Source organism: Streptomyces sp. NPDC058576 (assembly GCF_042718715.1).
Lineage (GTDB): Bacteria > Actinomycetota > Actinomycetes > Streptomycetales > Streptomycetaceae > Streptomyces.
In genome coordinates this window covers 1-56,549 of the sequence record NZ_JBHXPF010000042.1, presented here as the reverse complement: position 1 = coordinate 56,549, position 56,549 = coordinate 1, and the positions used below count along the sequence as shown (strand labels likewise).

Annotated in this window: 49 protein-coding genes and 1 pseudogene (1 of these 50 running past the window's edge); 15 read left to right on the top strand and 35 right to left on the bottom strand. The window is 72.4% G+C overall.

The genetic code is table 11. The features are described 5' to 3' along the window. On the top strand, positions 1-557 hold the 3' end of the coding sequence (locus tag ACFWRV_RS25815) for a protein kinase (protein ID WP_384338122.1). It extends 829 nt beyond the left edge of the window; the window shows 557 of its 1,386 coding nt (coding positions 830-1,386); its start codon lies beyond the left edge, outside the window; it ends in the stop codon at positions 555-557. Positions 558-602: 45 nt separating this feature from the next. Here ACFWRV_RS25815 and ACFWRV_RS25810 read toward each other — a convergent pair whose 3' ends face one another. From ACFWRV_RS25810 to ACFWRV_RS25775, 8 genes are all read right to left on the bottom strand, one after another. Further along, entirely contained in the window at positions 603-1,421 is an 819-nt protein-coding gene (locus ACFWRV_RS25810) for a TrmH family RNA methyltransferase (RefSeq protein WP_384338121.1), read from the bottom strand. Positions 1,422-1,512: 91 nt separating this feature from the next. Further along, positions 1,513-2,796 (bottom strand): uroporphyrinogen-III C-methyltransferase, encoded by a 1,284-nt coding sequence (cobA, locus tag ACFWRV_RS25805; protein WP_384338120.1) that lies wholly within the window; start codon positions 2,794-2,796, stop codon positions 1,513-1,515. A gap of 240 nt (positions 2,797-3,036) precedes the next feature. Next, a complete protein-coding gene (gene cobT / locus ACFWRV_RS25800; protein WP_384338119.1) occupies positions 3,037-6,639 on the bottom strand; it encodes a nicotinate-nucleotide--dimethylbenzimidazole phosphoribosyltransferase in 3,603 nt (1,200 codons plus the stop codon). Positions 6,640-6,972: 333 nt separating this feature from the next. Further along, a complete protein-coding gene (gene cbiE / locus ACFWRV_RS25795) occupies positions 6,973-8,211 on the bottom strand; it encodes a precorrin-6y C5,15-methyltransferase (decarboxylating) subunit CbiE (protein ID WP_384338118.1) in 1,239 nt (412 codons plus the stop codon). A gap of 108 nt (positions 8,212-8,319) precedes the next feature. Then, entirely contained in the window at positions 8,320-9,006 is a 687-nt protein-coding gene (locus ACFWRV_RS25790) for a GNAT family N-acetyltransferase (RefSeq protein ID WP_384338117.1), read from the bottom strand. A 101-nt stretch (positions 9,007-9,107) separates the two neighbouring features. After that, complete coding sequence (locus ACFWRV_RS25785) at positions 9,108-9,974, bottom strand: MetQ/NlpA family ABC transporter substrate-binding protein (RefSeq protein ID WP_384338116.1); 867 nt, start codon at positions 9,972-9,974, stop codon at positions 9,108-9,110. A 122-nt stretch (positions 9,975-10,096) separates the two neighbouring features. After that, positions 10,097-10,768 (bottom strand): methionine ABC transporter permease, encoded by a 672-nt coding sequence (locus tag ACFWRV_RS25780; protein WP_384338115.1) that lies wholly within the window; start codon positions 10,766-10,768, stop codon positions 10,097-10,099. Beyond that, a complete protein-coding gene (locus ACFWRV_RS25775) occupies positions 10,765-11,844 on the bottom strand; it encodes a methionine ABC transporter ATP-binding protein (protein WP_384338114.1) in 1,080 nt (359 codons plus the stop codon). Before ACFWRV_RS25775 ends, ACFWRV_RS25780 begins: the two co-directional genes overlap by 4 nt. 602 nt (positions 11,845-12,446) lie before the next feature. Here ACFWRV_RS25775 and ACFWRV_RS25770 point away from each other — a divergent pair. Both ACFWRV_RS25770 and ACFWRV_RS25765 read left to right on the top strand, forming a co-directional pair. After that, a complete protein-coding gene (locus ACFWRV_RS25770; protein ID WP_382773667.1) occupies positions 12,447-12,806 on the top strand; it encodes a hypothetical protein in 360 nt (119 codons plus the stop codon). A gap of 1 nt (position 12,807) precedes the next feature. After that, positions 12,808-13,248, top strand: a complete 441-nt coding sequence (locus ACFWRV_RS25765) for a hypothetical protein (protein WP_384338113.1) — start codon at positions 12,808-12,810, stop codon at positions 13,246-13,248. A gap of 73 nt (positions 13,249-13,321) precedes the next feature. Here the strand turns inward: ACFWRV_RS25765 and ACFWRV_RS25760 are convergent, their stop codons facing one another. The 3 genes from ACFWRV_RS25760 to ACFWRV_RS25750 all read right to left on the bottom strand — a co-directional run bounded on the left by ACFWRV_RS25760 (position 13,322) and on the right by ACFWRV_RS25750 (position 15,728). Then, positions 13,322-13,825: a GNAT family N-acetyltransferase gene (locus tag ACFWRV_RS25760; RefSeq protein ID WP_384338112.1), complete on the bottom strand. Its 504-nt coding sequence runs from the start codon at positions 13,823-13,825 to the stop codon at positions 13,322-13,324. A gap of 46 nt (positions 13,826-13,871) precedes the next feature. Next, entirely contained in the window at positions 13,872-14,417 is a 546-nt protein-coding gene (locus ACFWRV_RS25755; protein ID WP_384338135.1) for a sigma-70 family RNA polymerase sigma factor, read from the bottom strand. A 153-nt stretch (positions 14,418-14,570) separates the two neighbouring features. Further along, the gene (locus ACFWRV_RS25750; protein WP_384338111.1) at positions 14,571-15,728 is read right to left on the bottom strand and encodes a glycerophosphodiester phosphodiesterase; all 1,158 of its coding nucleotides are present in this window, start codon (positions 15,726-15,728) and stop codon (positions 14,571-14,573) included. A 264-nt stretch (positions 15,729-15,992) separates the two neighbouring features. Between ACFWRV_RS25750 and ACFWRV_RS25745 the strand changes: the two genes are divergently transcribed. Further along, positions 15,993-16,664, top strand: a complete 672-nt coding sequence (locus ACFWRV_RS25745) for a 1-acyl-sn-glycerol-3-phosphate acyltransferase (protein WP_229320536.1) — start codon at positions 15,993-15,995, stop codon at positions 16,662-16,664. 82 nt (positions 16,665-16,746) lie between these two features. On the opposite strand, the gene ACFWRV_RS25740 is transcribed toward ACFWRV_RS25745, so the two are convergent. After that, a complete protein-coding gene (locus tag ACFWRV_RS25740) occupies positions 16,747-18,291 on the bottom strand; it encodes an MFS transporter (protein ID WP_384338110.1) in 1,545 nt (514 codons plus the stop codon). After that, positions 18,288-18,839, bottom strand: a complete 552-nt coding sequence (locus ACFWRV_RS25735) for a TetR/AcrR family transcriptional regulator (RefSeq protein WP_384338109.1) — start codon at positions 18,837-18,839, stop codon at positions 18,288-18,290. Before ACFWRV_RS25735 ends, ACFWRV_RS25740 begins: the two co-directional genes overlap by 4 nt. A gap of 284 nt (positions 18,840-19,123) precedes the next feature. On the opposite strand from ACFWRV_RS25735, the gene helR reads away from it, so the two are divergent. Next, positions 19,124-21,289: an RNA polymerase recycling motor ATPase HelR gene (gene helR, locus ACFWRV_RS25730; RefSeq protein WP_384338108.1), complete on the top strand. Its 2,166-nt coding sequence runs from the start codon at positions 19,124-19,126 to the stop codon at positions 21,287-21,289. A gap of 29 nt (positions 21,290-21,318) precedes the next feature. Here the strand turns inward: helR and ACFWRV_RS25725 are convergent, their stop codons facing one another. From ACFWRV_RS25725 to ACFWRV_RS25715, 3 genes are all read right to left on the bottom strand, one after another. Next, positions 21,319-22,290, bottom strand: a complete 972-nt coding sequence (locus ACFWRV_RS25725) for an aldo/keto reductase (RefSeq protein ID WP_384338107.1) — start codon at positions 22,288-22,290, stop codon at positions 21,319-21,321. Between the two features lie 88 nt (positions 22,291-22,378). Further along, a complete protein-coding gene (gene argH / locus ACFWRV_RS25720) occupies positions 22,379-23,806 on the bottom strand; it encodes an argininosuccinate lyase (RefSeq protein WP_384338106.1) in 1,428 nt (475 codons plus the stop codon). Positions 23,807-23,922: 116 nt separating this feature from the next. Further along, complete coding sequence (locus ACFWRV_RS25715; RefSeq protein WP_384338105.1) at positions 23,923-25,116, bottom strand: argininosuccinate synthase; 1,194 nt, start codon at positions 25,114-25,116, stop codon at positions 23,923-23,925. Between the two features lie 193 nt (positions 25,117-25,309). On the opposite strand from ACFWRV_RS25715, the gene ACFWRV_RS25710 reads away from it, so the two are divergent. Next, positions 25,310-26,575 carry a hypothetical protein gene (locus ACFWRV_RS25710; RefSeq protein ID WP_384338104.1) on the top strand — a complete coding sequence of 422 codons (1,266 nt, stop codon included), beginning with the start codon at positions 25,310-25,312 and terminating at the stop codon, positions 26,573-26,575. Between the two features lie 81 nt (positions 26,576-26,656). Next, complete coding sequence (locus ACFWRV_RS25705) at positions 26,657-27,373, top strand: L,D-transpeptidase (protein ID WP_384338103.1); 717 nt, start codon at positions 26,657-26,659, stop codon at positions 27,371-27,373. Positions 27,374-27,382: 9 nt separating this feature from the next. Here the strand turns inward: ACFWRV_RS25705 and ACFWRV_RS25700 are convergent, their stop codons facing one another. The 6 genes from ACFWRV_RS25700 to ACFWRV_RS25675 all read right to left on the bottom strand — a co-directional run bounded on the left by ACFWRV_RS25700 (position 27,383) and on the right by ACFWRV_RS25675 (position 34,051). Then, complete coding sequence (locus ACFWRV_RS25700; protein ID WP_019764598.1) at positions 27,383-27,919, bottom strand: arginine repressor; 537 nt, start codon at positions 27,917-27,919, stop codon at positions 27,383-27,385. 25 nt (positions 27,920-27,944) lie between these two features. Continuing rightward, positions 27,945-29,150 (bottom strand): acetylornithine transaminase, encoded by a 1,206-nt coding sequence (locus ACFWRV_RS25695; RefSeq protein ID WP_384338102.1) that lies wholly within the window; start codon positions 29,148-29,150, stop codon positions 27,945-27,947. Beyond that, positions 29,147-30,076 (bottom strand): acetylglutamate kinase, encoded by a 930-nt coding sequence (argB, locus tag ACFWRV_RS25690; RefSeq protein WP_384338101.1) that lies wholly within the window; start codon positions 30,074-30,076, stop codon positions 29,147-29,149. The genes ACFWRV_RS25695 and argB overlap by 4 nt, the downstream gene beginning before the upstream one ends. Then, positions 30,073-31,227: a bifunctional glutamate N-acetyltransferase/amino-acid acetyltransferase ArgJ gene (gene argJ / locus ACFWRV_RS25685; RefSeq protein ID WP_384338100.1), complete on the bottom strand. Its 1,155-nt coding sequence runs from the start codon at positions 31,225-31,227 to the stop codon at positions 30,073-30,075. The genes argB and argJ overlap by 4 nt, the downstream gene beginning before the upstream one ends. Then, positions 31,224-32,252, bottom strand: coding sequence for an N-acetyl-gamma-glutamyl-phosphate reductase (gene argC / locus ACFWRV_RS25680; RefSeq protein WP_384338099.1), 1,029 nt, complete (start codon positions 32,250-32,252; stop codon positions 31,224-31,226). Before argC ends, argJ begins: the two co-directional genes overlap by 4 nt. Before the next feature lie 362 nt (positions 32,253-32,614). After that, positions 32,615-34,051, bottom strand: coding sequence for a HEAT repeat domain-containing protein (locus ACFWRV_RS25675; protein ID WP_384338098.1), 1,437 nt, complete (start codon positions 34,049-34,051; stop codon positions 32,615-32,617). A gap of 242 nt (positions 34,052-34,293) precedes the next feature. Here ACFWRV_RS25675 and ACFWRV_RS25670 point away from each other — a divergent pair, with 242 nt between their 5' ends. Continuing rightward, a complete protein-coding gene (locus ACFWRV_RS25670; RefSeq protein ID WP_384338097.1) occupies positions 34,294-34,899 on the top strand; it encodes a GPP34 family phosphoprotein in 606 nt (201 codons plus the stop codon). A 25-nt stretch (positions 34,900-34,924) separates the two neighbouring features. Here the strand turns inward: ACFWRV_RS25670 and ACFWRV_RS25665 are convergent, their stop codons facing one another. After that, complete coding sequence (locus ACFWRV_RS25665) at positions 34,925-36,247, bottom strand: hypothetical protein (RefSeq protein ID WP_384338096.1); 1,323 nt, start codon at positions 36,245-36,247, stop codon at positions 34,925-34,927. A gap of 113 nt (positions 36,248-36,360) precedes the next feature. Next, positions 36,361-37,149, bottom strand: coding sequence for a LysR family substrate-binding domain-containing protein (locus ACFWRV_RS25660; RefSeq protein WP_384338095.1), 789 nt, complete (start codon positions 37,147-37,149; stop codon positions 36,361-36,363). A 58-nt stretch (positions 37,150-37,207) separates the two neighbouring features. Between ACFWRV_RS25660 and ACFWRV_RS25655 the strand changes: the two genes are divergently transcribed. Continuing rightward, a complete protein-coding gene (locus ACFWRV_RS25655; protein WP_384338094.1) occupies positions 37,208-37,615 on the top strand; it encodes a DUF5997 family protein in 408 nt (135 codons plus the stop codon). Between the two features lie 116 nt (positions 37,616-37,731). Here the strand turns inward: ACFWRV_RS25655 and ACFWRV_RS25650 are convergent, their stop codons facing one another. The 4 genes from ACFWRV_RS25650 to ACFWRV_RS25635 form a co-directional block, all read right to left on the bottom strand. Continuing rightward, positions 37,732-38,229, bottom strand: coding sequence for a peptidylprolyl isomerase (locus tag ACFWRV_RS25650; RefSeq protein ID WP_384338093.1), 498 nt, complete (start codon positions 38,227-38,229; stop codon positions 37,732-37,734). Positions 38,230-38,303: 74 nt separating this feature from the next. Continuing rightward, positions 38,304-39,473: a serine hydrolase domain-containing protein gene (locus tag ACFWRV_RS25645; protein ID WP_384338092.1), complete on the bottom strand. Its 1,170-nt coding sequence runs from the start codon at positions 39,471-39,473 to the stop codon at positions 38,304-38,306. A gap of 127 nt (positions 39,474-39,600) precedes the next feature. Next, a complete protein-coding gene (locus tag ACFWRV_RS25640) occupies positions 39,601-40,176 on the bottom strand; it encodes a histidine phosphatase family protein (RefSeq protein WP_384338091.1) in 576 nt (191 codons plus the stop codon). A 62-nt stretch (positions 40,177-40,238) separates the two neighbouring features. After that, a complete protein-coding gene (locus ACFWRV_RS25635; protein ID WP_384338090.1) occupies positions 40,239-41,693 on the bottom strand; it encodes a PLP-dependent aminotransferase family protein in 1,455 nt (484 codons plus the stop codon). On the opposite strand from ACFWRV_RS25635, the gene ACFWRV_RS25630 reads away from it, so the two are divergent. Then, positions 41,692-42,717, top strand: a complete 1,026-nt coding sequence (locus ACFWRV_RS25630) for a DMT family transporter (RefSeq protein WP_384338089.1) — start codon at positions 41,692-41,694, stop codon at positions 42,715-42,717. The two genes, ACFWRV_RS25635 and ACFWRV_RS25630, sit on opposite strands and share 2 nt — an antisense overlap. Positions 42,718-42,764: 47 nt before the next feature. Beyond that, the gene (locus tag ACFWRV_RS25625; RefSeq protein WP_384338088.1) at positions 42,765-42,974 is read left to right on the top strand and encodes a DUF1918 domain-containing protein; all 210 of its coding nucleotides are present in this window, start codon (positions 42,765-42,767) and stop codon (positions 42,972-42,974) included. A gap of 104 nt (positions 42,975-43,078) precedes the next feature. Here the strand turns inward: ACFWRV_RS25625 and ACFWRV_RS25620 are convergent, their stop codons facing one another. Next, a complete protein-coding gene (locus tag ACFWRV_RS25620; RefSeq protein ID WP_384338087.1) occupies positions 43,079-44,353 on the bottom strand; it encodes a glycoside hydrolase family 10 protein in 1,275 nt (424 codons plus the stop codon). 235 nt (positions 44,354-44,588) lie between these two features. Between ACFWRV_RS25620 and ACFWRV_RS25615 the strand changes: the two genes are divergently transcribed. Next, positions 44,589-45,446, top strand: a complete 858-nt coding sequence (locus ACFWRV_RS25615) for a 3-hydroxybutyryl-CoA dehydrogenase (RefSeq protein WP_069755867.1) — start codon at positions 44,589-44,591, stop codon at positions 45,444-45,446. 358 nt (positions 45,447-45,804) lie between these two features. Here ACFWRV_RS25615 and ACFWRV_RS25610 read toward each other — a convergent pair whose 3' ends face one another. Genes ACFWRV_RS25610 through ACFWRV_RS25595 form a run of 4 tightly spaced genes read right to left on the bottom strand, consistent with a single transcriptional unit; the run spans position 45,805 to position 52,067 of the window. After that, positions 45,805-46,287 carry a hypothetical protein gene (locus ACFWRV_RS25610; RefSeq protein WP_384338086.1) on the bottom strand — a complete coding sequence of 161 codons (483 nt, stop codon included), beginning with the start codon at positions 46,285-46,287 and terminating at the stop codon, positions 45,805-45,807. Beyond that, on the bottom strand, positions 46,275-51,071 hold the full coding sequence (locus ACFWRV_RS25605) for a putative T7SS-secreted protein (RefSeq protein ID WP_384338085.1): 4,797 nt from the start codon (positions 51,069-51,071) through the stop codon (positions 46,275-46,277). The genes ACFWRV_RS25610 and ACFWRV_RS25605 overlap by 13 nt, the downstream gene beginning before the upstream one ends. 2 nt (positions 51,072-51,073) lie before the next feature. Beyond that, positions 51,074-51,739: a hypothetical protein gene (locus ACFWRV_RS25600; protein ID WP_384338084.1), complete on the bottom strand. Its 666-nt coding sequence runs from the start codon at positions 51,737-51,739 to the stop codon at positions 51,074-51,076. After that, entirely contained in the window at positions 51,729-52,067 is a 339-nt protein-coding gene (locus ACFWRV_RS25595; RefSeq protein ID WP_384338134.1) for an SseB family protein, read from the bottom strand. The genes ACFWRV_RS25600 and ACFWRV_RS25595 overlap by 11 nt, the downstream gene beginning before the upstream one ends. Before the next feature lie 296 nt (positions 52,068-52,363). Here ACFWRV_RS25595 and ACFWRV_RS25590 point away from each other — a divergent pair, with 296 nt between their 5' ends. The 3 genes and pseudogenes from ACFWRV_RS25590 to ACFWRV_RS25580 all read left to right on the top strand — a co-directional run bounded on the left by ACFWRV_RS25590 (position 52,364) and on the right by ACFWRV_RS25580 (position 54,042). Beyond that, on the top strand, positions 52,364-52,507 hold the full coding sequence (locus ACFWRV_RS25590) for a hypothetical protein (protein ID WP_384338083.1): 144 nt from the start codon (positions 52,364-52,366) through the stop codon (positions 52,505-52,507). 128 nt (positions 52,508-52,635) lie between these two features. Further along, positions 52,636-52,729 (top strand): annotated as a pseudogene (locus ACFWRV_RS25585) (3-hydroxybutyryl-CoA dehydrogenase); the annotation flags it as partial. A 134-nt stretch (positions 52,730-52,863) separates the two neighbouring features. After that, complete coding sequence (locus ACFWRV_RS25580; RefSeq protein ID WP_384338133.1) at positions 52,864-54,042, top strand: cytochrome P450; 1,179 nt, start codon at positions 52,864-52,866, stop codon at positions 54,040-54,042. A 130-nt stretch (positions 54,043-54,172) separates the two neighbouring features. Here ACFWRV_RS25580 and ACFWRV_RS25575 read toward each other — a convergent pair whose 3' ends face one another. Together ACFWRV_RS25575 and ACFWRV_RS25570 are read right to left on the bottom strand one after the other, a co-directional pair. Further along, positions 54,173-54,703 carry an NUDIX hydrolase gene (locus ACFWRV_RS25575; RefSeq protein WP_384338082.1) on the bottom strand — a complete coding sequence of 177 codons (531 nt, stop codon included), beginning with the start codon at positions 54,701-54,703 and terminating at the stop codon, positions 54,173-54,175. An 86-nt stretch (positions 54,704-54,789) separates the two neighbouring features. Beyond that, the gene (locus ACFWRV_RS25570; RefSeq protein ID WP_384338081.1) at positions 54,790-56,139 is read right to left on the bottom strand and encodes a transcriptional regulator; all 1,350 of its coding nucleotides are present in this window, start codon (positions 56,137-56,139) and stop codon (positions 54,790-54,792) included. Between the last annotated feature and the right edge of the window lie 410 nt (positions 56,140-56,549).

Sequence of the window (56,549 nt, the reverse complement as noted above, 5' to 3'; positions counted from 1 at the left end):
ACGAGAGCCGGCCGCCCGCCCCGCGCTCCGCCCAGGACGCCGACCTGCCGACCGGGCGGATGGCCGGTCCGTACGCCGACGAGCACACCCGCCGTTCGGAGGGCCCGTTCGGCTCCCGCTCCCAGTCGGGCAGGCGCGGCGCTTCCGCGCGTTCGGGGCCGCCGCGCACCGGTGGCTCGCGCCCGCAGCAGGCGTCGCGCGACACGACGCGTTCCGGCGGGAAGGCCGGGAAGCGGCAAGGGTCCCCGGCGGGGACGAACGGCCGGCCGGGGACCCGCTCCGGAGGCCGCACGACCTCGGCGGGGCGGCGTCCGGCCAATCCGCGGCTGCTGCGTCAGCGGCTGGTGGTGTTCGTCGTGGTGACGTTGCTGGTGGCGCTGGGCATCGCGGCGGCGCAGGGCTGCCAGGGGCCGGCGCGCGGTCTGGGCGGGAGCGAGCGGCCGGGCGGAGTGTCCCAGGCACAGGAGCGGGCCGATTCCGCGCCGGGCGGTCCCGGTGGCGGCTCCGCCGACCGTTCCGGTGAGGGGCGCGTGGGTCCGAGGACGCTCGCGTCCTGAGGCCCGGGCCGGCCGAGGCTGTGACGCGGCCCGGGCCGTCCGTGCTCAGCTCTCCGGGCGTCCGGTGGCCACCGCGTAGAAGGCGACGGCGGCCGCCGCGCCCACGTTCAGCGAGTCGACGCCGTGCGCCATCGGGATGCGGACCCATGCGTCGGCGGCCATCAGGGCCCTCGTGGACAGCCCGTCGCCCTCCGCCCCGAGCATCAGCGCCACCCGCTCCAACCGGTGCGGGGCCGCCTCGTCGATGCTGGTGGCCTTGGCGTCGGGGGTGAGGGCGAGGAGCCGGAAGCCGGCCTCCCGTACCGTTTCCAGCGACTTGGGCCAGGCTTCGAGCCGGGCGTAGGGGACGGAGAAGACCGCGCCCATGGAGACCTTGACGGAGCGCCGGTAGAGCGGGTCGGCGCAGTCCGGGGAGAGCAGGACGGCGTCCATGCCCAGGGCCGCGGCGCTGCGGAAGATGGCGCCGATGTTGGTGTGGTCGTTCACCGATTCCATGACCACCACCCGGCGCGCGGTCGCGAGCAGTTCGTCGGAGGTCGGCAGCGGCTTGCGCTGCATGGAGGCGAGCGCACCGCGGTGGACGTGATAGCCGGTGACGCGTTCGGCCAGCTCGGGGGCGACGGCGTACACCGGGGCCGGGACCTCGTCGATGACGTCGCGCATGACGTCGACCCACTTGGCCGAGAGCAGCATGGACCGCATCTCGTAGCCGGTCTGCCGGGCGCGGCGGATCACCTTCTCGCCCTCGGCGATGAAGAGGCCTTCGGCGGGTTCGCGCCGTCGTCGCAACTCGACGTCGGTCAGGCCGATGTAGTCGCTCAGCCGGGGGTCGTCGGGGTCGTCGACGGTGATGAGATCTGCCACAGGGTGATACTGCCTTGTCCGGTGTGCGGTGCCAACGCCTGGGAGGGAGTTGCGTAACCGCGGGTTACGGGGCGGGGGGACGTGCCCTTGCCTATTCGGCCGCGTCCTGGACGGGGGCCGGCGCGGAGTCCGGACCGACCGCGACGACCGCGCCGATCACGATCACGGCGGGCGGGCGTACGTCCTCGGCGACCGCGCGCTCGCCGACGTCCGCGAGCGTGGCGTCGACCCGGCGCTGGGCGGCGGTGGTGCCCTCCTGGACGAGGGCGACCGGGGTGGCGGGGTCCTTGCCGTGGGCGATCAGGGCGGCGGCGATGGCGCCGATCTTGTCGACGGCCATCAGCAGGACGAGGGTGCCGCGCAGTCGGGCGATGGCCGCCCAGTCGACCAGCGAGCGCGGGTCCTCGGGGGCGACATGGCCGCTGACCACGGTGAACTCGTGGGCGACGCCCCGGTGGGTGACCGGGATGCCGGCCGCACCGGGGACGGAGATGGTGCTGGAGATGCCGGGGACAATCGTGCAGGGGATGCCCTCGGCGGCGAGCGCCTGGGCCTCTTCCATGCCCCGGCCGAAGACGAACGGGTCGCCGCCCTTGAGCCGGACCACGGACTTGCCCGCCTTGGCGTGCTCGATGAGCGCCTGGTTGATCGCCTCCTGGGCCATGAACCGCCCGTAGGGGATCTTGGCGGCGTCGATGACCTCGACGTGCGGCGGGAGTTCGTCGAGCAGGTCGCGGGGGCCGAGGCGGTCGGCGATGACCACGTCGGCCTCGGCGAGGAGGCGGCGGCCGCGGACGGTGATCAGGTCCGGGTCGCCGGGGCCACCGCCGACGAGTGCGACGCCGGGGGCGTGGTTGCGGTGGTGCGGGGCGGCGATGGTGCCGTCGCGCAGGCCCTCGACGATGGCGTCGCGGAGGGCGGCGGAGTGCCGGGGGTCGCGGCCCTGGGGGGTGGTGTTGAGGACGGCGACGGTGATGTTCTCGATGCGGCCGGTGGCCGGGGTCCAGGCGGTGGCGGCCTCGGCGTCGTCGGCCCGGACGCACCAGGTGCGGGTGCGCTCGGCCTCGGCGGATGCGGCGTCGTTGGCCGTGGTGTCGGAGGAGGCGACCAGGGCGTACCAGGTGTCGGCGAGGTCGCCGTCCTGGTAGCGGCGGCGCTCCCAACGGATCTCCCCCGCGTCCGCCATGGCCTCGACGGAGGGCGTCGCGGAGGGGGAGACCAGGGTGATGACGGCACCGGTGGCGATGAGCTGCGGCAGCCTGCGCTGGGCGACCTGGCCGCCGCCCACGACGACGACGCGGCGGCCGTGCAGGCGCAGTCCTACGGGGTACGCGGGGTGGTCTGCCTGCGCGGCGTGGTCTGCGGGCTCGGCCATGGCGGTACGGCTCCTCGTGCGGGTGCTGCGTTGCGTGCCGCTGCGGCGGTGGAGCGGCTGTGACGTGCGGAAAGTGGGGTCCGGGTGGGGGACACGATACGGGGTGGGGGTGGGTGGGGCCCCGGGGGTGGGGCGGGGCGCCTGCGGCGGGCCTCGCTCCCCCACCCGCCCCCTCCCGAAACCGGGGCTCCGCCCCGGACCCCGCTCCTCAAACCCCCGGAGGGGCTGGAATGGTGAGGGCTACTTCTCCGTCACGCCTGCCGAGTCGAACGTCGCCACCTCGTGCATCGCGCGCGCCGCGCTCTGCACGATCGGGAGTGCCAGCAGCGCGCCGGTGCCCTCGCCCAGGCGGAGGTCGAGGTCGACCAGCGGGCGCAGACCCAGCTTGTTGAGCGCGGCTACATGGCCGGGCTCCGCGCTGCGGTGGCCGGCGATGCAGGCTGCCAGTGCCTCGGGGGCGATGGCGCGGGCGACCAGGGCCGCCGCGCCCGCGCTCACGCCGTCCAGGATCACCGGCGTACGCAGGGAGGCTCCGCCGAGGAGGAAGCCCGCCATCGCCGCGTGCTCCAGGCCGCCGACCGCGGCGAGCACACCGATCGGGTCGGCCGGGTCGGGCTGGTGCAGGTCCAGCGCGCGGCGGACGACGTCGACCTTGCGGGCGTGCATCTCGTCGTTGATGCCGGTCCCCCGGCCGGTCACCTCGGCGGCGTCGCTCCCCGTGTAGACGCAGATCAGCGCGGCCGACGCCGTGGTGTTGGCAATGCCCATCTCGCCGGTGAGCAGGGCCTTGTTGCCCGCCGCCACCAGATCCCGGGCGGTCTCGATGCCCACCTCGATCGCGGCGAGGACCTCTTCGCGGCTGAGCGCGGGGCCCGTGGTGAAGTCCGCCGTACCCGGGCGTACCTTGCGGGGCAGCAGGCCGGGGGTCGCGGGCAGGTCCGTGGCCACGCCGACGTCCACGACGCAGACCTCCGCGCCGACCTGGGCCGCGAAGGCGTTGCAGACGGCTCCGCCGCCGAGGAAGTTCGCCACCATCTGGGCGGTGACCTCCTGCGGCCAGGCGGTGACCCCCTGGGCGTGCACCCCGTGGTCACCGGCGAAGATCGCGACGGCCGCGGGCTCCGGGATCGGCGGCGGGCACATCCGGGAGAGCCCGGACAGCTGGGCGGAGATGATCTCCAGCATGCCGAGCGCGCCGGCGGGCTTCGTCATCCGCTTCTGGCGTTCCCACGCCTCGCCGAGCGCCTTCGCGTCCAGCGGGCGGATCGCGGAGATCGTCTCCTGGAGCAGGTCGTGCGGCTCGGCGCCGGGCAGCGCGCGACGGCCGTACGTCTCCTCGTGGACGACCCAGGACAGCGGGCGGCGCTTGGACCAGCCCGCCTGCATCAGCTCGGGCTCCTCGGGGAACTCGTCGACGTAACCGACGCACAGGTAGGCCACGACCTCCAGGTGCTCGGGCAGGCCCAGCGCGCGGACCATCTCCCGCTCGTCGAAGAAGCTGACCCAGCCGACGCCGAGGCCCTCGGCGCGGGCGGCGAGCCAGAGGTTCTCGACGGCGAGGGCCGAGGAGTACGGCGCCATCTGCGGCTGGGTGTGCCGGCCGAGGGTGTGGCGGCCGCCCCGGGTGGGGTCGGCGGTGACGACGATGTTGACCGGGGTGTCGAGGATCGCCTCGATCTTCAGTTCCTTGAACTGCTTCGCCCGGCCCTTGGGCAGCGACTTGGCGTAGGCGTCGCGCTGGCTCTGGGCCAGTTCGTGCATGGAGCGGCGGGTCTCCGCCGAGCGGATGACGACGAAGTCCCACGGCTGCGAGTGGCCGACGCTCGGCGCGGTGTGCGCCGCCTCCAGCACCCGGAGCAGGACCTCGTGCGGGATCGGGTCGCTGCGGAAGCCGTTGCGGATGTCCCGGCGCTCGCGCATGACCCGCAGCACCGCTTCGCGCTCGGCGTCGTCGTAGCCGGGGGCGGGCGGCGTGAACGACGACTCCGCGGGCTCGGAGGACTCCGAGGACTCATCGGGCCGTGCTGCCGTCGCCGGCTGCCGCGGCACGTCGGACTCGTGCTCCACCTCGGCCTGCGGCTCGGTGTGCTGTGCGTCGGTCGCCTGCGGCTCCGGAAGGAGCTCCGGCGTCTCGATGACCTCGGGGCCGGTGCCGTCCTCCGCGTCGGGCTCGGCCACGTGGGCCGCTTCCGGCGCCGTCGCCGCGACCTCGGGCTCGACAGCGGGCTCGGGGGCGGGGGCCGGGGCGGCTTCCTGCTCCGGCGCGGCTCCTGCCGCTGTGCCCTCGGCCAGGGGCTCGGAGGACTCTACGGGCTCTTCGGCGACGGGCTCCGGCTGAACGGGTTCCGGCTGAACGGGCGCCGCCTGCACGGGGTCGGGCTGTACCGGTTCGGGTGCGAGCGGTGCGGGCACCGGCTCCGCCACGGCGGTCTCCGGAGCCACAAGGGCATCCGGGCTCTCGGTCGCCGCTGCGGCCGGGACCGGCTCGGGGGCCGGTTCGACGGGCCGCTCCTGCCCGGGCTCGGCCACGGGCTCGGCCTGCGCCGCCTGCTCGGCCTGCGCCGCCTGCTCGGGCTGGGCCGACTCCTCGGTCACGGTCGCGGACTGTACGGGGGCCCGGGGTTCCGGAGCCGCGGCTTCCGCCGGGGTGGCCTGTGCCTCGGGCTCGGGGGCCGCGGCGACAGCGGGCTGCGCCTCCGGCGGCTCCGGTGCGGTCACCTCGTGGGCAGCCTGGACGGGTGCTTCCGCCGGCTCGGCCGGGGTCTCCGGCCGAGCCGCCTCCGGCTCCGGCTCCGGCTCCGGGACGAGTCCGGCGGGGGGCGTGGCCACCGCCGCCGGCTCGGGAACGACCGTTTCTGCCGGGACGGCCTGCGGGGACGGCTCGGGCCGCGCATCGGCGGCGGGCTCCACCGGCTGGTCCGGCTGCGCGGCCGGAGCCACCGGGGCGACCGGAGCCACCAGGACCTCATCGGGGGCAGGCACGGCCGCCTGCTCCTCCTGCTGAACCGGCTGGGCCGTCCGAACCTGCTGCTCGGCCGCCGCCTGCTCGATCACGGCGGGCTGCTCCACCGGCTGCTCGGCCACGACAGCCTGCTCCGGCTGCTGAGCCGGCTCGGCGGCCACGGGCTCCGCGACGGCCTGCTCCGGCTCCGGCGGCTGCGCCCCCCACGGGGCGCCGGCCTGCGGCGGGATCTCGCCCAACTGGGGGCCCGGCAGGGTCGAGGGGTCCTCGGCCGGGACGTCGAAGTACTCGGGGCCGGTCGTCGGCGGGCCCGCGTGGCGGGCGGGGGCGGCGGTCCGGGTGGCTTCGGCGGGGCCGCGGTCGGCCAGCGAGCGCACGACGCCGCCCTGCGTACCGCCGTACGACGGGGGCTCGGCGGAGGCGGGCCCCCGGTGCAGGGGGCGGCGGGCGGGGGCGGCTGCCGCGTGCGCGCCGACCGGTGCGGGTGCGGGTGCGGGGAAGCGTACGCCGTTGAGGTCCACGGAGCCGGAGTCGCGGCCGCCGGACTCGTGCGTGCCGTGCGGCTCCACGGGGGCGGGGGCCGCCTGGGCCTGCTGCGCCGGAACCTGCGGCTGGGGCTGCTGCTGGAGACCCTGCTCGGGCACGGGGGGCTGGGCCACGGCGGCCTGCGCCGCGGGCTGGACCTGCGCGGGGGCCGGGGCGGCCTGCGGGTCGCTCCAGGCACCCTGGGAGGTCGGCATCAGCAGAAGGTCGTCGTCCTCGGGGGTGTGCTCGGAGGGGTCGAGGAAGGTGTGCGCGTCCGGGGCGGGGATGCCCGGCTGCTCCACCATGCCTGCGTTCTCCGGCAGTCCCTCGCCCGGGATCTGGCCGGTGTCAGTCATGCGTACCCCTCGCCCATCGTCAGTGCTCCTTCGGCCCTTCGCCCGGGACGCCGAACCACGGCACGCCGGTGCTCGTCAACAAGAACGAGCGGGCTGGCCGCGCGGCACGAAACGCCCGCGGAGCTTCCTATTCTCGCGGCCGTTCGCCGCCGCGACAGGCAGTTCTGCCACGGCTCACTGTGGACTGCGCCACGTTGCGCGTCCCCCGGGTTGTGCCGTACCACAGTGCGGACCAAAACAGTCCACTTTTCCGGACATTGGCAAACGAAGCGACGAACGCCCGGGCGCGGTACAACAATCGGCCAGCCTACCTCCCGTACCGGGCGGAACGGCTCAGGGGGCGAGGTCGGAACGCCCCGCGGAGAGCAGGAACACCACGGACCTCTCGCGCTCGGTCCACACCTCGGTGTCCAGGTCGACGGACTGGAGCAGCGAGCACTCGACGGTGTAACCGTTGCCGGTGAGGGCCGCGCCGAGCGCCTCGGCCTCGTCCCGGTTGGAGGCGTGCGTGACGATGCGTTCCGGCCGCCGGTCCACGACGGCCCGGGCCACCGGCACTCCCCCGCCGCCGATCCGTACGACGTCCGGTTCGGGCAGGCGCTCCAGGATATGCGGGGCGCGGCCGCGGACGACCTGGACGGGGACGCCGAAGGCACGGGCGGCGGCCTCCGTGCGGGCGCAGGCGGCCGGGTCGGCGTCGACGGCCAGGACCGCCGCGCCGAAGCGGGCCGCCTCTACGGCGAGGGCGCCGCTGCCGGAGCCGATGTCCCAGACCAGATCGCCGGTGCGGGGGCCGAGACGGGCGAGCTGGGCGGCGCGCAGGCCGGGGAACTCGCCCTCGCCGGACTCCTGCATCCGCTCGGCCCCGGCGGCCCGGTAGGCCTCGGCGGGCAGGGCCCAGCCGCGTATTCCCTGCGGGTAGGCGGGTTGGCGGCCGGCTATCCAGGCGCCGGCGGGGGTGGTCTCGGGGCCGCCGCCGATGACGATGACGACGTTGGGGTCGCGCCAGGCGTGGTCGGCGGCTTTGTCCGAGGTGAGAACGGTGACGCGCTCGCGGGCGGTGCCGAGTTCCTCGCAGATGACGAAGGTGCGGTGGACTCCGTCGAGGAGGAGGGCCAGTTCGGCGGGGCCCGCGCCCGGTGAGGTGAGGACGGCGACCTTGTGGTGGGCCCGGCAGACGTTGACCGCGCGGCGCAGGGTGCGGGGGTGGGCGACGACGATCTGGGCGTCGTCCCAGGGCATCCCGGCCCGGGCGAAGGCGGTGGCCACGGAGGAGACCGCGGGGACGACCTCGACTTCCAGGCCGTGTTCGCGGGCGCGCAGGGTGCGGACGACGCCGAAGAAGCCGGGGTCGCCGTCGGCGAGGACCACGGCGCTGCCGCGGTGTCCGGCTATGCGACGGGCGGCGAGGTCGATACTGCCGAGGCGGATGCGTTCGGCGTTCGGGGGCACTTCCGGCAGGGCGAGGTGGTGCGCGGCGCCGGCGACGAGCGTGGCGGCCGAGAGCGCGGCCGTGGCCGCTCTGGTCAGTGGCGAGCCGTCCCAGCCGATCACCGTGACCCGGTCGGCCATCGTCGTCTGTCTCCTGGGGTGTCGGAGGAGTGGGGCGTCCACCCGGGTGTGCCGGGCAGGGGTGAGAGTACCTGGTCCGGACCTTGGGCCCGCGGGTGGCCTCGGGCTCTACTTCCAGTCGTTGTACGTGCCGTAGCCGCCGGCGTCCGCGAGCTGCTCGGCGACCCCTTCGAGGTCCTCGGGGAGGAGGCCCCAGACGATCAGGTCGGTGCGGATGTCGGTCCAGCCTCCGTCGGTGCCGTTCTCGGTCCGGGTGCGGGCGATGCGGGCGTTGCGCAGGACGCCCTCGCTGATGCAGCCGAGCTTCTGGGCGACCTGCTGGGATGCGGTGTTGTCGGCGGGGGTGCGCAGCTCGATGCGTTCGAAGCCCTGGTCGCGGAAGAGCCATTCGGCTATGGCGAGCACGGATTCGGTGGCGTACCCCTCGCCGCGGGCCCAGGGGGCGGTGATGTAGCGGACCTCGGTGGAGCGGGTGCGCCAGTCGGTGTTGAGGAGGCGGACGCTGCCGACGAGCCGCTGGGTGAGGAACTCGGTGACGGCGAGGGCGATGCCGTGGCCGCCGGTGCGTTCGGCGGGGGCGATCCTGCGGACCCAGCGTTCGGCGTCGACCTGGGTGTACGGGTTCGGCCCGTCCATCCACGCGGTGACCATCTCGTCGTTCATCATCTCGATGTGCGCGGGGATGTCGGCCATCTCGAAGGGGCGCATCACCAACCTGTCCGTGCTGATGGAGATGGACGGAAAGGTGGTAGTCATGCGCAGCTCCATGCCGAAGACCGGGTAAAGGCACAGCATGCAGCATCGGGTCCGCCTTGTGCATGGGCGGGTCGGCACGACGGAGCCCCGCGCCTCCGGGCGGGAGGTGCGGGGCTCCGTCGGCAAGTGCCGGGCGGGTGTCAGGACTTGGCGGGCGTACCGAAGGACGGGACGATCGAGCCCTGGTAGGTGTCCTCGATGAACTTCTTGACCTCGTCGGAGTTGAGGAGCTTGGCGAGCTTCTCGACGCGCGGGTCCTTCTCGTTGCCGTCCTTGACCGCGACGAAGTTGGCGTACGGGTTGCCCTCGGCCTTCTCCAGGACGATGGAGTCCTTGCCGGGCTTCAGGTCGGCCTCGATGGCGTAGTTGCCGTTGATGACGGCGGCGTCCACGTCGTCCAGGGCGCGGGGCACGGTGGCGGCCTCCAGCTCCTTGAACTCCAGGCCCTTCTTGTCGGTGATGTCGCTCAGCTTGGCGCTGGTGCCGACGCCGTCCTTGAGGGTGATGAGGCCGTTGTCGGCGAGCAGCTGGAGGGCGCGGCCGCCGTTGGTGGTGTCGTTGGGGACGGCTATCGTCTGGCCGGCCTTGATGTCCTTCAGGTCCTTGACCGTCTTGGAGTAGAGGCCGAGCGGCTCCAGGTGCACGTTGACCACCGGGACGATGGTGGTCTTCTGCTTGGCGTTGAAGTCGTCCAGGTAGGGCTTGTGCTGGAAGAAGTTGGCGTCGACCTGGCCGTTCTGGGTGGCGGTGTTCGGCAGGACGTAGTCCGTGAACTCCTTGACCTCCAGCTTCAGGCCTTCCTTGTCCGCCAGGTTCTTCTTGACGAAGTTCAGGATGTCGGCGTGCGGCGTCGGGGACGCGGCGACGACCAGGGCCTTGGAGGTGTCGGCGTTCGCGCCGGTCTCGCCCTTGGATGCCGGGTCGGAGGACGTACCGCAGGCGCTGAGGCCGATCGCGAGGGCGGCGGTGGCGGCGGCAGCTGCGGTGATCTTGATGTTCTTGCGCACGAAAAGTGCCTCTTTCTTGTGGTGGTGCGCCCGGACAAGGAGTTCGGGCTCGGTGGGGACGGAAAGTTCTGGGGCCTGGGGGTGTCTTGCCGTGGACCCGGCCCTCATCGGCAAGACACCCCCTAGGAGGCGGTGCGGCCGCGGCGGGCCAGCAGCCGGCCGGTGAGGTCGCCGATCAGCTGGATCACGGTGACGATGACGATCAGCAGCGCGACGGTGATCAGCATGAACTGGTTGTCGAAGCGCTGGAATCCGTAGGTGACGGCCTTGGAGCCGAGCCCTTCGCCGCCGACCGCGCCGGCCATCGCGGAGTAGCCGATGAGCACGATGAGGGTGGTGGTGACGCCCGAGACGAGCGAGGGCAGGGCCTGCGGGAGGAGCACCTTGCGGACGATGGTGGGGATGGACCCGCCCATCGACTGGACCGCTTCGACGAGCCCGTGGTCGACCTCGCGGATCGCCGTCTCGACGAGCCGGGCGAAGAACGGGATGGCGCCGACGGCGAGCGGCACGATCATCGCGGTGGGGCCGATGAAGGTGCCGACGATCCAGGTGGTGAAGGGGATCAGGGCGATCAGCAGGATGATGAACGGCAGCGAGCGGCCGATGTTCACGATCACGCCGACGACCTTGTTCACCACGGTGTTCTGCAGCAGTCCGCCCTTGTCGGTGAGGACGAGCAGGACGCCGAGCGGCAGTCCGCCGGCGACGGTGACCAGCGCGGACCACAGCACCATGTAGAGGGTGTCGAGGGTGCCCTGGGTCAGCAGGGGCTGCATTTCGGACCAGGTCACTTGACGACCTCCTTGGTGAGCGCGGCGGGCGTCTGCTCCGGTACGGCGGGGGTTGCGGCGGTCGTGGCGGGCTCGGCGTCGACGACCTCGGCCTGGAGGCCCTGTTCGCGCAGGAAGCCGATGGGGACGACGTTCTCCTCGAACCGGCCCGGCAGCTCGATGCGCATCCGGCCGATCTGGTTGCCGCCGACGGTGTCCATCGCGGCGCCGAGGATCGAGATGTCGATGTTGTACGTCCGCGAGAGCTGGGAGATGACCGGCTGGGAGGCCGACTCCCCCTGGAAGGTGACGTCGACGACCGTGCGGTCCGGGCCGGAGGCGGTCCCGCCGACCGGGAACAGCTCGTGGGCCAGTTCGGAGCCGGGGGTGGCGAGGAGTTCGCCGACGGTCCCGGACTCGACGATCCGGCCGCGCCGTATGAGCGCGGCGGAGTCGCAGACGGTCTTGACGACGTCCATCTCGTGGGTGATGAGCAGGACGGTCAGGCCGAGCTGCTGGTTGAGGTCGCGCAGCAGCTGGAGGATGGAGCGGGTGGTCTCGGGGTCGAGCGCGGAGGTCGCCTCGTCCGAGAGCAGCACCTGGGGGTCGCCCGCGAGGGCGCGGGCTATGCCCACGCGCTGCTTCTGGCCGCCGGAGAGCTGACCGGGGTAGGACTTCGCCTTTTCGGCGAGGCCGACCAGGTCGAGCAGTTCCTTGGCCTTGCGGGTGCGTGCCTGGCCGGAGACCCCGAGGATCTCCAGCGGCAGTTCCACGTTGTCCAGGACGGTGCGGGAGTCCAGCAGGTTGAAGTGCTGGAAGACCATGCCGATGCGGGTGCGCGCCCGGCGCAGCTCCGCGCCGGCCCGCCGGCCGCGGCCGGCGAGGGCGGTGAGGTCCTGGCCGGCCACCGTCACGGTGCCGGAGGTGGGGCGTTCCAGGAGGTTGACGCAGCGGATGAGGGAGGACTTGCCGGCGCCGCTCTGTCCGATGACTCCGTACACCTCGCCTTCGCGGACGTGCAGGTCGACGCCGTCGAGTGCGGTGACCTCGCGGTCGCGCGACTGGTAGACCTTCGTGAGGCCCGTCGTGGTGATCACAGGGGGTTTCCGTCACTGTCGAGTGCGCGGCGCGGTGTCCGCCGGGCACGGGGCATTCGTCGAGGAGACTGTTCGGGCTGGTCGGCCGGGTTACGTCTCGGCATGGCTTCAGGCGGCGATCGGCCGGGGAGCAGCGCATGCGCGGGCAGGCTCGTTCGATTGACTGCGAACGGCACAGGCTCGGTCTCGCTTCGGGGCGCGAGGCTCAGGCGGGGGCCCTCAGAAGGCGCGCATTCGACACATACAACGAGCACCGGGCGTGCTGATCGCCTCGGTCGCAAGGGTGCGGCTGCTCGTCGTGGTCATGGGCCAAGTAAAACAGACGTGAGGTCTGCGCGATCCCGGCTGTCCGCATAGCGGACAGTGCTGGATGGGCGGATCCTTCCCTTCCGGTTCCGCCGCCCGGCCTCCGGTGCACCCCTGTGACCTGCAACGACGATGCCCATGCGGAGGCGCGTCCGATGACGGCGCGGCAGCCTGGGAGCGGAATGTCGCCCGCCGGTTGTGGCCAAGGCCACGATCCCGGCGCCCGTGCGCGGGCGGCCTCCGCGGTCGTCGGGGCCGCACGCGGGCGGGCGATCCGTCCGTAATACCCTCGACTCATGCTTGACGCCCTGACGGTCGCGGTCGCCGTGACCGCGCTCGCCCTCGCCGCCTGGTGCGGACATGCCGCCTACCGGGACCAGCCGACGAAGGACTGGCACTTCATCGGGATGGCAATCGTCTCCGTGCTGGCGCTGGCCCAGTTGGTGGTGGGCGTCGTACAGCTGGCGCGCGGGGAGCGGCCGGAGCAGGGGATGGCGGTGTTCATCGCCTATCTGATCGGTTCGTTCGCCGCCGTGCCCGCGGCCGGATTCCTGTCGTTGACCGAGCGGACCCGCTGGGGCTCGGTCACGGTGGCGGCGGGCGCGGTCGTGCTGGCGGTTCTGGAGGTCCGGCTCTATGACATCTGGGGAAACTGACGTGAGCGACACCGACCGCCCCGAGGTGGCCACGGCCCCGAAGCCGCCCTTCGAGCTGGGCACGGGGCCCGGCCGGGTCCTGGTCTGGTTCTACGGGGTGTTCACGGTCGCGGCGGCCTCGCGCACGATCGTCGAGATCGCCCGGGGCTTCGACCGCGCTCCGCTGGCCTACACGCTCTCGGCGGTCGCGGCCGTCGTCTACGGCTTCATCACGTACTCGCTGGTGCGCGGCGGGGAGAAGGCCCGCAAGGCGGCGCTGGTGTGCTGCGCGGCGGAGCTGCTGGGCGTGCTGGTCGTCGGCGCGTGGACGCTGGCCGAGCCGGCCGCGTTCCCGGACTCGACGGTGTGGTCGGACTTCGGGATGGGCTACCTCTTCATCCCGGTGATCCTGCCGGTCACCGGGATGATCTGGCTGCGCCACGCGAGGACGGCTGCGGCCTGAGACCTGACCGTTCCGCCCGGCCGCGCGCGGCCGGGCGGGCGAGCCCGACCTGATCCGGACGACCCGCCCCAGGTCAGGCGCTGGCCACGAAGTCCCGGGCGGCAGCGTCCTTCTCCAGCAGGATCAGCTGTACGCCGTCGGCTCCGGTGACGGCCCCGACCCGGGCGTATCCGGCCCGCCGGTAGAGCCGCAGATTGCCCTCGCTGCGGTGGCCGCTGTGCAGCCGGAAACGGGTCGCCGCCCGCTCGGCGGTCAGCGCCGACTCGGCGGCCAGCAGCAGCCGGGCGCCCAGGCCGTGGCCCTGGAGGCGGGGGTGGACGCAGAGCTTGCCGATCAGTCCCGTGCCGTCGGGGTCGGTGAATCCTCGGACCGTGCCGACGACTTCGTCACCGAGCCGGGCCACGAACACCAGGTCGTCGGCGACTTCGGCGCGCAGCGAGGCGAGGCTCTGGACGAGCGGGTCGATCCGGTAGTTGTCGTACAGCTCCGCCTCGCGCTGGAAGCAGAGGTACTGAAGTCTGAAGATCTGCTCGACGTCCTGTGCCGTCGCCGCCGAGATGGTCACGCTCATGCCCATGTGTGCACGCCTCCCGCTCACCTGTCCGCCGGTTGCCTACCGCTCCCTATCCCCGCACGGATGGGGCGACAACCTCCGCAGCCAGCATTCTGCGCAGACATCCAAGGCAACGGGAACGGATGGGACCCAAACTCCCCTGTGACATACCCAACTCCCCTGCGATTTCCCGGTAGGTCGGGTCTCCGGGGGCGAGCAGCGCCTCCAGCAGCCGGGGGCAGCGGCCGGGCAGCCGGGCCATCGCGGAGCGCAGCGCCCGGCGTTCGGCGGCCCCGAGCGCGGCGCGTTCCGGGCAGTCGGCCGGTCCGGCGGCGGGTTCGGTGCCTGCGTACGGGCGTTCCCGCCGGGCCGTGCGGCGGCCCCGGCGCGCCTCGGCCCGTACGGTGTCGCGCACCCAGCGGGCCGCGTCGGTGGGTGGTCCGGCGGCGGCCGGGCGCTCCAGCAGCCGCACCCAGACGCTCTGTTCGAGGTCGGCGGGATCGACCCCGGCGGCCGGGGCCTCGGCCCTCGCCTCCGCGCGCACCAGGGGTTGTAACGCGCGGACGACGAGGACGGTGGCGGCGGCCGGGTCGATGTCATGATCGAGAAGCGTCATGTCCCGGCGGACGTGCCGGTGGGGGCGGCCGGTTGCTCCGGTCACGCCGCACCACCCGACCGGGGCATCCGGGAGCGCGCGGCTGACGGTGCGCCTCCCGTGCACGCGGTGCGCCTCCCGTACGCGAGGCGCACCGCTCCCGCCTCTGCCGCGTCAGCGTCCCGCGTGGTCCGCCGCCGCGAGGAGGGCCGTGTCCGGGTGGTCGGCGAAGATGCCGTCGATACCGGTGGCGAGGTAGGCGGCGCAGGCGCCGAACACGTCCCCGTAGGCGTTGGGGTCGGTGCCGCGCCGGAAGTCGGCGGGCAGGAAGCTGTTCTCGTTGCGCAGCGTGTACGGGTGCAGCCGCAGGCCCTTGGCGTGCGCGTCCCGGACCAGCGTGGTCGGAGCGGTGAGCCGTCCCGAGGCGTCCTTGGGGATGACCAGGTCGAGGGTGGGGCCGATGCCCTGGGCGAAGGACGCCATCCACTTCAGCCCGGCGGGCTTCACCAGGTCGGCGACGGTACGCGGGTCACCCGACTCGACGAAGTCCCAGGGGCGCTCCTTCGGGCCGGACAGCAGGACGATGCGCGGGGTGTCGACCAGGCGGGCGAGGCGCTGGACGGAGCCGGGCTCGAAGGACTGGAGGATGAGGGCCGAGTTCCGGCGGTCCCGGCCGTGGCGGCGCAGCAGCCGGGCGAGCGGCTCCTCCAGGCCGAGGCCGAGCTTCCGGAAGTAGGTGGGGTGCTTGGTCTCCACGTACAGCCAGACGGGCTCACCGCGCCTGCGGCCTTCCTTCTCCGCCCAGCGCAGGACCTCATCGAAGGTGGGGACGTCCCAGCGGCCGTTGTAGAGCGTGTTGTCCGGGCGGTTGCCGGGGATGCGCTCCTTGGCGCGCAGCGTCTTCAGCTCGGCGAGGGTGAAGTCCTCGGTGAACCAGCCGGTGTAGGAGACGCCGTCGATGCTCTTGGTGGCCTTGCGGCCGGCGAACTCGGGGTGGTCGGCGACGTCCGTGGTGCCGGTGATGTCGTTCTCGTGGCGGCAGACGAGGTGGCCGTCCTTGGTCGGCACGAGGTCCTGCTCGATGATGTGCGCGCCCATGTCGAGGGCCAGCTGGTAGGAGCCGAGGGTGTGCTCGGGGCGGTAGCCGCTGGCCCCGCGGTGGCCGATCACCGTCGGCACGGGCAGGTCGCGCAGCGATCCGTGGCCGCCGCCGTGGCCGCGCCCCCGCTCGGCCGCCTGGGCGGCGGCGGGCAGGCCGAGGGCCGCGGTGCCGAGGACCGCGGCGCCCAGGAGGGTCCGCCGGCCGGGGGTCTTCCGCGCGCGCTCCGTCATGAATGCTCCTCGCTTGGTGATGTCCGGGACCGGTCGAGCGAGGCCCGATCGTAGGCTGGGAGACGTACGTGAGGACGGACCTCCGGCCAACGTGGCGGAAACACATGTCAACACCGCGTATCCGCTCCGTGAACCCGATGTGCGATCAGCGCATACCCGCGAGTATCGTCCTCACCTGCACCGACCATCATCCGTCGGCACCGGCCACCGCCCGTTGGACCCTGTTCCCTCGCGGCCGGCCCGGCCACGACACCGGAGGAACCGTTGTCCCGTCTCACGGTCATCAAGGCAGTGCTCGGACCGATTCTGCGCCTGATGTTCCGCCCACAGGTGGAGGGCGCCGAGAACATCCCCGGGACCGGGCCGGTGATCCTCGCGGGCAACCACCTCACGTTCATCGACTCGATGATCATGCCGATCTGCTGCGACCGGCCGGTGTTCTACATCGGCAAGGACGAGTACGTCACGGGCAAGGGCTTCAAGGGCAGGCTGATGGCCTGGTTCTTCACCGGCTGCGGCATGATCCCGGTGGACCGGGACGGCGGCCGGGGCGGGGTCGCGGCGCTGATGACGGGCCGCCGGGTGCTGGAGGAGGGGCAGGCCTTCGCGATCTACCCCGAGGGCACCCGCTCCCCCGACGGGCGGCTCTACCGGGGCCGTACGGGCATCGCGCGGCTGACGCTGATGACGGGTGCGCCGGTGATCCCGTTCGCGATGATCGGGACCGACAAGCTGCAGCCGGGCGGCGCCGGTCTGCCCCGGCCGGGCAAGGTCACGGTGCGCTTCGGTGAGCCGATGGAGTTCTCGCGCTACGAGGGCATGGACCGCGACCGCTATGTGCTGCGGGCGGTGACCGACTCGGTGATGGCCGAGGTGATGCGGCTCTCCGGCCAGGAGTACGTGGACATGTACGCGACGAAGGCGAAGGCGGCCTGACCGCCCTCACGACGCTCGCGTCGAAGGGCCCGCACCCCACGCCGGGGTGCGGGCCCTTCGCCGTACGGTCCCGCCCGCACGCCTACGGGTGCTCGATGCCGTCCTCCAGCTTCTGGCCGCGCAGCAGGAACCAGGCGGCGACGGCCGCCGCCAGCAGCACCGCGGCGCCGACGCCCGCGGCCGACCGCAGTCCGTCGACGAACGCCTCCTGGGCAGCCGAGACCAGCGGCCCGGCCTGGGCGGCGGGCAGCGCCGCGGCGGACTCGACCGCCCCGCCCAGGGACTCGTGGGCGGCCGACTCGACGTCGGCGGGGATACCGGACGGCGTGGGGAAGCCCCGGTAGACGCCGGTGACGATGGAGCCCAGCAGGGCGATGCCGAGGGCCGCGCCCAGTTCGTACGCGGTCTCGGAGACGGCGGACGCGGAGCCCGCCTGCTCCTTCGGGACGCTGGAGAGGATCACGTCGGCGGTGACGGTGAAGGCGAAGCCCGCGCCGACGCCGACGACCAGCAGCATGGCGCCGAGCAGCGGATAGCCGGTGTGCTGGTCGAGCAGGGTCACACTGCCGAGGGCCAGACCGACCGCCGCCAGGCCGCCCGAGACGACCGAGCGGACCGAGAAGCGGCGCGCGGCGAATCCGGCCAGCAGACCGGCGGTCACCGCGCCGATCGCGGCGGGCAGTTCGGCGAGCCCGGCCTCCAGCGGCCCACGGCCCTGCACCAGTTGCAGGAACTGGGAGAGGAAGAAGACCAGGCCCGACAGGCCGAGGATGGTCAGCAGGTCGGCGAGGACCGCGCCGGAGAAGCCCCGGTGGTGGAAGAGCCGCATGTCCAGCAGGGGCGCGGGCAGCCGCAGCTGCCTGCGGACGAACCAGGTCAGCGCGCCGATGCCGAGGACCGCGGCCGCCGCCGAGTCCCAGCTCAGGCCGTGCGAGGCCGTCTCCTTGATGGCGTACACGACACCGATCATGCCGACCAGGGAGAGCCCGACGCTGAGCATGTCCCACGGGCCGGGGGCCGGGTTCTTGGACTCGGGGATCAGCTTGATGCCGACGACCACGAGGACGGCCATCACGGGCAGGTTGATGAGGAAGACCGAGCCCCACCAGAAGTGTTCGAGCAGGAATCCGCCGACGACCGGGCCGACCGCCGCGCCCGCCGAGGCCATCGCGCCCCAGATCCCGATGGCGAGGCTGCGCTCGCGCGGGTCGTGGAAGAGGTTGCGGATCAGGGCGAGGGTCGAGGGCATCAGGGTGGCGCCCGCGACGCCGAGCAGCGCCCGGGCCACGATCATCATCTCGGGCGTGGTCGCGTACGCGTTGAGCACGGAGACCGCGCCGAACGCCACGGCGCCGATCAGCAGCAGCTTCTTGCGGCCGATCCGGTCGCCGAGGCTGCCCATGGAGACGAGCAGGCCGGCGATGACGAAGGAGTAGACGTCACCGATCCAGAGCAGCTGGGTCCCGGTGGGCTCCAGGTCTTCGCTGAGGAACGGGGTGGCGAGACCGAGGACGGTCGCGTCCACGGCCACCAGCAGCACGGCGAGGACGAGGACGGCGAGCGCGATCCACCGCCCCGGGCGGCGTACCGCGTCCATGGTGTCCCGGTTCTGGTCGGTGCTGATCATTGCTCAACGCTCCGGCGTGCTCCGCCGAGCAGCAACTCGACGATCATGTGTTGGAAGTCCTGTGCGGCGACCCGTCCCGCCTGGACGGCCCAGGCGCCGGTGCCGACGAGCCCGTAGAGGGCCTCCGTCAGCCAGGCGGGGGTGAGGTCGATACGGAATTCGCCGCGTTCCTGGCCGCGGCGGAAGAAGGCGGAGACGCGGGCGTCGGCCCGGTTCCAGCCCTCGTTGACCTCGTCGCCCTCGAAGAGCTGGTTCTCGTTGACGAGGAAGGACAGCAGTCCGGCGCTGGGCTCGACCCCCGCGATGAGGCGGCGCAGCCCCTCCTCGGAGGTGCCCTCGTCGAGCCGGGCGGCGTCCAGGGCCGCCTCGAACTCGTGGATGCCGAGATTCTCCAGCGCCTTCACCAGGGCGTCGCGCCCGGCGAAGTGGCGGTGGAGGGTGGCCCGGCCGATGCCCGCCGCCTTGGCGACCTCGTCCATGGTGGCGGTCGATTTGCGGGTCAGCAGGGCGGCGGCGCTGCGCAGCACCTGCTCACGGTCGAGTGTCATGAGACGACCATAACCCATGTGAGACGTTCTTGTCTCACCGAAGGGCCTGCAGGACGAGAGGCCTGCGCGCGAGCACACAGAGAGGAGGAAAGGGAGGAGCCAGGAGGAGACGGGAGGAATCCCGAGAAGGAAAAAAGTGGCCGGAGGAAGAACCACTCCTTGCCACTCTCAACTTATAGCTCATGGGGGGCCTTGCGGCAAGGCCCCCCATGTGACGCAGAATCGTCCGCCGAAGCCGGGACGGGACGCCGCCCCCGTACGTACCGCAGATCGGAACTGACGACGTGACACCCCTGACCACCAGCGCGTTCGACCTCCCCGACCGGCTCTCCCCCAAGGCCGACCCGGCGCTGATCGCCGATGACGAGCAACACTTCGCGGCCATCGCGCACTGCCTGGAGAAGTCGACCGCCGAGCTGACCGACCGGCTCGCGGCCGAGCGCCGGGCGCCCGGTGGGGCGAGCCGGCAGGCGATGGACCGGGACGTGGAGATCCACCGGCTGACCGCACGACTGCGCGCCCTGCGCCGGTTCGGTCTCGACCTGTGCCTCGGGCACATGGTCGCCGCGGACGGCTCCGGGCCGCTGTACGTGGGGCGGCTCGGCCTGACCGACAGCACGGGCCGCCGGCTGCTGGTCGACTGGCGCTCCCCGGCCGCCGAGCCGTTCTTCGGGGCCACCCACGCCGACCCCATGGGCCTGACGAGCCGCCGCCGCTACCGGTGGACCGGCGGCCGGGTCAGCGACTACTGGGACGAGGTGTTCGCACCGGAGGGGTTCGCCGGGCATGCCGCGCTGGACGACCAGTCGGCGTTCATCGCCAGTCTGGGCGGCAACCGGTCGTCCCGGATGCGCGATGTGCTGGGCACCATCCAGGCCGACCAGGACGCCGTCATCCGGGCCGGTTCCCGGGGCACGCTCGTCGTCGACGGGGGTCCCGGCACCGGGAAGACCGTCGTCGCCCTGCACCGCTCCGCGTATCTGCTGTACTCCGACCCGCGCCTGGCGCGCCGTCGCGGTGGCGTGCTGTTCGTCGGGCCGCACGAGCCCTATCTCGGGTACGTCGCCGACGTCCTGCCGAGCCTCGGTGAGGAGGGCGTGCAGACGTGCACCCTGCGGGACCTCGTCGCCGAGGGCGCGGCGGCGCGGCCCGAGACCGATCCGGAGGTGGCGCGGCTGAAGGCGTCGGCGGACCTGGTGAAGGCGGTCGAGCCGGCCGTCCGGTTCTACGAGGAGCCGCCCGCCGAGGGCGTACGGGTGGAGACGCACTGGTCGGACATCTGGCTGAGCGCGGCCGACTGGGCCGCCGCGTTCGGGTCGGCGGATCCGGGCACTCCGCACAACGAGGCACGCGACCAGGTCTGGGAGGAGCTGCTCACGATCCTGGTGGACAAGCACGACGGCGACGCCCCGGAGGACCAGCTGCGCGTCTCCCTGCGGCGGAACCGGGAGCTGTTCGCCCTCTTCGACCGCGCCTGGCCGCTGATCGAGGCGGCCGACCTGGTCGGCGACCTCTGGTCCGTACCCGCTTATCTGCGCACGTGCGCCCCCTGGCTGACCGCCGAGGAGCTCCGGCGGTTGCGGCGCGCGGACGCGCAGGCCTGGACGGAGTCCGATCTGCCGTTCCTGGACGCGGCCCGGCAACGGCTCGGTGACCCGGAGGCGTCCCGGCGCCGGCGCCGCCACGAGGCGGCGGCCGCCGCCGAGCGTGAGCAGATGGACCGGGTCGTCGACAGCCTGCTCGCGGACGAGACGCTGGCCGACGCGGACGCGGACGGCGAGGGGGCGGTGGTGATGCTGCGCGGGGCGGACCTGCGGGAGTCCCTGGCGACCGTGGACCGGCCGAGCGGGGTGGAGCCGGATCTGCTGGCCGGGCCGTTCGCGCACATCGTCGTGGACGAGGCCCAGGAGCTGACCGACGCCCAGTGGCAGATGCTGATCCAGCGGTGCCCGTCCCGGAGCTTCACCGTCGTCGGGGACCGGGCCCAGGCCCGGCACGGGTTCCCCGAGTCGTGGCGGGAGCGGCTGGAGCGGGTCGGGCTCGACCGGATCAGCCTGGCGTCCCTGACCATCAACTACCGGACGCCGGAGGAGATCATGGCGGAGGCGGCGCCGGCCGTCCGGGCCGTGCTCCCCGACGCCAATGTGCCGACCTCGGTCCGCAGCAGCGGCATCCCCGTCGCCCACGGCCCGGCCGAGGACCTGGAGGCCGTCCTCGGCGACTGGCTCGCCGCGCACGACGACGGGATCGCCTGCGTCATCGGCGACCCCGCCTTCCGGGCGACGGCCAGGGTGCGGTCGTTGACTCCGGAGCTGTCGAAGGGCCTGGAGTTCGACCTGGTCGTCCTCGTCGATCCGGAGAGCTTCGGCGAGGGCGTCGCGGGGGCGGTGGACCGGTATGTCGCGATGACCCGGGCGACCCGGGAGCTCGTCGTGCTGACGAGCTCCTGAGGCCGACGGGCGGGCCCTGTGGGCGGGGTTCAGTGCCAGGGCAGCCCGGCGCGGTGCCGCCAGTACGCCTCCGGCTCCTCGACCAGGGCGTCGAGGCTCGCCCGCTGCTCGTCGTCCAGGTCGACGACGGCGGCGTGCAGATTGCCGGAGAGCTGGCCCACCGTGGCGGCGCCCGAGAGCACGACGCCCGCCCAGGGCTGGTGCAGGACGAGCGCGAGGGCGACCGCGTCACCGCCCACCCCCGCGTCGGCGGCGATCTCCTGGAACACGGCGGGAGCCTCGTCGCCCGCGAGGCGCCCGTTGGCCATGCCCTCCTTGACGATCACGGTGACCCCGGCGTCGTGGGCCTCGGCGAGCGCGGGCGCGGCCGAGGTCTCCAGGGCGTTGTAGGTGGCCTGGACCGTACGGAAGAGGGGCTCGCCGTCGACCGTGACGGCGAGGGCGGCCCGGATCGCGTCGGCCTGGGTGGGTCCGCTGGTGGAGAGGCCGACGGTGACGCCGTCGGCGGCCAGGGCGGCGAGGCGGTCGAGCAGTTCCTTGTCGGTGAGCGCCGGGCTGTCCGGGGTGACCGAGTGGACCTGGTAGAGGCTGAGCCGGTTGCCGAGGAGCTCGCGGGTCTCGGCGTACTGGCGCTCGAAGGTGGCGAGGCTGTGGTCCTTGACCTCGTGCGCCTCGGCCTCGACGCTCCAGTCGGCGGTGTAGGTGTAGCCCCACTTGGAACCGACGACGAGGTCGGTGAACGAGGGCCGGGCGTCCAGCCACTCGGCGAGGAACTCCTCGGCGCGGCCGTAGGAGCGGGCGGTGTCGACGTACCGGACGCCCTGGGCGTAGGCGGCGTCCAGCAGCTCGTGGGTGCGGGCGCGCAGGGCGTCGGGGTCACGGTCGGCGGGCAGGTCCCGCTCTCGGTGGAGGTTGATGTAGCCGGGCCTCCCTACGGCGGCCAGGCCCAGTCCGATGTGGGCGGTCGGGGTCGTCGCGGCGGCCAGGGCGGCGAAGGGCATCGCGGGCTCCTCGGGTCGGGTTTCGGTTACTCCTACCCCGGTGAACGTAGCCCGCGACACCCTTCGTCCACCTCTTACGACACCGCCACTACCGGCGGGCGGTCGCCCAGGCGTGCTGGGCGGCCAGGTCTTCCTTCACCTCGGCGAGCTGTACGGCGACGGCGGAGGGGGCCGTTCCGCCCCGGCCGTCGCGGGCGGCGAGGGCGCCGGGCACGTTGAGGACCGTGCGGACCTCGGGGGTGAGGTGCTCGGAGATCTCGGCGAACTGCTCGTCGGTGAGCTGGTCCAGCTCGATGCCGTGCTGCTCGCACTCCTTGACGCACGCGCCGGCCACCTCGTGCGCCACCCGGAAGGGGACGCCCTGCTTGACCAGCCACTCCGCGATGTCGGTCGCGAGCGAGAAGCCCGCCGGGGCCAGCTCCTCCATGCGCTCGCGGTTGACGGTGAGGGTGGCCATCATGCCGGTGAAGGCGGGGAGCAGGACTTCCAGCTGGTCGCAGGAGTCGAAGACGGGCTCCTTGTCCTCCTGGAGGTCCCGGTTGTACGCGAGCGGGAGCGCCTTGAGCGTGGCGAGCAGGCCGGTCAGATTGCCGATCAGGCGGCCGGACTTGCCCCGGGCCAGCTCGGCGATGTCCGGGTTCTTCTTCTGCGGCATGATCGAGGAGCCGGTGGAGAAGGCGTCGTGGAGGGTGACGAAGGAGAACTCCTTCGTGTTCCAGATGATGATCTCCTCCGCGATCCGGGAGAGGTTGACGCCGATCATCGCGGTGATGAAGGCGAACTCCGCGACGAAGTCCCGCGAGGCGGTGCCGTCGATGGAGTTGGCGACCGAGCCGTGCTCGAAGCCCAGGTCGGCGGCGACCGCCTCCGGGTCGAGCCCGAGCGAGGATCCGGCGAGCGCCCCGGAGCCGTACGGGGAGACGGCCGTCCGCTCGTCCCACTGGCGCAGCCGCTCGGCGTCCCGGGAGAGGGACTGGACGTGGGCGAGAACGTGGTGGGCGAAGAGGACGGGCTGGGCGTGCTGGAGGTGGGTCCGGCCGGGCATCGCGACGTCCGCGTTGGCCTCGGCGAGCCCGACCAGCGCGCTCTGGAGGTCGGCGATGAGGCCGCCGATGGTCCGGGCGTGGTCGCGCAGGTACATCCGGAAGAGCGTGGCGATCTGGTCGTTGCGGGACCGGCCGGCCCGCAGCTTGCCGCCGAGGTCCGCGCCGAGGCGCTCCAGGAGCCCGCGCTCCAGGGCGGTGTGGACGTCCTCGTCGGCGATGGTGCCGGTGAAGGAGCCGTCGGCGACGTCCGCTTCGAGCTGGTCGAGGCCTTCCTGCATCCGGGTCAGCTCGTCCTCGGTGAGCAGGCCCGCCTTGTTGAGGACGCGGGCGTGGGCGCGCGAGCCGGCGATGTCGTACGGCGCGAGCCGCCAGTCGAAGTGGACGGAGGCCGACAGCTTGGCCAGCGCCTCGGCCGGTCCGTCGGCGAAACGCGCGCCCCAGAGCCGGACGTCACCGTTGTTGCTGCTCACTGCGTGCTCCTCAAGAACAAAGGCCAGGGCAAAGACGAAAGCGAAGGCAAGGTGCGGATATGCGGCCGCCTCCCCGCCACGTGCGGACGGGGAGGCGGCTGTACAACGAGGGGAGGTCAGGCGAGGTCGCGCTTGGCCGCGATCTTCGAGGAGAGACCGAAGATCTCGATGAAGCCCTGCGCCTTGGACTGGTCGAAGGTGTCGCCCGAGTCGTAGGTGGCGAGGTTGAAGTCGTACAGCGACTCCTCGGACTTCCGGCCGGTGACGACGGCGCGGCCGCCGTGCAGGGTCATCCGGATGTCGCCGGTGACGTGCTGGTTGGCCTCGTTGATGAAGCCGTCCAGGGCCCGCTTCAGCGGGGAGAACCACAGGCCGTCGTAGACCATCTCGCCCCAGCGCTGCTCGACCTGCCGCTTGTAGCGGGCCAGCTCGCGCTCGACCGTGACGTTCTCCAGCTCCTGGTGGGCGGTGATCAGCGCGATCGCGCCGGGCGCCTCGTACACCTCACGGGACTTGATGCCCACGAGCCGGTCCTCGACCATGTCGATCCGGCCGATGCCCTGCGCGCCGGCCCGCTCGTTGAGCTGCTGGATCGCCTGGAGGACGGTGACGGGACGGCCGTCGATGGCGACCGGCACGCCCTCCTTGAAGGAGATGACGACCTCGTCGGCCTCGCGCTGGGTGGCGGGGTTGGAGGTGTACTCGTAGATGTCCTCGATCGGCCCGTTCCAGATGTCCTCCAGGAACCCCGTCTCGACGGCCCGTCCGAAGACGTTCTGGTCGATGGAGTACGGGGACTTCTTGGTGGTCGCGATCGGGAGGTTCTTCTCCTCGCAGAAGGCGATCGCCTTGTCCCGGGTCATCGCGTAGTCGCGGACGGGGGCGATGCACTTCAGGTCGGGGCCGAGCGCGGAGATGCCGGCCTCGAAACGGACCTGGTCGTTGCCCTTGCCGGTGCAGCCGTGGGCGACGATCCCGGCGTTGTGCTTGTGGGCGGCGGCGACGAGGTGCTTGACGATGGTCGGCCGGGAGAGGGCCGAGACCAGCGGGTAGCGGTCCATGTAGAGGGCGTTGGCCTTGATCGCCGGGAGGCAGTACTCCTCGGCGAACTCGTCCTTGGCGTCCGCGACCTCGGCTTCGACGGCACCGCAGGCGAGCGCGCGCTTGCGGATGACGTCCAGGTCCTCGCCGCCCTGGCCGACGTCCACGGCAACGGCGATGACCTCGGCGTTCGTCTCCTCGGCGATCCAGCCGATGGCGACGGAGGTGTCCAGGCCGCCCGAGTAGGCGAGTACGACGCGCTCGGTCACGGGTTTCTCCTTACGGTGCAATCACTGATGGGTATAACTATGCAGTCCTCCGTATTGTTTGTCAAAACGGCAGGTCAGGGCGGCCTACGCGGTCGACCGGACGGAAAATGCCGACGCCCCTTGGCCGGAACACCTCTAGCATCGGCAGCCGACGACGGGGGGTGCGGCGGTGGACGGCCGGGACGGGGAGACCATGCGAGCCGTGGAGCGGGTGTGCGAGGGCGCGACGCCGGAGGAGGTGTTCGACGTCGCGTCGGCCGGGGCGTGGCCGGCCTTCGACGCCGCCGTGCGGAATCCGGACGACCGCCCCTGGCTGTGGACCCGCCCGGCCGGGGAGCCGGAACGAAGGGCCCCGACGCTGCTGGACCGGTTGCGCGGACGTGCGGGTTCCAGGGCCGCTGCCCCGGCCTCCCCGCCGCCACCGCATCCCGCTGTCGCCCTGTGCCACCGGGACGGGCGGGTCCGGGAGGCGGCATTGGACGCGGCCCGCACCGACCCGGAGCTGCGCCCGCTGCTGGTGGTGCGGTGCGCGGACTGGGTTGCTCCGGTCCGCGAGAAGGCCCGGACGCTGCTCGCCGAACTGCCCGGCGGCGACCTGCTCCCGCTGGCCGAGCTGATCCTGCGGCTGTCGCGGCGGGAGCGGGGCGGCTTCGCCCGCGCTCTGCTGGAGGTCGCGCTGCGCGAGGGCCCGGCGGCCGAGGTGCTGGCGCTGACGACCCACCCCGACCGGACGACGTACAGACTCGCGTACCGGATCGCGGTCGAACGCGGGCTGCTGACCCCCATGGAGCTGGCCGCCACGGCCGCGAGCTGCGGTGACGCCACCCTCCAGGACCTCTTCGCGGACGCCGCCGTCGCGGCCGTGACGGCGGGTGGGGCCGTGGCCCCGGGCGGGGCCGCCGTGCTGGACCGGCTGCTGACCGCCCGCGCTCCCCGGGTGCGCTCGGCCGGGGTGACCGCGCTGCGGCGGGCCGGGCGGCACGGTGACGCGGAGCCGTTCCTCGCCGACCGCTCGGGCGTCGTACGGGCCTGCGCCCGCTATGTGCTGCGGCAGGGCGGTGTCGACCCGCTCCCCGTCTACCGGCAGCTGTGCGCCGACCCCGCCGCGCACCCGGGAGCCGCCGCGGGCCTCGGCGAGTGCGGCGACCGCGTGACGGACGCCGGGACGCTGTGGGCCCTGGCGGAGCACCCGCTGCCCGCCGTGCGGCTGCACGCGATCACCGGGCTGCGCGCGCTGGACGTGGTGGTACGGGAGCGGTTGACGCCGTTGCTGGACGACCCGAGCCCGGCCGTGGTGCGGGCGGCGACCCGGGCCCTGCTGCCGGACGCCGCCGGGATTCCGGAGCGCCTGCTGCGCGAGCGCAGTGCGCCGGACCGGCCGCGCGCGGTGCGAGTGGCGGCGGATCGGCTGTTGCGGGCGGCGGGGCGGCAGCGGCGTCCGGACCCCGGGTACCGGTGATTCCCCGCCCGGAGTGAGCCGCTGGGCCGTACGGAGCAGGTCCGGTGGGGCGGGTCCGCCGGCCGCCGTACGGTCCGGAGCATGCGCAGATCACTGGTGACCGCCGCCGTACTCCTCGCCCTGGCCGGCTCCCTCGGGGCCGGGCCCGCCGACGCCTCCGCCACCGACGTACCGCCCCTGCCGGACCGGCTGGCGGACACGGGCGGCGGCTCCCAGCTGATCACCGCCGAGGCACCGGACGCGGGTTCCACGACGGGCACGGTGACCTGGTGGGAGCGGCGCGGGGGCCGGTGGGCGGAGGCCGGGTCGGCGTCGGCGCGGTTCGGGGCCAACGGGCTGACCGAGGGCGCCACCCGGGAACAGGGAACCAGCACCACGCCCACCGGGCTGTACGACCTGCCGTACGCCTTCGGCATCGAGGACGCCCCGGCCGGCACGACGTATCCGTACCGGAAGGTGAACGAGGAATCCTGGTGGTGCCAGGACAACGCCTCGAACGCCTACAACCGCCTGGTGGAACCGCGCCCCGCCGACTGCCGGGCGGCGGAGGCCGAACACCTGGTCTCCTACGGGACGCAGTACGCCCGGGCGCTGGTGATCGGCTTCAACTACGAGAAGCCGGTACGCCATCGGGGTGCCGGGATCTTCCTGCATGTGAACGGGCGCGGGGCGACGGCGGGTTGCGTCTCGGTCCCGGCGGAGGCGATGGCGGAGATCCTGGCGTGGGCGGACCCGGAGCGCGAACCGCACATCGCGGTCGGGACCACCTCGGGCCCGACCGCGATCACGCGCTACTAGTCCTCGGCGTCAGCGGTCGTTCTGGGCGAGCCTCAGCAGGTGGTCGGCGAGCGCCTGGCCGCCGTTCGGGTCGCGGCTGATGAGCATCAGCGTGTCGTCACCGGCGATGGTGCCGAGGATGTCGTGCAGTTCGGCCTGGTCGATGGCCGAGGCGAGGAACTGGGCCGCGCCCGGCGGGGTGCGCAGCACCACGAGGTTGGCCGAGGCCTCCGCCGAGATGAGCAGTTCGGCCGAGAGCCTGCGCATCCGCTCCTCCTTGGCGGAACCGCCCAGCGGGGCCTGCGGGGTGCGGAATCCGCCCTCGCTGGGCACCGCGTAGATCAGCTCGCCGCCGGTGTTGCGGATCTTGACCGCGCCCAGCTCGTCGAGGTCGCGGGAGAGCGTCGCCTGGGTGACGCTCAGCCCGTCGTCGGCGAGGAGCTTGGCCAGCTGGCTCTGCGAGCGGACCGGCTGCCGGTTCAGGATGTCCACGATCCGGCGGTGGCGGGCGGTGCGGGTCTGCGGCACGGACGGCCCGCCGTGCTCGGTTTCCTGCGCCTCGGTCATCGTCGTCGCCTCATTCTCCGGAGGGTCATGCTCCGGATCGTCCGTCCCCGTGTGCCGCGTCGAGAGCTCCCGGCAGGATCTCCAGCAACGCGTCCACCTCCGCGTCACCGATGATCAGCGGCGGCATGAGCCGTACGACATCGGGGGCGGGCGCGTTCACCAGGAGGCCGGCTCCCTGGGCCGCCTGCTGCACCTGCGGTGCGAGGGGTCCGGTGAGCACGATACCCAGCAGCAGGCCGCTGCCGCGGACATGGGAGACCAGCGGGTGGCCCAGCGCCTCCACGCCGTCGCGGATCTTCTCGCCGAGCCGCTTGACCTCGTCGAGCGCGCCGTCGGCGGCGAGGGTGTCGAGGACGGCGAGTCCGGCGGCGCAGGCGACCGGGTTGCCGCCGAAGGTGGTGCCGTGGTGACCCGGCTTCAGCAGGTCGGCGGCCGGGCCGAAGGCGACGGTCGCGCCGATCGGCAGCCCGCCGCCGAGGCCCTTGGCGAGGGTGACGATGTCGGGCTCGACGCCTTGGTGCGCCTGGTGCTCGAACCACTGGCCGCAGCGCCCGATCCCGGTCTGCACCTCGTCGAGGACCAGCAGGGTCCCGGTCGCCCGGGTGATCTCCCGGGCGGCCTCCAGATACCCCTTGGGCGGGACGACGACGCCGTTCTCGCCCTGCGTCGGCTCGATGATGACCAGCGCGGTGTCGGTGGTGACCGCGGCCCGCAGCGCGTCGGCGTCCCCGTACGGCACATGCGTGACGTCGCCGGGCAGCGGGCGGAACGGCTCCTGCTTCCCCGGCTGGCCGGTGAGGGCGAGCGCGCCCATCGTCCGGCCGTGGAAGCCGCCGTCGGTGGCGACCATGTGGGTCCGCCCGGTGAGCCGTCCGATCTTGAAGGCCGCCTCGTTGGCCTCCGCGCCGGAGTTGGCGAAGAAGACCCGCCCCTGACGGCCGAACAGGTGCAGCAGCCGTTCGGCGAGCGCGACGGGCGGCTCGGCGATGAACAGGTTCGATACGTGCCCTAGGGAGGCGATCTGGGTGGAGACGGCCTCGACGACGGCGGGGTGGGCGTGGCCGAGGGCGTTGACCGCGATGCCGCCGACGAAGTCGAGGTAGCGGGTGCCCTCCTCGTCCCAGACGTACGCGCCCGCGCCGCGGACGAGCGGCAGGCGGGGCGTGCCGTAGTTGTCCATCAGCGCGCCCTGCCAGCGCGAGGTGAGTCCCGCGGCTTCCGTGCCGGTCATGATTCCCCCTGTTCAGGCCCTGTGTGTACGTCGATGGGGGCGTCCGGCACGACCATCGTGCCGATGCCCTCGTCGGTGAAGATCTCCAGCAGGATGGAGTGCTGGACGCGGCCGTCGATGACGCGGGCGGTTTCGACGCCGTTGCGCACGGCGTGCAGGCAGCCCTGCATCTTGGGGACCATGCCGCTGGACAGCTCGGGCAGCAGCTTCTCCAGCTCGCTCGCGGTGAGCCGGCTGATGACGTCGTCGCTGTGGGGCCAGTCCTCGTACAGCCCCTCGACGTCGGTGAGGACCATCAGCGTCTCGGCGTTCAGCGCGGCGGCGAGCGCGGCGGCCGCGGTGTCGGCGTTGACGTTGTAGACGTGGTGGTCGTCGGCGGAGCGGGCGATGGAGGAGACGACCGGGATGCGGCCGTCGTCCAGCAGCGCCTGGATGGCCCCGGTGTCGATGGCGGTGATCTCGCCGACCCGGCCGATGTCGACGGACTCGCCGTCGATGGTGGGCCGGTGCTGGGTGGCGGTGATGGTGTGGGCGTCCTCGCCGGTCATGCCGACGGCGAGGGGGCCGTGCTGGTTGAGGAGGCCGACCAGCTCGCGCTGGACCTGTCCGGCGAGCACCATCCGGACGACGTCCATCGCCTCGGGGGTGGTGACCCGCAGCCCGGCCTTGAACTCGCTGATCAGGCCCTGCTTGTCGAGCTGGGCGCTGATCTGCGGGCCGCCGCCGTGCACGACGACGGGCTTGAGGCCGGCGTGCCGCAGGAAGACGACGTCCTGGGCGAAGGCGGCCTTCAGCTCCTCGTCGATCATGGCGTTGCCGCCGAACTTGATGACGACGGTCCTGCCGTGGTGGCGGGTCAGCCAGGGCAGCGCCTCGATGAGGATCTGCGCCTTCGGGAGTGCGGTGTGCTTCCGCGCGGCGCTCATGAGCTGTACGCGCTGTTCTCGTGGACATAGTCCGCGGTGAGGTCGTTGGCCCAGATGACGGCGGACTCGGCGCCCGCGGCGAGGTCGGCGGTGACCTTGACCTCCCGGTAGCGCATGTCGACGAGCTCGCGGTCCTCGCCCACTCCCCCGTTCTTGCAGACCCAGACGTCGTTGATGGCGACGTTGAGCTGGTCCGGCTCGAAGGCGGCCTTCGTGGTGCCGATCGCGGAGAGGACCCGGCCCCAGTTGGGATCCTCGCCGTGGATGGCGCACTTGAGGAGGTTGTTGCGGGCGATGGACCGGCCGACCTCGACGGCGTCGTCCTCGGTGGCCGCGTTGATCACCTCGATCCGGATGTCCTTGGACGCGCCCTCGGCGTCGCCGATGAGCTGCCGGGCGAGGTCGGCGCAGACGGCGCGTACGGCTTCGGCGAACTCGCCCTGCTCCGGGGTGATTCCGCTGGCGCCGGAGGCCAGCAGCAGCACGGTGTCGTTGGTGGACATGCAGCCGTCGGAGTCGACCCGGTCGAAGGTGGTCCGGGTGGCCTCGCGCAGGGCGGCGTCCAGCACGGGGGCTTCCACGTCGGCGTCGGTGGTGAGGACGACGAGCATGGTGGCCAGGCCCGGGGCGAGCATGCCCGCGCCCTTGGCCATGCCGCCGACGGTCCAGCCCTCGCCGCCCGCGACGGCCGTCTTGTGCACGGTGTCGGTGGTCTTGATGGCGATGGCGGCCTTCTCGCCGCCGTGCTCGCTGAGGGCGGCGGCTGCCTGCTCGATGCCGGGGAGCAGCTTGTCCATGGGGAGCAGGAGGCCGATGAGCCCGGTGGAGGCGACGGCGATCTCGCCGGCGCTGTGGCCGTCCAGCACCTCGGCGGCCTTCTCGGCGGTGGCGTGGGTGTCCTGGAACCCCTGGGGTCCGGTACAGGCGTTGGCGCCACCGGAGTTGAGGACGACGGCGGTGACCTCGCCGCCCTTGAGGACCTGCTCCGACCAGAGGACGGGGGCGGCCTTGACGCGGTTGGAGGTGAAGACGCCCGCGGCGGCGCGGCGCGGCCCGTTGTTGACCACGAGGGCCAGGTCCGGGTTCCCGCTGTCCTTGATTCCCGCGGCGATGCCCGCCGCCGAGAACCCCTGTGCTGCCGTGACGCTCACGGTGCCGCTCCGATCGTCGAAAGACCTGTGTCCTCGGGAAGTCCGAGGGCGATGTTCATGCTCTGCAGGGCACCGCCCGCGGTGCCCTTGGCGAGATTGTCGATGGCGCAGACGACCACGAGCCGTCCGGCGGCCTCGTCGTGGGCGACCTGGACCTGTACGGCGTTGGAGCCGTGGACCGCGGCGGTGGCGGGCCACTGGCCCTCGGGCAGGAGGTCGACGAACGGCTCGTCCGCGAACGCCTTCGCGTACACCGCCCGCAGGCTCTCCGCGCTGACACCCGGCTTCGCCTTGGCGCTGCACGTGGCGAGGATGCCGCGCGGCATGGGGGCGAGGGTGGGCGTGAAGGAGACGGTGACCGGCTGCCCGGCGGCGGCGCTGAGGTTCTGGATCATCTCGGGCGTGTGACGGTGACCGCCGCCGACGCCGTACGGGGTCATGTTGCCCATGACCTCGGAGCCGAGCAGATGCGGCTTGGCCGCCTTGCCCGCCCCGGAGGTGCCCGACGCGGCGACGATCACGGCCTCCGGCTCGGCGATGTCCGCCTCGTACGCCGGGAAGAGCGCGAGGGACACGGCGGTCGGGTAGCACCCGGGCACCGCGATCCGCTTCGACCCGGCGAGCGCGGCCCGCCCGCCCGGCAGCTCGGGCAGCCCGTAGGGCCAGGTCCCGGCGTGCGGGGACCCGTAGAACTTCTCCCAGTCCCCCGCGTCCTTCAGCCGGAAGTCGGCCCCCATGTCGACGACGAGGACCTCGTCCCCGAGCTGCTCGGCGACCGCGGCGGACTGCCCGTGCGGGAGCGCCAGGAAGACGACGTCGTGCCCGGCGAGCACCTCGGCGGTGGTGGGCTCCAGCACCCGGTCGGCCAGCGGCCGCAGGTGCGGCTGGAGCGAACCGAGGGCCTGCCCGGCGTTGGAATGCCCGGTGAGAGCGCCGATCTCGACCTCCGGGTGCGCCAGCAGAAGACGGAGCAGCTCCCCGCCGGCGTATCCGCTCGCCCCTGCCACTGCTGCTCGTACCGCCATCGGTAACCCTCCTGATCGATGGCATGACTATACGCAGCTATGCACTTTTATGCAAAGTTTCTGTGGAGGGCCGCCCCGCGCTCGGGAGCCGACGCCTCGGAGCCCCGGGCACGCCTCCCGGCCATGCAGGCTCCACCGCGCCCCTTCGTGGGTCTTCCCCATCGACCGCGCTCCGACCGCGCTCGACGAATCCCGCTGGGCACCGGCGACTGCCACGTCCTGACCGCTACGGCAGGTTGAACCGTACGAGCGCCTTGGCCACCGGGGTTCCGCTGCGCCGCGCGTACGTCAGCCGCCCGCGCACCTCACGCAGCCCTCGGGGGCGGCAACCGGGCCCGCCGCAGCAGCTCTTGTCGATTTCCTCAGGCTTCGCGGCCCTGGTGGTCCTCGTGGCCTCGGTGGTCCTGGGGGCCTTGGTGGTCCGGGTGGTGCTGGGGTTCCTGATGGTCCGCGCGGTCCTTGTGGTCCCACTCCCATCTCCAGAGCGCGGCGAGGCGGTGGTCGTGCTCGAAGCCGGGGCGGGTGTGCGATCCCACGCGGTCGATCGCCTCCCCGGTACGCGGGTCGTTCCGACGGAGCAGGCCGTAGGCGGCGTCGAGCCGGGTTCCGAGGTCGTCCTCGTCGAGCAGTGCGACCAGGGCGTCGGCGACCGCCGTTGTGCCGTCCGTGCCCTCGGCCGCGGCCTCCGCCGTTCGGGCCCGCACTTCGGCCACCGGGTCCCGGAGCAGTGCGACGACGGCGTCCATGCACTCGGGACTTCCGTCATGAGCCGCGGCCAGGGCCCCGCCGGTCACCGCACGCACCCTCCCGTGGTCGTCCCCGGCCAGTTCCAGCAAGGCGGCCCTGGCCGCCCTGCCGAGGGTGGGGCGCGTGTCGTCCCAGCTCAGGAGGAGGCCGGGGACCTGGGCCCGGACGCGCGGGTCCGGGTGGCCGGCGTGCCGCAGCCCCACGGCCTCCGCCTCCCGGTGTTCCACCTCGCTCAGGACGCGGAGGACCTCCGCGAGGACGCTCGGGTCGCCCTCGCCCTCCGCGGCCCAGGCCACGAGCAGATCCGCCGTCTCCTTCTCGTAGGAGTTCCGCGCGCTCGACTGCGTCAGCTGGTAACAGATGAGCACGTCGAGGACGAAGTGGCGGTGTTCCGGATCCGGGCTGTGGCGGTACGCCGTGACGGCGGACCAGGTCTCCTTGCTGCGGCGTTCGCCGAGCACCCACCGGGCGGACGACCGGTCGACATGGTCCCGGTCGCGCCGTGCCACGGCCCTGGCCACCAACTCCTCCACGGGCGTCAGGACGCGGAAGGCCCACTCCAGATCCGTGAGGATCGCGCCGTGTCCGGCGCGGACCGTGACGTCGCCGAGCGTCAACTGCGTGACGCGGTCGTACTCGTCGTCCTCGACCCGGCGCTCACGCACGGAGCCGGTTCCGCCCGCCCTGTCCCGGAGCACGGCTTCCGCGCCCCGCTCGTACCGCTCCCGGGCCAGGGCGAGCAGGTACGCCCTCCGGGCCGCCGGGAGGCTCAGCCGGGGCTCCCGGCCCAGCACGGCCTTCGTCACCGCGGGAGAACCGCCGTCGATGGCCCGTACCAGCGCGGTCGTTCCGTCCGGCAGCCCGCGGTCCGGGTCCGCGCCGCCCTCGACCAGGGCCCTCGCCACGGCGGCGTCGTACGCGGCGACCGCCAGGCAGAGCACCGGCAGGCCGTCGTCCGTGCGGGTCTCCGGGTCCGCCCCCGCCTCCAGCAGTGCGGCCACAGCCTCCGCGTCGCTCCGCCGGACCGCCGTTTCCAGCTCCCCCGCACCCATGCTCTGCCGCCCCCGCCCCGTGATGCGCCGCTGGTCCGAGGGTCAGGACCTCGGCCCGCGGAGCCCGGCCGATGTGGGCCGGACCCCTGGGTGAGCGTAGTCCGCCGAGGGTCAGCGAGACCGGGCCGAGCCGGCCGGGGGCGATACTGGTCATGGCAGACGCCTCGCCGCCCATCCGGCCCCGGGCCGGGCCCGGCCGGTGGGGTCCCGTCCTCAGCCGACGCCTATGAGGGGAGCCGTTCATGACCACGGCGAAAGACCTGTTCAGCATCGCCATGGACCCGGAGCCGGAGCACACCGTGGGGCAGGGCGACCTGTCGCTCGCCCTCGCCGGAGCCGAGCTGTTCGACCTCATCGGCGCGGGAGCCGTCACCCTGGACGGCGACCGCGTCGTGCCGGGCGGAGCGCCGGCGCCGGACGACCGGCTGCTCGGCGACGCGGCGGGGCACATCGTCCAACAGCCGCCCCACGAGCGGATCGAGGACTGGCTGTGGCGTCGCGGCAGGGACCTCGCGGCCACCTACCAGGACGCTCTGGAGCGGGACGGCGAGCTCACCCAGCAGAGAAGCGGCAGGCTGCCCTTCGGACCGAAGCGCGTTCAGCTGGTGGATACGCCCGGCCGCCGCCGGGCCGTGGGCCGCTGGGAGGAGGGGGAGCCCGTCCTTGCCGCGCTCGCGTCGGCCGTGGGCCTCGACGGCGGGCGGTCCGACGACGAACTCCGCCTCGACGACGAGTCCGCGACCACCGTGGTCGCCGCCGTCCACGAGGCGGTGATGGAGCTGGAGGCCGTACGCCAGCGGCGGACCATCGAGAACACGGCCTTCGCCAACGTCTGGCGCGGACCGTGAGACGGGCCCCGGCCTCCCCGGGGGCTCAGGTGCCCTGGCGGAGCTGCTGGGCGGCGTCGGCCGTGTCGTCGCGCTGACCGACGCCTGCCTCCTCCGGCCGCGCGGGGACGGGTGAGGCATCCCGGGCCGGCCGGTCCAGCAGCAGCGGGATCGCCAGGGCGGGCAGCAGCCAGACGAACACGATGAGGCGGTAGCCGAGCAGTTGGGCCAGATTCGGGTGGCCCGCCTGGTTGAGGAGGCCAGCCGCCCCGGCCGCCAGGGCGATGGGCAGCACCACGGAGCGCCGCCTCAGCAGCGCCCAGGCCGAGAGGGCGAGCAGGACGGGGAGAACGGGATAGGTGGCCTGGCGTCGCAGCCACGCCGACCAGAAGACCCCTTCCTGCACGAAGAACTCGGGCCAGGGGTTGGGCAGATCGGGGCGCTGGTAGTGGTGGGTCAGCAGGTCCTGGGCGCTGTCCTGGCCCATGGGCCAGGACATCAGATGCGCCCCCGCGTAGATGAACGCCGCCGACGCACCGCACAGTACGGCCGCCCGGAGGACGGGGGTGGTCTGCCGCCGCTTCCGACGGAGCCACCCGGACCAGGCCAGGAAGACTCCCGCGAGGGCTGCCGCCAGCAGCAGGGCCTGCGAGTAGCGGACGAGGAACATCAGGGCCAGGCCGCCCGCGACGAGCGCCGCGCCGGCACGGGGCCGGTCCCGCAGCAGCAGGGTGCAGCCGAGGACCACCGCCGTGCCGAGCGCCAGGGAGAGCCCGTCGCTGAGGGGGTTCATGGCGACGGTGCCGGTCGGCAGAGCGAGGTACAGAGCCTGCCCGGCCAGACCGGCGCGCCAGGAAGCACCCGCGACGCGGAGGGTGAGCAGCACGCAGACGCTTCCGGCGAGCGCGACGACGAGTCCGGCGAGCCAGAGGCCCCAGGTCACGCCGAAGGCCGCCACGAAGGGGACCAGGAACAGCGGATAGCCGGGCCTGGCCTCGAAGATGGCCATGAACCGCTGGTTGGCGAACGGCGCGGTCATCCCTGAGGTGTTGCCGTGGCGGGACCAGTACGCGACCGAGTCGTTCAGCCGGCGCACGCAACTCTCCTCCGACTCCCCCGCGGTCTTCCTGCTGGTCCAGGGGATGGTGTTCAGGGGTGCTTGCTGCCCGCTGGCGCAGGTGTGGGCGATGGCCCTCCGGCCCGCCTCGTCCCGGCTGTCACCGCCGATGCTCAGGGCGTAGGAGAGGTAGTTCTTCGTGTCGGGCGAGGCCCGTCCGGTGACCGCGGTCAGCTGGAGTCCGGTGAAGGCCACGGCGATGAGGACCATCCCGATGAGGCCAAGGTGCTGGGTTCTGCGGATGTTCGGCATCGGTCGGGCGCTCCCCTGCGTACGGCGGTTGCCTCATCAACGAGAGAACCGCCGCGGGGTGGCGTTTCCGGCAGGCGCCCGCCGGAACGCGTGCGGCCCGGCCGCTCGGCGCGCTACCGGCCGCGCGGCTTTCCGCGCTTGCCGCTCTGGCCGCCGGCCCGGCCGCCCGACGTGGGCTTCCTGCCCGCGGCGGGCTTGTGCCGGGCGCCGCCCGACCCGCCGCCGGTGCCGGCCCGCTTGCCCTTGGCCTTCTCCTTGGCCTTCGCGGTGGGGCGCTGCGGGGTGGCCGCGCGGCCACGGGTGCTGTTGACGGTGCGGCCCCGGACGATCCCGATGAACTCCTCCACCAGGTCGGGGGTTTCCTCCGCCTCCGGCCAGGACAGGGCGACGCGTGACTCGGGGGATTCCGGGACCGGGCGGTAGGTGAGGTCCTTGCGGTGGTGGAGCCGGGCCAGGGACTGCGGGACGAGGAGGACGCCCACGCCCGCCGCCACCAGCTCGATCGCGTCCGCCGTGGTGGCCGGGCGCTCGACGGCGGGGCGGCCGGGCAGGGTCTCCCAGTCGAGGACGTCGTCCAGCGGGTGCAGCACGATCTCGTCGGACAGCTCGGCCAGCGACACCTCGTCCGCGGCGGTCGCGACGTGGTCCTTGGGGATCACGACGACGGTGGTCTCGGTGTACAGGGGGATCGCGCTCAGGACGCTCCGGTCGACCGGGAGCCGTACGAGACCGGCGTCGGCACCGCCGCCCGCCAGCAGCCGCGGCGCCTCGGCGGGGGTGGCCTGGACGAGTTCCAGGGTGGTGTGGGGCAGCCGCTCGTGCCACACCCTGACCCACTTGGTGGGCGTCACGCCGGGAACGTACGCGAGCCTGAAGGATGAGGGGATGTCCGAGCCTGTCACGGAACCAGGCTACCGGTCGGTGGTCGGAGGTATGTCCCATGGTCGATACCCTGGACCCATGACGTCGCACAAGACCGCCCAGACCATGAAGCCCGCCACGGCGGCGAAGAAGCTGGGTGTGTACCTCCAGGCCACCCCCGCCGAGTTCCAGGAGGGTGCCGTCTCCCGCACCGAGCTCAACGCCCTCCAGACCGACCCGCCCGCCTGGCTGGTGGAGCTGCGCCGCACCGGTCCGCACCCCCGTCCGGTCGTCGCCGCGAAGCTCGGCATCTCCATCGCGGGGCTCGCCCGCGGCGGGGTCACCGAGCCGCTCACCACCGAGCAGGTCGACGCACTGAAGGACGAGATGCCCGACTGGCTCCAGAAGGAGCGCGCCACGCAGGCCGAGGTGCGCAAGGAGGCCGCTCGCATCAAGGAGCGCAACGCCGAGCGGGCCGCGCAGTCCGGCGATCAGCAGTCCCGCTGACCCGAGGTCCGGCCGCGTCGGGCGGGCGTACGCCACGGGCCCGCGGCCGGGCCGCCCCTCCGACGCGTACGTCGGTGGCACGGCCCTGCCACGGGCCCGTCGGGTTACCTGACCGGTCAGAGAACGCCGGACTCAGCGATGGTGACCTTGGCGCTGGTGCGGCCGCTGGAGGAGCCGAGCGCCTCGATCTTGCGGACGAGGGCCATGCTGTCCTCGTCGGCGACCTCGCCGAAGACCACGTGCTTGCCGTCCAGCCACGGGGTGAGCACCGTGGTGACGAAGAACTGCGAACCGTTGGTGTTCGGGCCGGCGTTGGCCATCGAGAGCAGGCCCACGCGGTCGTGCTTGAGCTTGAAGTTCTCGTCGGCGAACTTCTCGCCGTAGATGCTCTTGCCGCCGGTGCCGTCGCCGCGGGTGAAGTCGCCACCCTGGAGCATGAAGTCCGTGATGACGCGGTGGAAGGACGAGCCGGCGTAGCCGAAGCCCTTCTCGCCGGTGGCGAGCGCGCGGAAGTTCTCCGCCGTCTTGGGGACGACGTCGTCGAACAGGTTGAACGTGATCCGCCCTGCGGGCGCATTGTCGATGGTGATGTCGAAGTAGACCTTGGTTGTCATGGTGACATCCTCACATTCCTGGCAACCACAGGTGAAACCCGGGTTGGTTCGGCACGTCGGATGTCCCGTTCCGCTCACCTCGCGGCGGTCTCCCCGCGGGCCGCGTAGACCGCGTTCACCAGGGCTGTCTTGCGCGGGTCGTCGGCGAGCCGGGAGCCCATCCGGTTCATGACGTATCCGAGGGCTATTGAGGCATCCGGGTCGGCCAGGCCGCAGGAGCCGCCCGCGCCGTCGTGGCCGAGCGCACGCGGGTCGGGGCCGTAGGAGCGGTTCGCACCGCTCAGCCAGAGGCCGAGGGCGATCTCCGTCTCCTGGGCGAAGCCGTCGCCGAGGACGAGGTCGCGACAGGCCCCCTGCCCTTCCCCGACCCGGGCGGCGGCCTTCTCGGAGAGGATCCGGTGTCCGTCGAGGCTGCCGCGTCCGGCCAGGATCCCGTAGAGCGCCGCGACCGCGCGGGCGGTGCCGTGGCCGTTGGCGGCGGGGATCTCCGCGGCCCGCCAGGCGGGCGTGTTGGCGGCGGCCCGGCCGGTGGGCGGGTTGAGCAGGGAGGCGACGGCGACCGGGGTCATCCGGTCCAGGAGGGCCGCCTGGGCAGCCCGGTCGGGGCGTTCCTGGACGAGTTCGGCGAGCCGGTGGGTCTCGCTCTCGGGGAGGCCGAAGGTGAAGTCGATGCCCAGCGGTCCGGTGATCTCCCGCCGCAGGAACGCCCCGGGCCGCAGCCCGGTGATCCGGCGGACCACTTCGCCGACGAGGAATCCGTAACTGATCGCGTGATAACCGGAGCGGGTTCCCGGCTCCCACCAGGGGGTGGTGGCGGCGAGCCTGGCGCAGGCCGTCTCCCAGTCGTACAGCTCCTCCAGGGTGAGCGGGGTGTCGGGCCCGGCGACTCCGGAGCGGTGCGAGAGGAGGTGGCGTACGAGGACGGATTCCTTGCCGTTCGTGGCGAACTCCGGCCAGTAGGCGGCGACCGGGGCGTCGAGGTCGAGCAGTCCCCGGTCGGCCAGGACATGGGCGCAGAGCGCGGTGGGGCCCTTGCCGGTGGACCAGACGTTGACCAGGGTGTCCCGTTCCCAGGGGCGGGTGCGGGCGGCGTCGGCCCAGCCGCCCCAGAGGTCCACCACCGGGTCGCCGTCGACCAGGACGGTCACCGCCGCGCCCAGTTCGCCGCGCTCCGTGAAGTTCTCCTCGAAGGCGTCCCGGACCCCGGCGAACCGGTCGTCGCAGTGGCCGTGGATCTGCGGCACGGGGCCTCCTCCTCGCGGGCGGGCGTCCGGCGGCGGAACCGGATGCCCCCGCAACGTACCGACTGGTCGGACCGGAGGGAAGGGGCAGTGCCCGAAGGGCCCGGAAGGCCCCCGGCTCCTGCGCGGGTCACCGGATGCCCGCCTCCAGGCGCAGGCTCCAGCGGCCCGGCAGGCCGGCCAGCGTGATGGTCGAGAGGGGGCGGACGTCGACGTTCCAGTACGCGGAGGGCGGTGCGTTCAGGGCGTAGACGAGGGCGGCCCGGAGCACGGCGGGTTCGGCGACCGCGACGACGAGGCCTTCGGCGGCGGGGCGGGTGTCCAGCCAGCCGCCCACCCGCCCGATGAAGCCGAGCATCGACTCGCCGCCGTGCGGTGCGCTGCGCGGGTCGGCCAGCCAGAGATCCACGGCCGCCGGCTCGCGGGCGGTGACCTCGCCCAGGGTCAGCCCCCGCCAGCGGCCCATCTCCCAGTCGCGCAGGGCTGGTTGCGCCATCGGCGCGTAGCCGAGGGCGTCCCCGGTGGCCCGGCTGCGCGGGGTGGGCGAGCAGTAACGCAGCTCGGCGGCGCCGAGCGGGACGAGCGTGTGGGCGACGAGCTGCACCTCGTGCCAGCCGGCCTGATCGAGGGGCCGGTCGTCGTCGAAGCGTTCTGCCAGCCGGGAGGAGCTGCGCGCCGCTGCGACCAGGGTGACCCGAAGCGTCATGGCGGGATCGTCGGGCCGAACGCCTGTTTGGTCAAGAGGGTCTGCGGGCCGGAACGCCGCCTTCAGTCGTCCAGGAGGCCGTCGAAAGCGGTACGGAGACGGCGGACGCCCTCCGCGATCTCGGCCGCTCCGGAGACCGCGGCGAAGCTCAGGCGGACGTGTCCGGCCGGGGCTTCGGCGCAGAAGTAGGGGCGGCCGGGGGCGATGGCGACCGAGGCGCGCAGGGCGGCCGAGACGACGGCCGGTTCGTCGGCGCCCGTTCCCGCGCCGCCGCCCGGGAGCCGGAGCCAGAGGCTGCCGCCGCCCGCCGGGAGGAGCGGCAGCGTGAGGGCGGGCAGCTCGGTGCCGAGGGCGGTGGCCATGGCCGTACGGCGGTGGCGCAGCTCGGTGGCGACGGCGGCCAGGTGGCGGCCCCAGGACGGGGAGCCGACGAGTTCCAGCGCGGCTTCCTGGAGCGGTCGGGGCACGAAGAAGCTGTCGACGACCTGGATGGCCCGCAGGCGTTCCAGCACCGGGCCGCGGGCGGCCAGCGCGCCGACCCGGAGGCTGGGCGAGGTGACCTTGGTGAGCGAGCAGACGTGCACGACGACGCCATCGGGGTCGTCGGCGGCCAGCGGCGCGGGGAGCGGTCCGGCGTCGTCGTGGACGAGCCGGCGGGCGAAGTCGTCCTCGACCACGAACGCCCCGGCGCCCCGGGCGATGGCCAGGATCTCGGGGCGGCGGGCAGGGGCGAGGGTGGCCCCGGTGGGGTTCTGGAAGAGCGGCTGGGTGACGAGGACCCGGGCGCCGGTGGCCCGGAACGCGTCGGCGAGCAGCTCGGGCCTGACTCCGTCGGCGTCCATCGGCACGGGGACGGGGCGCAGTCCGGTGGCGCGGGCGGCGGCGAGCATCCCGGGGTAGGTCGGCGACTCCACGAGGACCGGGGCACCGGGCGGGGCGAGGGCGCGCAGGGCGGTGGCCAGTGCGCTCTGGCCGCCCGCGGTGATCAGGACGTCGGCGGCCGAGACGGTGGGGCCGATCTCGCGGGCGAACCAGGACCGCAGCTCGGGCAGCCCGTCCGTCGGGGGGCGGCCCCAGGCACCCGGCCTGCGGCCCGCGCGGGCCAGGGCCGCGGCGAGCGCCCGCTCGGGCTGGAGCGAGGCGTGGAGGTAGCCGCCGTTGAACTCGATGACGCCGGGCGGCGGAGCGGCGAGGGTGACCAGCACCCCGGAGGCGTCGACGGTTCGGGGCACCACCTCGGGCCCGCCGTCGCCGCTCAGCGACACCTCCTGCCAGGACGTGTCGCCGGGGGCGGGCAGGGCGACGCGAGGCTCCGCCCGGAAGGCGCCGGAGCCGGGGCGGGTGGTGACGAGCCCCTCGGCGGCGAGCTGGGCGATGGCGCGGGAGACGGTGACGGGGCTGACCCGGAACCGTTCGACGAGTGCGCGACTCGACGGCAGCTTTCCACCGGGTGAGTAGCGGTTGAGGTCGGCCCGCAGGGAAGTGACCAGTTCGGCGACGCTGCTACGCTCTTGCATGAGAGCACAGGATAGCGCTACCCCAGCTTCATCGATAGCGGTCGCCGATCCGGGCGGCACTCCGCGGGCAGCTTCGGCGATCACCCGGACAGCGCCCGGGAAGCCCGGGAACGGGCCCGCGCCAGGGCTCTCGGCCGGCCGGAGCGGCACCGTGCTCGCCGGGCTCGGCGTCGTGGCGTTCTCCCTCACCTTTCCGGCCACGGCCTGGGGCCTGGAGAGCTTCGGCCCCTGGTCCCTGGTCGCTCTGCGCAGCGTGCTCGCCGCCCTGATCGCGGGCGGGGTGCTGCTGGCCGCGCGCGTCCCGCTCCCGGCGCGCCGGCACTGGGCGGGGCTCGCGGTCGTCGGGGGCGGGGTGGTGGTGGGCTTCCCGCTGCTGACGACCCTGGCCCTGCAGACCTCCACGACTTCGCACGCGGCCGTGGTCGTGGGTCTGCTGCCGCTGACCACGGCGGTCCTGGGGTCCCTGCGCACCGGTGAGCGGCCCTCGCGCACGTTCTGGGTCGCGGCCCTCGCCGGGGCGGCCGTGGTGATCGCCTTCACCGTGCAGCAGAGCGGCGGGGCTCTCGCCTCCGGCGACCTGTATCTGTTCGGCGCGCTGCTGGTCTGCGCGGCCGGGTACACCGAGGGCGGCCGGCTCGCCCGGGTGATGCCGGGGTGGCAGGTGATCGGCTGGGCACTGGTCCTGTGCCTGCCGCTCGCGGTGGCGGGCAGCCTGGTGGCCCTGCCGCTCGAACCCGTGCACCTGAACGCCCACGGCGTCCTCGGCCTGGTCTGGGTCGCCGCCGGATCGACCTTCCTCGGGCTGTACGTCTGGTACCGGGGGATGGCGGCGATCGGCGTGGCCCGCGCCAGTCAGCTCCAGCTCGCCCAGCCGCTGCTGACGCTCGTGTGGTCCTTCCTCCTGCTCGGCGAGGAGATCTCGGCCGCTGCCCCGGTCGCGGCGGTGGCCGTACTCCTCTGCATCGCCGCCACCCAGCGGGCCGGCCGCCGCGCAGGACGGGAATCCCGGCCCGTACGGTCATAGACTTGTCGACACGGACACCGTCTCCCCCTGTGAGGAGGTCGCTCCCGATGGAGGCACACACGGGCGACCGGCTGCTGATGCACGGCAGGACCGTGGGACAGCACGACCGGGTCGCCGAGATCATCGAGGTGCTCGGTGACGGGGGCGCTCCCCCGTACCGGCTCCGCTTCGACGACGGCCACGAACACCTGATGTCACCGGGTCCCGACAGCGTCGTACAGCACAGGGAGGCGCCGAGGGACGGGCAGGCGCGGTAGCGGCGCCCGGGACCGGGACCGCGCGGCCGGGTCCCGGCTCCTGGGCTGCCCGGGGGCTGCTCCCCGAGGGCTCACCCGGGACGCTCCCCGGGCCGGGCCCCGGCTCACCCCGAGGGCCGGCCCCGACGGGACGAACGGGCGCGGCCCCGGTCCGGATAGAGCCGGACCCGGTCCGTGTAGTGGTCGGCCACCACGCGTCGCATCGCACCGATACGGTCCGCCAGCACGCTCTTCCCGGAGAAGAAGACGTGGCCGCCCGCCTCCTCGTGGTCCCGGGCGAGGGTGAGGTGGCGGGAGAGTTCCGCCGGGTCCTGCCAGGCGTCGGCCTGAGCCGGGTCGCCCGCCTTGTACAGTGCCTCGCCCACGTACAGCTCGACGCCCGTGCCACGGACGGTCGCGCTCCACCAGGCGAGAACCTTGGCGTAGTCGGCGGCGGTCTGGCCGATGTGCCAGTAGATCTGCGGGCAGATGTAGTCGATCCACCCCTCCCTGACCCACTTGCGGGTGTCGGCGTGCAGGTCGTCGTAGGTCTGCACGCCCGCCCGGGTGTCCGACCCCAGCGGGTCGGTCTCCTTGTTGCGCCAGACCGCGAAGGGGCTGATGCCGAAGCGGACGTGCGGCTTGATCGCACGGATCCGCTCCCCCGTCTCGCGCACGAGCCGGTCGATGTTGTCGCGCCGCCAGGCCGCCCGGTCGGCGAAGCCGCCGCCGTAGCGCTCGAACTCCGCGTCGTCGTCGAAGGTCTGCCCGGCCACCGGATACGGGTAGAAGTAGTCGTCCCAGTGCACCGCGTCGATGTCGTAGCGCCGCACGGCGTCCAGCATCGCGTCCTGGACGAAGCGGCGGACCTCCGGCAGCCCGGGGTTGTAGTAGAGCTTCCCGCCGTACGGCACGACCCAGTCCGGGTGCTTCCGGGCCGGGTGGGAGGCGACCAGGCGGGACGGGTCCGTATGGTTCGCCACGCGGTAGGGGTTGAACCAGGCGTGCAGCTCCAGGCTCCGGTCGTGCGCCGCGCGCACCGCCGTGCCGAGCGGGTCCCATCCCGGGTCCTCGCCCTGGGTTCCGGTGAGGCATTCGGCCCACGGCTCGTGCGGCGAGGGCCACAGGGCGTCGGCGGTCGGGCGGACCTGGAACACCACCGTGTTGAGCCGCAGCTCGACCGCCCGGTCCAGGTAGGCGAACAGCTCGGCCTCCTGCTTCGCCGCCGTGAGCCCCGGCTTGGACGGCCAGTCGATGTTGGCGACCGTGGCGATCCACATGCCGCGCACCTGCCCCGCCACCGCCTCCGGAAGCCCGCCGCCCCTCCGCCGCCCCGACGGGGAGGCGACCGCGTCGCCGGCCGTCGTCATCGCCGCCAGCAGTCCGGCCGCACTGAGCACGAACGCCCTTCTCGCCACACCCGTTCGACGCATCCTGACCCGCCTCTCTCCAGCATGTCCCGCACCCCGACTCCGATGGCTCTACGTAACCGCATCATGCCCACCCGTAGCCGCCATGACCCGCGGGACGTTTGGGTCGGCATGCGGAGTAACGTCGTGGGGTCGAGGCGGGCACCGGAATCACACGGGACCCTGCGATACGGAGAACAGCGAAAGGCACGAGGTGACGGACCTTATGGCCGACATTGCACGCGTCGGAGTGGTGGGCTGTGGCCAGATGGGCGCAGGTATCGCGGAGGTGTGCGCGCGCAGCGGCCTCGAAGTGAAGGTCGCCGAGACCACCGGCGAAGCGCTGGAGATCGGCCGCACCCGTCTGCACAACTCCCTCTCGAAGGCCGCCGAGCGGGGCAAGATCAGCGCGGAGGAGCGGGACGAGACCCTCGGCCGGCTGAGCTTCACCACCGATCTCGGGGAGTTCGCCGACCGCGATCTCGTCATCGAGGCCGTCGTGGAGAACGAGCAGGTCAAGACCGAGATCTTCCAGGTGCTCGACCAGGTCGTGACCCGGCAGGACGCGATCCTGGCCTCCAACACCTCCTCGATCCCGCTGGTGAAGCTGGCCGTCGCCACCTCGCGCCCGGACCGGGTCATCGGCATCCACTTCTTCAACCCGGCGCCGGTGCAGAAGCTCGTCGAGCTGATCCCGGCACTGACCACCTCGGACGAGACGATCGCGCGCGCCGAGGCCGTCGTGCAGGACGTCCTCGGCAAGCACCCGATCCGGGCCCAGGACCGGTCCGGTTTCGTCGTGAACGCGCTGCTGATCCCGTACCTGCTCTCCGCGATCCGGATGTTCGAGTCGGGCATCGCCAGCCGCGAGGACATCGACAACGGCATGGAGATGGGCTGCGCCCACCCGATGGGTCCGCTCAAGCTGGCTGACCTGATCGGCCTCGACACCGTGGCCTCGGTCGCTGACTCGATGTACGCCGAGTACAAGGAGCCGCTGTACGCCGCTCCCCCGCTGCTCCAGCGGATGGTCGACGCGGGGCGCCTCGGCCGCAAGACGGGGTCGGGGTTCTACGCCTACTGACCGTCCCCCGGGCGATCCCGTCGCTCACGTCGGCGGGCCCGCCCGGGGCCTTTCAGCGCTGTCGCAGCCTTCCGCGCTTGTACTGCGAAAACTCCCTCGGATGTCCCTCCGACAGAGCTGAAAGTCCCTGAAAAGTCCCTGCGACTCGGACCTGGGACCTACGCATTGCGAGTACACGAGCGGTCCTGACACACCGTGCCCGGGAGTGCCGCCAGATGTTGTTTCGCCTGTTCAGAAGGCACCAGTTGGGTGCGCTCATGTTGTCCCGCGTCAGCAGGTCCAGAGGGGTCCACGCCCCCCTTCGCCCTCACTGACTGGCATCGGATGGAGACGCGGGCGCCCTGGCGTACGGGCTGAGTCAGGCAGCGCCGGGCTCCTCCAGCACCACCATGACCATCACCGGAAGATCGGTGTCATGCTGGATCACACCGGCGGTCAGAGTCCGGCCGTCGAGGGTCCACTTCTTCAGCTTGATGTACTCGTCCCTGTCCGCCTCCGTCACCTCGGCCTCGATGAGGTGGCCGGCAAGCGGGGACTCCTCGATCTCGGGGAGGAAGTCGGCCAACACCTGCCCGCCCTCCTCGTAGACGGCATCCAGGTCGTCGAAGTAGCCCGACTCGTCGACGTCGCGGATCCAGACGGCGAACGAGACGCGGACCGCACCAGTGCGGAACGTCTGGATCCAGCCCCGGACGCCGCCCTTGCGCCACGACGTCTCCACGCCGTCGCGTGGCTTACCTCTGGGCGTCCACTCCTGGGCCCCGAAGCACGCCGCCGCGCTCCCGGCGGCCACCGGGGTGATGTCCTTCAGCTCTTCCAGCATTGCGATTACTTCAGCCATGAACTCATTCCACTCATACCGTTGCCAGGCACGTGATACACCTTCAGCTGCCCGCTGGCGTAGGCCTCGGGGAAGGCCTTGGACAGCACTTCGTTCACATGCGCGGCACCCCATTCATTGGACACCATATAGCGGACTCCCTTGCCTCCTAGATCCTCGTTAAGGGCGAGCAGTTTGTCGGCCTGCGTTGTGAGCCGGCTCTCGTTGTAGAAATCGAAATCGGGGTTGTACGGGGAGCTATCCCATTCACCGACGTTGTCACCGCCGGTCCACTTCGCCTCCGTGATCCAGCCGTCCTGCGGACCGCCGTCGACGTGGACCTCACGGCCGTCCGGCAATATCCACTGCTGCTCGTAGCTCTGGTCGGTGACAAGGCGCTGGTACCGGAACGACGGGCGTGTGAGCTGGTTGTCCGTCAACCAGCCCAGACCTTTGAACCGCGAGTACGGCGACAGCCCGAGGGGGTCGCAGACGGTGAACGGATTGTGCACATAAGCGACCGGATTCGGCGCGGGGCCGAGGCCGAGCGGGTCCGGGGAGGTGTAGCGACCGGTCTCCGGGTCGTAGTGGCGGAAGAGGTTGTAGTGGAGACCGGTCTCCGGGTCGTAGTACTGGCCGGGGAAACGCAGCGGGGTGTAGGCCGTACTGGAGCGGGCCCAAGCAGTGGTGCCCCAGAGGGTGCTCCTGGCACGCCACGCTATCTCGCCGGACTCGTCGACCAGTTCGGTAGGCGTTCCCACGAGGTCGGTGGCTATGGCGAAGAACCGGCGGTCGATCTCCTCCTGCCGAGTGTCCGGGGTGAGGAGGCGTTCCGTCTGGGACAGCGGGACCAGGCCGCGGTGGTCCCAGGTGAGGGCGACCATGTGTGGCTGGCCCCGTGTGTGGACGGTCTGTTCGCACAGGGTCGTGCCGTCCCAGGAGAAGCGGACCTCCTCTGCGACGCTCTCGCCGTCGTCAGCGAGGCGCTGTTTTGCCGTGCGGCGGCCCAAGGGGTCGTAGAGGTAGCGCCAGCGGGTGCCGTCGGGTGTGACCACGGCGGCGAGACGATCCTCCGCGTCCCATTCATAGCGCCAGGTGTCGGGCTTGCGTGACAGACGGGTTCTTTGGCGCAAGGTCACGCGGCCGAGGGCGTCGTGTTCGAAGCGGACCTTGCCGGCCCTGGTGACGGAGGTTCCGGTGTAGGAGCGGGGGCCGGTGGCGTCGTGGCCGGGGTGTGAATCGGGCCAGGAGGCCGCCGCCTGGTTGCCGGCGGCGTCGTAGGCGTAACGCTCGGTCCACCCCTCGGCGTGGACCCCGGTGACCCGTCCGGACGCGTCCAGGTCGAAGGTGCGGGAGCCTGACAGATCGTCGGTCACGGAGGTGAGGTAGCCGTCGGCGCGGTGGGCATAGTGTCGGCGGTTGAGGGAACGGCCCCCGACCGTCAGGTGCTGGGCGCTGATCCTTCCGGCCTCGTCCCAGGCGGAGGCCAGAGTGAGGGATCCGCCGAAGACGCGCTCGAGTTCCCGGCCGGCCGCGTCGTGGGTGAAGGCTATCTCGCGTCCGCCGCTGGATATTCGGGCGGCACGGCCGGCGGCGTCGTAGCCGTACTCGGTGATCGCGCCGGTGGGGGTGATGCGGCGGGCCCGGCGGCCCAGGGTGTCGTAGGCGTAGTTCATGGCGCGGCCGTCGACGAGTTCGGTCTTGGTCCGGCCACGTCGGTCGTACGCGTAGACGATCTCGCTGTCCGGTCCGGCCGCGTGCAGCAGGCGTCCGGCCCGGTCGTACGCGTAGGTGGTCACCTTGCCCGCCACGTCCTTGCGGACCGCTTGGCCGAGCTGGTCGTAGATGTAGGACACGGTCCGGCCGAGGCTGTCGGACCGGGCGGTGAGCTGCCCGGCGGCGTCGTACCGGTAGGTGAGAGTGCGGCCGTCGAAGTCGGTCTCGGAAGCGAGCCGGCCGGCGGCGTCGTACGTATAGGACCAGGTGCCGTGTGGGCCGGTGACCCGGATCAACCGCAGATCCGCGTCGTGCTCGAACGTGTGGCGGCTGCCGTCGTGTCCGGTGCGGGTGGTGAGCAGGTCGAAGTGCGTGTACTCGAAGCGGGATATGCCGCCGGCCAGGCCGGTGTGGCTGAGGGGGTTGCCCTCGCCGTCGTACGTCCACGACTCGGCGGCACCGTCCGGGGCGACACGGCGGGCGAGATTGCCGTCCTCGTCCAGGACGACCCGGGTCACGCTGCCCATTGGGTCGACGGTGCGTACGATCCGGCCCAGAGCATCGCGCTCCAGGCGGGTGGTGCCGCCGGCCGGGTCGGTCACTGCCACCGGCAGCCCCGCAGCGTCGCAGCGCACGGTGGTGGTGGCGCCGAGGGCGTCGGTGACGGTGGTCAGCCTGCCCCGGCCGTCGTAGGCGTACCGGGTGGTGGCGCCGGCCGGGTCGGTGACTGCGGTGCGGCTGCCGTGCTCGTCGAATTCCTGGAGCCAGCGGGCGCCGTCCGGCCCGCGGAATTCCGTGGACGCACCCGACGGGTCGCGCGCGGTGCGTAGTTCGCTCCCGTCGGGGCGGGTGACGGCGAGCAGGCGGCCGTCCTTGTCGTGGGTGAAGGCGGTGGTGCGGCCCAGCGGATCGGTGCGGGTCAGGGTGTTGCCGCGGTTGTCGTAGGTGAAGCGGGTGGTGTGGCCGAGCGGATCGGTGGTGGCCACCACCCGGCAGTGGCGATCGATCCGGTGTCGGGTCGTGTGTCCGCCGGCCGTGGTGAGGGTGGTGGTGCGAAGTCCGGTGTCCGGGTCGGGTTCGGTGTAGGTGAGGGTGATCTGGATGTGGCCGGCCTGACCGCCCTCGTCGATGACGCGGTCTCGGTCGTCGTATGTGTAGTCGTAGCGGCTGTTGTTGGAGTCGATCCAGGCGGTGACGCGGCGGCGGTCGTCGTGGACGAAGGTGGTGGTGGCGCCGGACGGTTTGACTACGGTGGTGAGGTTTCCGTCCTCGTAGCCGTAGCGCATCAGAGGCAGGTCCGCCCCGTTCTCTCCCGCTCCCGCCAGGGCCAGGGCCGTGACCCGACCGTCGCTCACCGCGACAGAAACACGGCGGCCGGCGGAGCAGATCAGGGCAAGCGGGGTGCCGGTTTTGGTACGTTCCACGGCCCACCAGTTGCCGTGGCGGTCCTCGACCCGGTCCAGCCAGGCGTCGCCGTCGCCGCCCGGTTCGCTGTCGGCCGGGTCGGTGAAGTGACAGACCAAGCCCGTGCCGGGATCGGTGACGGTGTAATCGCCGGTCACGTCACGGGCCAGCAGTGTGCGGGCGGTCCCGGACTCCGGTTCGGTCGGGGTGCCTGGGGCGGGGTGCGGATAGGCAATCAGGAGGCCGTCGGCGGTGACGTGGACGACGCCGGCAGCGTCGATCTCCAGGCGCTCGTCGACGGTGGAGGTCCAAGAGGGGCCGAGGAACCGGCCTGCCAGCAGACCGGACTCGGTGCGGCGGGTGAAGACCAGCGGCAGGGTTCCCGGCAGCACCAGGTCGGTCTGGGGCAGGAACATCCGTCCCGATGCGAGGTCGACCGGATCGGTATTGGCGACGACGCGGCGCCCGTCGGGACGGTTGTGGGTGCCGTTGGGGGCGTTGTCGAGCAGCCGACGGGCCCGTGCGGCCTTCGCCATATCCGCGGCGAGGCGGACACCCTTGGCGACGGCGCCGCCTCCGCCGGTGGCCGCGGTCAGTGCCGCGTCGGGCAGCAGCCGGCCGAACCCTTCCGCGGGGTCCTTCATGAAGTCGCTGATCATCTGCTTGCCGGTGCCGACCGGGTCGTTGGCGGTGACGACCAGACCGGCGGCCAGACTGTTGAGGCTGGTGGCGTACTCAGCGGGGTGAGTGATGTTGTACGGGTCCAGCGGGTTGATCCCCCGGACGAAGTTCAGCAGCCCTGCGGTGCCCTTGATGACGCCGCCGCCGACGTGGTCGTTGATGATCTGCAGTTCCTGCAGACCGCTGGCCACCTGTTGTGCGTACGTGGGCTTCTCAGGGGCCTTGTCCCGGGCGGCGCGGACGGCGCTGCGGACGGTCTCCGCCGCAGTGTTCCGCTGTTCGCGGGCCTGGACGAGGAGTTCCTGCGCGTCCTGCATGATCGATTTGCCGGGGTCGTCGAACGTCGGCGCTGGGCAGGGCGGCAGAGTGCCGGGGTTGCGCTCCTCGGGGGCCTGTGCGTTGTAGCGGTTCACGGCCTTGTTGTAGTCGTCGATCCGCTTGCGGTGTCCGTCGGCCGCGCCCTGGGAGGCTTTGACGCCTTCCTTCCACATGTCGATAGCCGTCTGCGCCTGGTTCTGTGCCCAGGTGACGGTGTAGGCGAACGCCTCCAGCGCGGCAGCCGCCTTCTCGAAGGCATCGGCACCGGTGAACCACTTCGGCGGCTGGGTACTCACCGCCGTGCGCAGCGCATTGGCCGTCTCACCCTTCAGCCGCGAGGAGTCGAGGCCCTTCAACCCGCCCCCGGCGTCGTCGAACGCCTTCTGAAAGGAGCGAAGCTGTTCCGCCGTGGCATGGAGCTTGCTGGGGCTTCCGTACACCAGCTTGGCCTTGTCCTCGGTTTGCCCGAGGTCCATTTCGTCGACATCGGCGCCCATCCGGTTCGCAACCGAGCGCGACTTCTCCCGCACCCAGTCCGAACCGGATTCCCAGCCCACGTCGTCCAGCCGGTCCGCCGTCCAGTTCCCGGCGCCCTCGACCCGGTTGCCGGCCCACTCCACACCGTCCTCAACCACGTCCTCGACCGAGTCGGGCGTGATGTCTCTGATGAAATCCTCGACGCCCATCCTCAGTCGTCCCCGCCTGCGTTCGCGTCGCCCTGTTGGGGTGCCTGCTGGGCGCGTTCCTCGGGCGACGGCCCAAACGTGTCGTCCAGTGCCCGGTCCCACTGACCGTCGCTGAGGCCGAGCTCGGTCTTGAGCCTCTCCGCCTCCCGACCGCCCTGTCCCTCGGTGAGAACGGTGCGGCCGGTGTCCTTCCAGGTCTGCTCCACGTCCTGGCCGGCCTTCTCGAACGACTCGGCACTCCAGTCCGGGTCCAGGTAGTCGGGAGTGACGATGTCGCCCCAGCCCTGATGGGAAATGTCCTCCTCGCTGGCGTGTGGGTTGCCGCCCATCGCTGCACTGACGCCGACCTTGAAGGAGCCCTCAACGTACTGGTCATGCTCCCACTGCGTGCCCGCCGCCAGCCCGAGACGGTCCGCGAGCGCGCTCGCGTCGCTCACCAGGCCGCGCACTCCCCACTCCCACCGTTCGCAGAAATCCTCGAAATCGACGGACAGCCCTCGATGCCCTGCCTCCATGCCCGTCATGGCCAGACCCGAGAACCCCTTGCCCATCACCGACCCGGTGGCGCCGCCGAGTTCGCCGAGTTGGTCAATGGTCGCGCCCACACCCCGCGTGAACTTCGCCACCGACGTCTGATCGAAGGCGAGGTCCGATCCGTCACCGCTCACGGCCGCCTCCCCCCTGCGCCGCTCCGGAGTCGACCGCGACGCCGTCCGGGACGACGCCGGTGACCGGCGGGAAGAACATCGCCCCGTCCTCATCGGCGATGTCCACCGCGAGCCCGGTGGGTTCGCTCAAAGTCGGAACGATCTCATCCACGATTCGCGCCCCGAGCAGCGCGACGTAGTCCATCAGACGATCACCCGGGCCGTGGTGAACAGCGAAGCGAGCCAGCGCCGTCTCGTCCGTGAACGCGCAGATCCACCGAACACCGCCCGATCGGGCACTCCACAGGCCGGGCTCCGCCGACGGAACCAGAAGAACCGTGCGCCGCATCTCACCCACCAACGCCCGCGGATCACCAACCCCCGCCCGTTGATCGGATATTCGTTGGGCGAGCATCGTCCTCGGCTGTCCCACGGGTTCCCCCTCGTCCTGGTCGGCTGATGGCACCGTAGAGCATCACAAGTATGTGGGTGGGCCGGTTCTCGCAGGTCCAAGCGCTCCCGTCCCTCCGTCTCATGGACATGGTCACCTCCTGTATGTCCCGCCGAGACCACCGAGTGGGAGCGTCACCCGCCTCCGGCGACAGCATGTCCCGTCGTCCCCGTGAGTACGAAAGGAGCCGGGCCGTGGTCCACCGGCGAAGCAGGGCGGAGGAGGCGATCCTCCACGCGGCCGTCCACGGCTGGCACGAAGGCCATGTCCAAGGTGAGGACGAACGTTCCGGGCGCGACTTCCGGGGCAGGCTGCCCAAGAACACCGAACTCGGCTGAGCCGTCCCTTGGTCGCCTACTCCAGACAGACGCCGTCGAACCGAGCGGATCAGGCGGTCCTCGACGCTTGGGTAGGTAGTCTTTCCCCGACCACAGACCACGGCGCCCAGCGCCGACCAGTTGTGCGCGAGTACAAGGAGCCGCTGTACGCCGCTCCGGCGCACGGTCGACGCGGCACGCCTCGGCCGCAAGACCGGCTCGGGCTTCTACCCGTACGCCTGACCAACCGACCAACCGCCCGCGGGCCCGGCGCTCACGCCGCCGGGCGCGCCGGGGCGGGTTGTTCGGCAAGGGCGTGCCGCACCGCCCACAGGCGTCCAGTCACCGGTACACCTCGCCGCTTGGAGCCCGACACCATGAACGACGCCGCCGGGGCCAGCCGGTCCGCCCGCGACCCCTATCCCGCATACGCGGCCATGCGCTCCGAGTGCCCCGTGCGGGCCGTGGCATCCGGGGCCGGCGGGCGCCGCAGCTACCTGGTCACCGGATACGCGGAAGCCCGGCAGGCTCTCGGCGACGAGCGACTTTCCAAGGACACCTCCGCCTTCTTCGCCGGCAAGGACTCGAAGCGCCGGCTGCATCCCGCCGTTGCGCACACCATGCTGGCGAGCGACCCGCCTCGTCACACCAGGCTCCGGAAGCTGGTCACCGGTGCGTTCACGAGCGGCGCTGTCGCCGGGATCCGCCCCTTCATCACCCGACTGACCGATGAACTGCTGGACCGGTGGCCCGCCCGCGGGCCGGTCGACCTCGTCGCCGACCTCGCCGTCCCTCTTCCGGTCATGGTGATCTGCGAACTACTCGGCGTGCCGGGGACCGACCGGCCGAAGGTCCGGCACTGGTCCGCCGAACTGTTCGCCGCCGGACGGCCCGACCGTACCGACGCCGCCTCGCACGCCGTCGCCGCGTACATGACCGGCCTCATCGCGTCGAAGCGCCTCCGGCCGGGCGATTCGCTCCTGGACCGCCTCATTGCCGCGCGCGACGGCGAGGACCGCCTCGACGAGGAGGAGCTGGTGTCCCTGGCCGTGCTGCTGCTCGTCGCCGGCCACGAGACGACCACCCACTTACTCGGCAACGCCGCGCTGGCCCTGCTGCGGCACCCCGCCGCGATGGAACGCCTGCGCAGCAACCCGGACGCCCTCCCGCACGCACTGGACGAGCTGCTCCGCTTCGACGCCCCCGTCAGCACCTCCACCTTCAGGTTCACCACGGAAGCCATCACTCTGGGCGGAACCGAGATCCCCGCGGGCGTCCCCGTACTCGTCGCCCTCGGAGCCGCCAACCGTGACCCTGAACGCTTCCCGGCACCGGACCAGCTCGACCTGGACCGGGACGCGACGGGTCATCTCAGCTTCGGCCACGGCATCCACCGGTGCGTCGGCGCACCACTCGCCAAAGCCGAAGCCCACATCGCCCTACGCGCGATTCTGATCCGCTTCCCGAACATCCGGCTCGCCGTATCGGCGGACCGGTTGGACTGGCGGCGAACCCGGCTCGTTCGCGGACTGGATTCTCTTCCCGTCCTGCTCTGAGGTCCGCCGCCTCGATGAGCTGACGTGTCGGTGGTCCGGCCGAGCCGCCTCCACGCCGCCAGGAGCCGGTCCCGGTCACCCCGGGGCCGGCTCCTGCGCCCACCGGAGAGCGGTTCTTACGGGGTCGGGGTCAGCCCAGTCTCAGGTGGTGCAGCATCAGCAGGGCGGCCGCCATGTTCGCGGCGGGCACCTCGCCCCGGGCGATCATGTCCGGGACCACCTTGAGGGGTATCCACTCCCGGCGTGAGGACTCGAAGGCGTCCCTTGGATGGCCGGTCCAGTGCGCCTCGTCGGACCAGTACAGATGGTGGCGGGCGTCGGTGAGGCCGTTCGACGGTTCCACGGTGAGCAGGGGGCGCAGTTCGCCGGGGCGCCAGCCGGTCTCCTCCTCCATCTCCCGGGCCGCTGCCACCGCGATGTCCTCGCCGTCCTCGACGACGCCCGCGGCCAGCTCCCACCCCCAGCTGTCGGTGATGAACCGGTGCCGCCAGAGCAGCAGCACCTCGTTCGCCTCGTTGACGACGGTGGCGGCCGCGACGGGGCGCAGCCGGATCACGAAGTGGTCGAGGTGGCTGCCGTCGGGGAGCTCGACATCCGCCAGATTCACCCGGAACCACGGGTTCTGATACACATTCTGTTCGCTTAAGTTCGTCCACTGCACGGTTCTGCCGCCTTTCGACATGTTGGGGTCAACATGCCAGCAGGCTCGGCCGCAGTGGTGAACGAACGGCGGGGCGTCGGTGGAGCTCACAGAGGCACGCGGAGCGCCTCGTCGATGAGATCGGTGGTCCCCACCGCGTCGGCGCACCCGCTCGCGGCCAGCTCGCGCCGGACCTGCCGCAGCCGGTCGCGCAGCCGCTGGGACTCCATTCCCCGGGCTCGTGTCGCCATTTCGGCAGCTGTACCGGCCGCGCGATCGGCCTCGCCCTGCAGCAGCTCGATATGACTCAACATCGCGAGACGGTGCACGCGCCCCCGGTCGTGCGCCGGGGCGCGCACCGCGGAGGCCGCGTGCTCCCGGGCGGCGGGCAGATCGCCGAGACCGAGCAGCGCCTCCGCCACCTGGACGTCGACCAGGCCGGGCTGGACGTACCCCGTCTCGTCCGGCTCCCGGCCGGTGTGGATCCGGCCCGCCTGGGCCTCGGCCCGCCCGATGCAGGCCCGGGCGCTCGCCGCGTCGCCGAGCCGGGCGTAAGCCTTGGCCTGCATGGCGTGCAGATCGGCGGCGAGGGCCGGGGTGATGTGGGCTCCGGCGGCCCGCAGCGCGGCCTCGGCGAAGGCGATGGAGCGGCGGAAGTCGCCGAGGAACAGCGACTGGGTGACCAGCAGGGCGATCACATAGCCGCCGAGCCCCCGGTCCCCGCTGGACTTGGCGAGCCGCAGCGCCTGGTGGAAGTAGCGCTGGGCGAGCCCGTGGGCGTCGGAGTCGTAGGCGCAGATGCCCGCCACCGCCACCAGCCCCGCCGTCGCCCGGTGCAGGCTCCGGCCGAGCGCGTCGCTGTAGCCGCCGCGCAGCAGCGGCGCGGCCTCCGCGTTGAGGAAGCGGACGACGCGGGACCTGGTCGCGATGCCGCCGGTCTTGCGATACATCTGCTCGTAGTGGTCGCGGGCCGCCTTGAGCACCGCTATGTCGGAGGCGCTCACCCGGCCGGGCCCGGGACGGGAGACGTCGGTGTCCTCCGGGGGGTTCTCCCACTCCCAGACCGGCATGACCGCCGGGGTCCCCGTGACGGCGGGGACGGTCGCGAGGTGGGGACGCTGCTGTTCGTCGGAGCGCCACAGGGCGGTGGCCCGCTCGACGAATCCGGAGAGGGAAGCGCTGTCCGCGCCGGCGTCCGCCCCCGACGCGGCGAAGGCGCCCATCCCGATGTCGTCGAGGCCGACGGGCCGCCCCAGCCGGCCCGCCAGCACGTCGCAGATCAGGTCGGGCACCTGTCCGCGCGGGCGCTGGCCCTTGAGCCAGCGGGAGACCGCCGTGTGTTCGTACCGCAGGCTCAGCCCGCGGGCCAGGCCCGCCCGGTTGACGTGACCGGCGAGGCCCGCGCGGGACACGCCGGCCTCCTCGATCAGCGATTCGAGCAGGACATTGGGCTCCATCGTCCCCCCAGGTGCGTGTCGCAATGAGCCTAGTGGAGCACGATTCACACGGGGTGTGAACGGAATGCCCGAACCCTCCTGCTGTGCGCTCTGCCGCGCGGCACCCGGGCTCGGTTGAATGAACTCCCTCGCAAGAGGCGGCCGGGTCGTCGGCTCCCCCTCGTAACGGCCTACGACCCGCACCCGCGCCGTCCGCACTGCCGACCTGCCCGACACTCCGAGGCAGCGCGGACGGCGCCCGGACCGCACGGCCCACTGACCGACGACGAAGGAGGGTGGCTGCGGAACGGCGGCCGGAACCGCGTTTCCTCCCGGTTCCCGCTCCGGATCCGGCGTGTGGTCCCTCCGCCGATCGGCGGGACGGAGAAGGGGGGGGGGGGGGGGGGGGCGAGGGCGAGCGGGGGTAGGGG

Bases quoted from the DNA above. Each gene is read 5' to 3' on its own strand.
- ACFWRV_RS25665 (WP_384338096.1), bottom strand. From the start codon at position 36,247: ATGCCGAACATCCGCAGAACCCAGCACCTTGGCCTCATCGGGATGGTC.
- ACFWRV_RS25625 (WP_384338088.1), top strand. From the start codon at position 42,765: ATGGAGGCACACACGGGCGACCGGCTGCTGATGCACGGCAGGACCGTG.
- cobT (WP_384338119.1), bottom strand. From the start codon at position 6,639: ATGACTGACACCGGCCAGATCCCGGGCGAGGGACTGCCGGAGAACGCA.
- ACFWRV_RS25605 (WP_384338085.1), bottom strand. From the start codon at position 51,071: ATGGGCGTCGAGGATTTCATCAGAGACATCACGCCCGACTCGGTCGAG.
- ACFWRV_RS25740 (WP_384338110.1), bottom strand. From the start codon at position 18,291: ATGATCAGCACCGACCAGAACCGGGACACCATGGACGCGGTACGCCGC.
- ACFWRV_RS25640 (WP_384338091.1), bottom strand. From the start codon at position 40,176: ATGACGCTTCGGGTCACCCTGGTCGCAGCGGCGCGCAGCTCCTCCCGG.
- ACFWRV_RS25770 (WP_382773667.1), top strand. From the start codon at position 12,447: ATGCTTGACGCCCTGACGGTCGCGGTCGCCGTGACCGCGCTCGCCCTC.
- ACFWRV_RS25760 (WP_384338112.1), bottom strand. From the start codon at position 13,825: ATGGGCATGAGCGTGACCATCTCGGCGGCGACGGCACAGGACGTCGAG.
- ACFWRV_RS25725 (WP_384338107.1), bottom strand. From the start codon at position 22,290: ATGCCCTTCGCCGCCCTGGCCGCCGCGACGACCCCGACCGCCCACATC.
- ACFWRV_RS25705 (WP_384338103.1), top strand. From the start codon at position 26,657: ATGCGCAGATCACTGGTGACCGCCGCCGTACTCCTCGCCCTGGCCGGC.
- ACFWRV_RS25635 (WP_384338090.1), bottom strand. From the start codon at position 41,693: ATGCAAGAGCGTAGCAGCGTCGCCGAACTGGTCACTTCCCTGCGGGCC.
- ACFWRV_RS25695 (WP_384338102.1), bottom strand. From the start codon at position 29,150: ATGACCGGCACGGAAGCCGCGGGACTCACCTCGCGCTGGCAGGGCGCG.
- argB (WP_384338101.1), bottom strand. From the start codon at position 30,076: ATGAGCGCCGCGCGGAAGCACACCGCACTCCCGAAGGCGCAGATCCTC.
- ACFWRV_RS25595 (WP_384338134.1), bottom strand. From the start codon at position 52,067: ATGCGGCGCACGGTTCTTCTGGTTCCGTCGGCGGAGCCCGGCCTGTGG.
- ACFWRV_RS25790 (WP_384338117.1), bottom strand. From the start codon at position 9,006: ATGCTGTGCCTTTACCCGGTCTTCGGCATGGAGCTGCGCATGACTACC.
- ACFWRV_RS25655 (WP_384338094.1), top strand. From the start codon at position 37,208: ATGACGTCGCACAAGACCGCCCAGACCATGAAGCCCGCCACGGCGGCG.
- ACFWRV_RS25610 (WP_384338086.1), bottom strand. From the start codon at position 46,287: ATGGCTGAAGTAATCGCAATGCTGGAAGAGCTGAAGGACATCACCCCG.
- cobA (WP_384338120.1), bottom strand. From the start codon at position 2,796: ATGGCCGAGCCCGCAGACCACGCCGCGCAGGCAGACCACCCCGCGTAC.
- ACFWRV_RS25700 (WP_019764598.1), bottom strand. From the start codon at position 27,919: ATGACCGAGGCGCAGGAAACCGAGCACGGCGGGCCGTCCGTGCCGCAG.
- ACFWRV_RS25750 (WP_384338111.1), bottom strand. From the start codon at position 15,728: ATGACGGAGCGCGCGCGGAAGACCCCCGGCCGGCGGACCCTCCTGGGC.
- ACFWRV_RS25650 (WP_384338093.1), bottom strand. From the start codon at position 38,229: ATGACAACCAAGGTCTACTTCGACATCACCATCGACAATGCGCCCGCA.
- ACFWRV_RS25755 (WP_384338135.1), bottom strand. From the start codon at position 14,417: ATGACGCTTCTCGATCATGACATCGACCCGGCCGCCGCCACCGTCCTC.
- ACFWRV_RS25710 (WP_384338104.1), top strand. From the start codon at position 25,310: ATGCGAGCCGTGGAGCGGGTGTGCGAGGGCGCGACGCCGGAGGAGGTG.
- ACFWRV_RS25675 (WP_384338098.1), bottom strand. From the start codon at position 34,051: ATGGGTGCGGGGGAGCTGGAAACGGCGGTCCGGCGGAGCGACGCGGAG.
- argC (WP_384338099.1), bottom strand. From the start codon at position 32,252: ATGGCGGTACGAGCAGCAGTGGCAGGGGCGAGCGGATACGCCGGCGGG.
- ACFWRV_RS25570 (WP_384338081.1), bottom strand. From the start codon at position 56,139: ATGGAGCCCAATGTCCTGCTCGAATCGCTGATCGAGGAGGCCGGCGTG.
- ACFWRV_RS25630 (WP_384338089.1), top strand. From the start codon at position 41,692: ATGAGAGCACAGGATAGCGCTACCCCAGCTTCATCGATAGCGGTCGCC.
- ACFWRV_RS25615 (WP_069755867.1), top strand. From the start codon at position 44,589: ATGGCCGACATTGCACGCGTCGGAGTGGTGGGCTGTGGCCAGATGGGC.
- ACFWRV_RS25670 (WP_384338097.1), top strand. From the start codon at position 34,294: ATGACCACGGCGAAAGACCTGTTCAGCATCGCCATGGACCCGGAGCCG.
- ACFWRV_RS25580 (WP_384338133.1), top strand. From the start codon at position 52,864: ATGAACGACGCCGCCGGGGCCAGCCGGTCCGCCCGCGACCCCTATCCC.
- ACFWRV_RS25735 (WP_384338109.1), bottom strand. From the start codon at position 18,839: ATGACACTCGACCGTGAGCAGGTGCTGCGCAGCGCCGCCGCCCTGCTG.
- cbiE (WP_384338118.1), bottom strand. From the start codon at position 8,211: ATGGCCGACCGGGTCACGGTGATCGGCTGGGACGGCTCGCCACTGACC.